This window comes from Brevundimonas sp. (genome assembly GCF_016463295.1).
Lineage (GTDB): Bacteria > Pseudomonadota > Alphaproteobacteria > Caulobacterales > Caulobacteraceae > Brevundimonas.
The window spans coordinates 1-44,400 of the sequence record NZ_JAEMRO010000013.1 but is presented as its reverse complement, the minus strand read 5'-3'; the positions used below and the strand labels follow the sequence as shown (position 1 = coordinate 44,400).

Annotated in this window: 29 protein-coding genes and 1 tRNA gene; 18 read left to right on the top strand and 12 right to left on the bottom strand. The window is 65.9% G+C overall.

Going from position 1 to position 44,400, the window contains the following annotated elements; all coding sequences use genetic code 11:
• Nucleotides 1–92: 92 nt before the first annotated feature.
• Nucleotides 93–701 (bottom strand): phosphoribosyl-AMP cyclohydrolase, encoded by a 609-nt coding sequence (locus JHC81_RS05405; RefSeq protein WP_366465673.1) that lies wholly within the window; start codon nucleotides 699–701, stop codon nucleotides 93–95.
• 168 nt (nucleotides 702–869) lie between these two features.
• Between JHC81_RS05405 and JHC81_RS05400 the strand changes: the two genes are divergently transcribed.
• From JHC81_RS05400 to JHC81_RS05350, 11 genes are all read left to right on the top strand, one after another.
• Nucleotides 870–1,961: a histidine kinase gene (locus tag JHC81_RS05400; protein ID WP_292171684.1), complete on the top strand. Its 1,092-nt coding sequence runs from the start codon at nucleotides 870–872 to the stop codon at nucleotides 1,959–1,961.
• Between the two features lies 1 nt (nucleotide 1,962).
• A complete protein-coding gene (locus tag JHC81_RS05395; protein WP_292171682.1) occupies nucleotides 1,963–2,583 on the top strand; it encodes a response regulator transcription factor in 621 nt (206 codons plus the stop codon).
• The gene (locus JHC81_RS05390; RefSeq protein WP_292171679.1) at nucleotides 2,580–4,523 is read left to right on the top strand and encodes an ATP-binding protein; all 1,944 of its coding nucleotides are present in this window, start codon (nucleotides 2,580–2,582) and stop codon (nucleotides 4,521–4,523) included. Before JHC81_RS05395 ends, JHC81_RS05390 begins: the two co-directional genes overlap by 4 nt.
• Nucleotides 4,520–4,945: a response regulator gene (locus JHC81_RS05385; RefSeq protein ID WP_292171677.1), complete on the top strand. Its 426-nt coding sequence runs from the start codon at nucleotides 4,520–4,522 to the stop codon at nucleotides 4,943–4,945. Before JHC81_RS05390 ends, JHC81_RS05385 begins: the two co-directional genes overlap by 4 nt.
• Before the next feature lie 148 nt (nucleotides 4,946–5,093).
• Nucleotides 5,094–6,068, top strand: a complete 975-nt coding sequence (locus JHC81_RS05380) for a sodium-dependent bicarbonate transport family permease (protein ID WP_292171674.1) — start codon at nucleotides 5,094–5,096, stop codon at nucleotides 6,066–6,068.
• A 101-nt stretch (nucleotides 6,069–6,169) separates the two neighbouring features.
• A complete protein-coding gene (locus JHC81_RS05375) occupies nucleotides 6,170–6,661 on the top strand; it encodes a sigma-70 family RNA polymerase sigma factor (RefSeq protein WP_292171671.1) in 492 nt (163 codons plus the stop codon).
• Nucleotides 6,658–7,665 (top strand): FecR domain-containing protein, encoded by a 1,008-nt coding sequence (locus tag JHC81_RS05370; protein ID WP_292171668.1) that lies wholly within the window; start codon nucleotides 6,658–6,660, stop codon nucleotides 7,663–7,665. The genes JHC81_RS05375 and JHC81_RS05370 overlap by 4 nt, the downstream gene beginning before the upstream one ends.
• A gap of 118 nt (nucleotides 7,666–7,783) precedes the next feature.
• The gene (locus JHC81_RS05365; protein ID WP_292171663.1) at nucleotides 7,784–10,828 is read left to right on the top strand and encodes a TonB-dependent receptor; all 3,045 of its coding nucleotides are present in this window, start codon (nucleotides 7,784–7,786) and stop codon (nucleotides 10,826–10,828) included.
• Between the two features lie 75 nt (nucleotides 10,829–10,903).
• Complete coding sequence (yfcC, locus tag JHC81_RS05360; protein ID WP_292171661.1) at nucleotides 10,904–12,421, top strand: putative basic amino acid antiporter YfcC; 1,518 nt, start codon at nucleotides 10,904–10,906, stop codon at nucleotides 12,419–12,421.
• Between the two features lie 29 nt (nucleotides 12,422–12,450).
• Nucleotides 12,451–13,686 carry a cyanophycinase gene (locus tag JHC81_RS05355; RefSeq protein ID WP_292171658.1) on the top strand — a complete coding sequence of 412 codons (1,236 nt, stop codon included), beginning with the start codon at nucleotides 12,451–12,453 and terminating at the stop codon, nucleotides 13,684–13,686.
• Nucleotides 13,683–14,552, top strand: coding sequence for an isoaspartyl peptidase/L-asparaginase family protein (locus JHC81_RS05350; protein ID WP_292171656.1), 870 nt, complete (start codon nucleotides 13,683–13,685; stop codon nucleotides 14,550–14,552). The genes JHC81_RS05355 and JHC81_RS05350 overlap by 4 nt, the downstream gene beginning before the upstream one ends.
• Before the next feature lie 30 nt (nucleotides 14,553–14,582).
• Here JHC81_RS05350 and JHC81_RS05345 read toward each other — a convergent pair.
• Nucleotides 14,583–14,658, bottom strand: a tRNA-Thr gene (locus JHC81_RS05345).
• A gap of 61 nt (nucleotides 14,659–14,719) precedes the next feature.
• Between JHC81_RS05345 and JHC81_RS05340 the strand changes: the two genes are divergently transcribed.
• Nucleotides 14,720–15,073, top strand: coding sequence for a DMT family protein (locus JHC81_RS05340; protein WP_292171655.1), 354 nt, complete (start codon nucleotides 14,720–14,722; stop codon nucleotides 15,071–15,073).
• On the opposite strand, the gene JHC81_RS05335 is transcribed toward JHC81_RS05340, so the two are convergent.
• Nucleotides 15,070–15,204, bottom strand: a complete 135-nt coding sequence (locus tag JHC81_RS05335; protein ID WP_292171653.1) for a hypothetical protein — start codon at nucleotides 15,202–15,204, stop codon at nucleotides 15,070–15,072. The two genes, JHC81_RS05340 and JHC81_RS05335, sit on opposite strands and share 4 nt — an antisense overlap.
• On the opposite strand from JHC81_RS05335, the gene JHC81_RS05330 reads away from it, so the two are divergent.
• A complete protein-coding gene (locus JHC81_RS05330; RefSeq protein WP_292171651.1) occupies nucleotides 15,203–15,388 on the top strand; it encodes a hypothetical protein in 186 nt (61 codons plus the stop codon). The genes JHC81_RS05335 and JHC81_RS05330 overlap by 2 nt on opposite strands.
• Before the next feature lie 14 nt (nucleotides 15,389–15,402).
• Here JHC81_RS05330 and JHC81_RS05325 read toward each other — a convergent pair whose 3' ends face one another.
• The 3 genes from JHC81_RS05325 to JHC81_RS05315 form a co-directional block, all read right to left on the bottom strand.
• Nucleotides 15,403–17,244, bottom strand: a complete 1,842-nt coding sequence (locus JHC81_RS05325; protein WP_292171648.1) for a hypothetical protein — start codon at nucleotides 17,242–17,244, stop codon at nucleotides 15,403–15,405.
• 24 nt (nucleotides 17,245–17,268) lie between these two features.
• Nucleotides 17,269–17,937, bottom strand: coding sequence for a DUF305 domain-containing protein (locus JHC81_RS05320; protein ID WP_292171645.1), 669 nt, complete (start codon nucleotides 17,935–17,937; stop codon nucleotides 17,269–17,271).
• A 99-nt stretch (nucleotides 17,938–18,036) separates the two neighbouring features.
• Entirely contained in the window at nucleotides 18,037–18,702 is a 666-nt protein-coding gene (locus tag JHC81_RS05315) for a helix-turn-helix transcriptional regulator (RefSeq protein WP_292171643.1), read from the bottom strand.
• 236 nt (nucleotides 18,703–18,938) lie between these two features.
• Between JHC81_RS05315 and JHC81_RS05310 the strand changes: the two genes are divergently transcribed.
• Nucleotides 18,939–25,769, top strand: coding sequence for a putative Ig domain-containing protein (locus JHC81_RS05310; protein ID WP_292171640.1), 6,831 nt, complete (start codon nucleotides 18,939–18,941; stop codon nucleotides 25,767–25,769).
• Nucleotides 25,770–25,930: 161 nt separating this feature from the next.
• On the top strand, nucleotides 25,931–29,245 hold the full coding sequence (locus JHC81_RS05305; protein ID WP_292171639.1) for an amidohydrolase family protein: 3,315 nt from the start codon (nucleotides 25,931–25,933) through the stop codon (nucleotides 29,243–29,245).
• A gap of 142 nt (nucleotides 29,246–29,387) precedes the next feature.
• On the opposite strand, the gene JHC81_RS05300 is transcribed toward JHC81_RS05305, so the two are convergent.
• The 4 genes from JHC81_RS05300 to JHC81_RS05285 all read right to left on the bottom strand — a co-directional run bounded on the left by JHC81_RS05300 (nucleotide 29,388) and on the right by JHC81_RS05285 (nucleotide 36,335).
• Nucleotides 29,388–31,763 (bottom strand): glucan 1,4-alpha-glucosidase, encoded by a 2,376-nt coding sequence (locus tag JHC81_RS05300; protein ID WP_292171636.1) that lies wholly within the window; start codon nucleotides 31,761–31,763, stop codon nucleotides 29,388–29,390.
• Between the two features lie 8 nt (nucleotides 31,764–31,771).
• A complete protein-coding gene (locus JHC81_RS05295) occupies nucleotides 31,772–32,713 on the bottom strand; it encodes an alpha/beta hydrolase-fold protein (RefSeq protein WP_292171633.1) in 942 nt (313 codons plus the stop codon).
• On the bottom strand, nucleotides 32,710–34,200 hold the full coding sequence (locus tag JHC81_RS05290) for an MFS transporter (RefSeq protein WP_292171689.1): 1,491 nt from the start codon (nucleotides 34,198–34,200) through the stop codon (nucleotides 32,710–32,712). Before JHC81_RS05290 ends, JHC81_RS05295 begins: the two co-directional genes overlap by 4 nt.
• A gap of 65 nt (nucleotides 34,201–34,265) precedes the next feature.
• Nucleotides 34,266–36,335 carry a glycoside hydrolase family 97 protein gene (locus JHC81_RS05285; RefSeq protein ID WP_292171630.1) on the bottom strand — a complete coding sequence of 690 codons (2,070 nt, stop codon included), beginning with the start codon at nucleotides 36,333–36,335 and terminating at the stop codon, nucleotides 34,266–34,268.
• A gap of 107 nt (nucleotides 36,336–36,442) precedes the next feature.
• Between JHC81_RS05285 and JHC81_RS05280 the strand changes: the two genes are divergently transcribed.
• Entirely contained in the window at nucleotides 36,443–37,450 is a 1,008-nt protein-coding gene (locus JHC81_RS05280; RefSeq protein WP_292171629.1) for a LacI family DNA-binding transcriptional regulator, read from the top strand.
• A gap of 137 nt (nucleotides 37,451–37,587) precedes the next feature.
• Here the strand turns inward: JHC81_RS05280 and JHC81_RS05275 are convergent, their stop codons facing one another.
• Nucleotides 37,588–39,216, bottom strand: a complete 1,629-nt coding sequence (locus JHC81_RS05275; RefSeq protein WP_292171627.1) for an alpha-glucosidase family protein — start codon at nucleotides 39,214–39,216, stop codon at nucleotides 37,588–37,590.
• Nucleotides 39,213–40,964, bottom strand: a complete 1,752-nt coding sequence (locus JHC81_RS05270; protein WP_292171624.1) for an alpha-amylase family glycosyl hydrolase — start codon at nucleotides 40,962–40,964, stop codon at nucleotides 39,213–39,215. The genes JHC81_RS05275 and JHC81_RS05270 overlap by 4 nt, the downstream gene beginning before the upstream one ends.
• On the opposite strand from JHC81_RS05270, the gene JHC81_RS05265 reads away from it, so the two are divergent.
• Nucleotides 40,951–41,262 carry a hypothetical protein gene (locus JHC81_RS05265; RefSeq protein ID WP_292171621.1) on the top strand — a complete coding sequence of 104 codons (312 nt, stop codon included), beginning with the start codon at nucleotides 40,951–40,953 and terminating at the stop codon, nucleotides 41,260–41,262. The genes JHC81_RS05270 and JHC81_RS05265 overlap by 14 nt on opposite strands.
• 60 nt (nucleotides 41,263–41,322) lie before the next feature.
• Nucleotides 41,323–44,163, top strand: a complete 2,841-nt coding sequence (locus tag JHC81_RS05260; RefSeq protein ID WP_366465661.1) for a TonB-dependent receptor — start codon at nucleotides 41,323–41,325, stop codon at nucleotides 44,161–44,163.
• Nucleotides 44,164–44,400: the final 237 nt, after the last annotated feature.

Here is a 44,400-nt window from a genome sequence, read left to right as displayed (position 1 = left end):
GGGGGGGGCAGCCCATGCAGCGGCAGTCATCGCGGCGCACGCGACAGGCGAATCGGCCGCGCCTTAGGGCTGACGCGGCCGGTCGCCGACCTTTAGTCCGGGTCGTACGGCAGCGAGGAATGGTGCAGGACGATGCGCAGGGCACCGTTCGCATCGCGCACCCAGCCCCAGGTCTTGTTGACCGTGGTGACTTCGCCCTTGTCGTTGGTCAGCATGACATTTCCGGTCGAGATGGCGGTCGTGCCATTGATGACGACGGCGGCATTGGCGACTTCGTAGGACTGCCAGCCCTTGAGGGCAAAGCCGGTGTCCTCGGCGAAGTTCGGGTTGCCGCCGACGAAATAGGCCAAGGCGGCTTCGTGTGTCGTACGGAAGGTGGTGTCGCCATGAGCCAGGGTCGGCTTGAACGCCACCGGTCCCAGATTATAGCCGTAGGCGGTGTCGAGAACCTGACTGGCCAGCCGCGTGGCGGCGGCCCGACCATTGGTCTTGTATTCGGTGGAGATCGCGACCAGGGCCGTGCCCCAGGCGCGCTGGGCGGCCTCGACTTCGGCGACCGTGATGGGCGCGGCGGCCACGGAGGTACTGAGGTTGGCGACCGGATAGCTTGCCCCCGACGTCGTGGCGCGATCGGTGTGCGCCATGGCCGAACCGGCGAACAGCAGCGCGGCCGCGGTGGTGACAGTGAACAGCTTGCGCATCGAGACATCCTTTCGTGAGCCGCAGGTGCGGCGATGACGAAAGGATGCTGGATCCAATGGGAGCGCACATCAGCCTGACGGCAGGCCGCACGACCTATGCCATATGGCATACGACGACGCGGTGCCTTCTTGGTACATGTCGATACGAACTGAAAAGAGAGTGCCCGCGTGGCCATCGAACAGACACTGCCGGGGCTCGATCTGCGTTCGCTGTTTCGCGACGCGCAGGCGCGGGCCGCCCGGTTGAAACTGCTGATCGAGGTCAGCCGCGAGCTGGCTGCCGCAGACACCGAAACGTTAGACCGGGTCGTCGGCAGCGCCGCGCGAAAGGCGGCGCATTTCGCAGGCTTTCGGCAAGGCAGGCTTGAGGACGCCGACAGCACAACGGCCCCCGACGAAATGGTCATACCGCTGGAGTCTCTGGCCGAGCGTGGGCGGTCTGGTGTCCGGCTGGTGTTCTCGGCCCCCACCAATCCCCAGACCCTGTCGAACGACGAGGATGCTGCGGCGCTGCGGTTGCTGGTGGAGATGATCGAGGCTCGGCTGACTGTCGACTTGCAGCGGCGCAAGGAGACGCAGCTCGTGGCTCGTCTTGCGGCACGCGAGACGGAGCTGGAGCTGGTGCTCTCCAGCGTGGTCAAGGCGCAGGAACGCGAACGCGCCGCGATTGCCGCCGACCTCCACGACGGCGTGGCCCAGCAGGTGGCGGCCCTCTATCGACACATGGAGTTATTGCATCTGGAACTGGCCCCGATCGATACCGCAGCGGCAGACAGGCTGCAGGCCCTGATTGCCGTGGCCAGACGTTCGGTCTCGGACCTGCGCGGGGTGATCGCGGGCCTGCGCCCCCCAAGCCTGGACGACCTGGGTGTCACAGCAGCCCTGAGAGAAGAGGCGCGTCGGCTGGAGGGAGCCGGTCACAGGGTCGCCATTTCCGATCATGTCGATACACGTCTGCCCGACTGGCTGGAGACGCTTCTGTTCCGAATCGGGCAGGAGGCCTTCAACAATGCCTCCAAACATGCGCCGGGCGGGGATGTCGCACTCGACCTGTCGATCGCTTCCGATCGCAGCCGCATCATTCTGACGGTCGATACGTCAGGCGTCAGCGACGGACGCCTCGACGACCTGGATGACGGGCCGCATTTCGGGCTGGATATCATGCGGGAGCGGCTGGCCGAGGTCGCAGGCCTGTTAAGCGCCGGGCCGACGTCAAACGGTTTCCGCATCCGTGCGACCGTCCCTCTGGCAGGGGTATGATATGCGCATCCTGATCGCCGACGACCACGAACTGACGCGCGCCGGCCTGCGTGCCGTCGTCGAGCGCGAGGCCGACCTGAGGGTCGTCGCCGAAGCTGAAACCGGCGAGGGCGCGGTGGAGCGATGCACTGCGGGGGACATCGACCTGGCCATTCTGGATATCCGCTTTGGCCCCGGCATGAGCGGCCTGGATGCCGCCCGGCAGATACTGGCCGCTGGTTCTGCACGGGTCCTGATGCTGACGCTGCACGATACTCCGGAGTATGTTCGTAGTGCCCTGTCGGCCGGGGTGACTGGCTATGTGCTGAAGGACGCAGGTCGGGAGGAACTGTTGCACGCCATTCGCGCCGTGGGGGCGGGGCGCACGGCATTGCCCGGTGAACTGTTGCGTCAGGCAATGGCCCCTGCCACGGGACCAAGCCAGGGCGACCTGGAGCGCCTGACCAGGCGGGAACGCGAGGTGCTGATGCTGGTCGCGCAGGGCCTCACCAACAAGGCGATCGCGCGCGAGCTTGGGATTGGCCCGGGCACGGTGAAGGTTCATGTTGAAAAGGTGATCGCCAAGCTTAACGTCGTCGATCGCACCCAGGCCGCCGTCTTTGCCGCCCGGACTTCGCTGTGAAACGCGGAGTATTTCAGGCCGGTCTGGCGCGTGGGTGGGCCGATCTGGGTCTGGGGGCCAAGGGACTGATCGTCGTGGCCCTGCCGTTGGCTATCCTGCTGGCCAGTATCGGCGCGCTGCACCTTTCGGCGAGGGCCGAGGCCCAGGCCCAGGCCCAGGTCCGACTGACATTTGCGATTCAGCGCGATATTCACGAGGTGCACGCCCTGCTGGCCGAGGCTGCCAGCGGGGTTCGGGGATATCGCCTCACCGGGCGCCGCGCGTTCCTGGAGCCCTACGTCAAGGCCGAGGCGCTGCTGCCCGCCACGCTGGACCGTCTACGGCGCACCGCCCGCGACGGCGAAATCCGGGGCCGGCTGGTGCGGGTCGACGAGCTGGTCATCCTGAAACGCGAAGGCCTGGCACAGCTGGCGGCCATGCCGGGAGCCGGAACCTCCACGGGACTGCAGGCGCCCGAGGTGACCCGTGCCCTGATCGCCAACAAGGCGGTGCTCGACGCCTTGAGGGCCGAGATCGAGGCCATGCAGATACGAGAGGCCACGCTGCTGGCCGAGCGACAGGCCAGGGCCGACGATGAGCGTCGACGGACCTGGGCACTGACGGCCGTCATGGCGGGGATCGGTCTGCTGGGCGGGCTGGCGGCGGCACAGCTGCTATTCACCGGCATCGTGCGAAGAGTGCGTGGTCTGGAGCGAGAGGCCGAGCGGCTGGAGCGCGGCGAGCCGCTGGACATCGTCGATGCCGCCCAGGACGAGATCGGCCGCCTGGCCCGCCGGCTGGTGCAGGCCGGGGATCTGCTGCGCTCGCGCGAGGCCGCCTTGCGCGACGGCGAGGAGCGCTATCGCCGCGTCATCGAGGGCGTGCGCGACTATGGCATCTTTGCTCTGGATGTGGACGGACGGGTGGTCAGCTGGAATGCCGGTGCCGAACGGATCAAGGGCTGGACGGCCGATGAGATCCTGGGCCGCCATTTTTCGACATTCTATCCGGTCGAGAGCCGCGACGAGACGCCGGATCGCCTGCTGGAAATCGCCCGGCGCGAAGGGCGGGCCGAGGATGACGGCTGGCGTCTGCGCAACGACGGTGGACGCTTCTGGGCCAATGTCGTCATCACGGCGCTGCGCGCTGAGGACGGGACGTTGACCGGCTTCTCCAAGGTCACGCGCGACGTGACCGAGCGTCGACGTGCCGAGGAGGCCTTGGGTCAGGCCCGCGCCGAGGCGGAACGCGCCAGCCGTGCCAAGAGCGAATTCCTGTCGCGCATGAGCCATGAGCTGCGCACGCCGCTGACCGCCATTCTGGGGTTCAACCAGCTGTTGGGCCTGGATCGAGACATGCTGACCGAGGATCAGATGAACGCCGTCGATCAGATCGCCAAGGCGGGCGGACACCTGCTGGCGATGATCGAGGAGGTGCTGGACATCGCCCAGATCGAGGCAGGCGGCCATGCCTTGAGCCTGACGGCGATCGAGGTTCGACCCTTGATGGACGATGTACGCAACCTGATTTCGCCGCAGGCCGCGGCGGCCGATGTGGACATAGGGATCGAGGGTCAGGATGATGCTGTGGCTTGGGCCGACCGCCGGGCAACGCTTCAGATTGTCCTGAACCTGTTGTCGAACGCCATCAAATACGGACCGCGTGGTGGCGTCGTGACCGTGAGCATTACCCAGGACGACAAGGAGGTTCGCATTGCCGTGACCGACCAGGGGCCGGGCGTGCCGAAGACGTTCGTCGGTCGCCTGTTCACGCCCTTCGACAGACTGGATGCCGAGCGATGGAGCGGCGTGGAAGGCTCCGGGCTCGGGCTGGCGCTGTCCAGGGGTCTGGCGCAGGCCCAGGGCGGTGACATCCTTTACGACGCGCGTGAGGAGGGGACGGGTGCCAGGTTCACGGTCACTCTCCCTCGTCACTTGTCCCAGGCCAGAGCGAGCGCATGAAGATCGTACCCGACGATCCGTCCCTGAAAACGGCACGCATTCTGGTCGTGGACGACGAGGCGGCGAACCTGAACCTGGTCGATCGCGCCTTCCGTCGGGAGGGCTTTACCTACGTCGTGACGCATCTGGACGCGCGCGAGGCCTTGGCCGACTTTGCCGCCACACCGCCGGATCTGGTTCTGCTGGACCTCATGATGCCGGGGTTCGACGGCTATGAGTGTCTGGAAAGCTTTCGCAGGCTTACGGCACAGGATGACTACCTGCCCATCCTGGTGCTGACGGCCGATTCGACGATGAACGCCCGGCTGCGCGCTCTGGCGCTAGGCGCGAACGACGTGTTGTTGAAACCTTACGATGTCGGCGAACTGCTGATGCGCAGCTGGGTCCTGCTGGACACGCGACGACGGTTTGCCGCCCGCTGAGGCTTTCTGGCTGAGAAAGCTGACCGGTGGCTCTGCGACACGAATGTAATCGACTATTGTAACTCGTTATGGCGATTATGATGCCTATAAACTGGTGAGCGTTGCGGGGGGGCGTCATAGGCCCGGCGTCATTCGCAAGGTCTCCCGCATGCCCGATCTTTCCGCCAGCCTGTCGCTGCTGACGTCGCCCGCCATCCTGTTCTTCTTCATCGGCGCGCTGGCCGCGCTGGCACGATCGGACCTGGCCGTCCCAGAGCCTGTGGCCAAGGGCTTGTCGCTGTATCTGATGCTTTGCATCGGCTTCAAAGGTGGGGTGGAGGCCCGATCGGCCGGGCTGAACGGCGATTTTCTGACAGCGGCCGCGCTGGGGATAACGTTCAGCGCCGTCATGCCGTTGGCGGCTGTGTTCATCCTGCGCCGGACGACCCGTCTGGACCGCCCGACGCTGTGCGCGCTCGCGGCGACCTATGGATCGGTATCGGTGGTGACGTTCGCGGCGGGGCAACAGCATCTGGACTCTGTCGGGCTGACCCCTGGCGGCTACATGGCTGCGGTCCTGGCTCTGATGGAGACACCCGCCATCCTGACCGCCTTGATCCTGCTGAACGGAGCGGGATGGCGCGAGCCCGGACGACGCAGGACGATTCTGCGCGAAGTGTTCGTCGGTGCCGCCACCGTCATGCTGCTGGGCAGTTTCGTCGTGGGACTGATTTCGGGCGAGGCAGGGCTGGCCCGGCTGGACGTCTTCGTCGGACCGCTGTTCCAGGGTGCGTTATGCTTCTTCCTGCTGGATATCGGCCTGACGGCGGCACGCAGGCTGATGGAGGGCGGTCGCAAGATGAGCGTCGGCGTCATAGGCTTTGCTGTGGGCTTTCCCCTGCTGTCGGCGGCCATCGCCCTGGGTCTGTCGCGGCTGGCAGGTCTGGACCTGGGAGACGCAGCTTTGCTGACCATCCTGGCGGGATCGGCATCCTACATCGCTGTGCCCGCTGCCATGCGACTGGCCGCGCCACAGGCCGACCCTGGCGTATTCGTCACGGCATCGCTGGCCATCACCTTTCCGTTCAACCTGATTGCCGGCATTGCCCTGTATACGGCCGCGGCCATGTGGCTGTGGAGCTGATGCTGGCGGATCACCTCTTGCCGTACCCCGGATATCCGGTGCTAGGCTGAGCTGTGAACCAAGCTGCGGCCAGCCTGAACAGACCCAATGAGGATCGGTTCATGGCCGATCTGGCGGCGCAGTTTGCCCAGCCGCTGCATCGCTATTTCCGCAAGCGCGGGTTCAGCGCAGATGTCGCTGACGATTACACCCAAGACGTGCTGCTGCGCATGCTGAAGCTTCAGGATCGGTCGCGGATCGACAATCCCGAGGCCTATGTCTTTCGCGTGGCGGCGGCGGTCATCGCCGATCGGGCGCGGCGAGACGGGGTCAGGGGCGCGAAACTGCATGATTGCACAGACGATGTGATCCTGACCGATGAGGAACCTTCGGCCGAGCGCGTCTTGAACTCCAGGCAGCAACTCGAGCGGCTGAAAGAGGTTCTGGACGAGATGCCTGCCCGACGCCGTGAAATCCTGATGCTGAGCCGCATGGACGGTCTGAGCTATAGCCAGTTGGCCGCCCGCTATGGCGTGACGGTCAGCGCTATCGAAAAGCAGATGATGAAGGCTATCGCCCATCTGGACCGACGCATGGGGATGGATCGTCCATGACCTCGCCCTGGCGTCTGATATCCAATCCTGACCTGGCCAGCTTTCCGACGACGCCGGAGGGTTGGGCGGCACGCATGGGGTCCGACCAGCGTACGCCGGAAGACCTGTCGGCATTCGACGCCTGGTCCCTGAACGATCCGGAGGGCCGCAAGGCCTATGATCGCATGCAGGACATGGCCCAGCTGATGCGGTCGATGGCCGACGATCCCTACGCGCGGCGCGTGCTGCGTCGCCCGCGGATTGATCTGGCGGGGCGCAGGCGCGCTCTGGCGGCGGGCCTGACGGCGATCGCGGCGACGCTGGTCATCGTGGCCGTCTCCCCCTCCATTCTGGCGCGTCCTGATGTCTATGAGACCCGCAGGGGCGAAACGCGGCGGGTCGTGCTGGAAGACGGCAGCGTCATTACCCTGAACGTCAATTCGCGGCTTCGCGCTCGCATGCAAGGGGGCGAACGTCGCCTGTGGCTGGACCAGGGCCAGGCCCGGTTCGAGGTCGCGCATGACGCCGACCGGCCTTTCCGAGTGTTCGCCGGCGATCAGGAGGTGAGGGCGCTGGGCACGATCTTCGATGTCCATCGCAAGGGCGCCGGGCTCAATGTCGTGCTGGAGCAGGGCGTCGTCGCCCTCTACGCCGCAGACGAAGCCAAACCGGTGAATGCGGCGGATACGCCTCGGCCCGAGGTCGTGCTGCGTCCCGGTCAGTCGGCTATCGAGACGACGGCGGGTATGAGCGTCACCGCCATCGATCCGGCTGTCACGGGAGCATGGCGGTTCGGGAAGATGGTCTTCGACAATCGGCCGCTGGGTGAGGCCGTGGCCGAGATCAATCGGTACAATGCACGCGCCATCGTTATCGACGATCCGCAGATCGCGGCGATGAAGATCAGCGGCGTTTTCGGTACCGGCGACCCGGAGGCCTTTGTGCAGACCGTCCAGACCATCCTGCCCGTGGAAATCGCGGCGCAGGACGGCGACATGCTTCTGTTGAAGCGTCGCGAAAACTGACGCTCACACACCTTCGCCGCAAGTCCGTCACATTTTCTTTGTGCCGGGGGTGAGGGACGGGCGAACGACTGCGTCGAACCCTTCAGACGCCCAAGATGGCGCACTGGGGGAATGCACAATGACGACACGTTCCGGACTGCTGGGGTTCCGCGCGGCGCTGATGCTGGGCACCGCCTGTATCGTGCTGCCGATATCGCAGGCGGCGGTCGCGCAGACGCAATCGGCCCCTATCACCGTTCCGGCGGGGCGACTGGACGACGCCTTGCGCCGCGTTGCTCTGGCGACGGGAGCCGATGTTTTGTTCACGGCCGAGACGGTCGGTGACGCCCGGACGGGTGGCGTGCAGGGCGCGACCTCGCCAGATCAGGCGTTAAGTGCGCTGCTGTCGGGTTCAGGTCTTTCCTATATACGGACCTCGTCAGGGGCCTATGCCATTCGGGCCGGCGACCAGGATGCGTCGTCCGACGCCACGGAGCTGGAAGAGGTGGCCGTCACGGGATCGCGCATCCGTGGCCTGCCGAACGACGGTCCGGTCCAGGCTCGCACCGTAACCGCCGAGGAAATTCGCGAGTCCGGGGCCACCCAGATCATCGATGTCCTGCGCGATCTGCCCCAGACGTCGGGCGGCAGCGGCACCTTCTCGACATCGACCGCAGGCCCGCTGTCGGGCAGCACGCCCGTGGGGGCCGCCGGCGTTTCTCTGCGCGGCTTGGGGACCGGAGCGACCCTGACGCTGATCAACAGCCGCCGTGCCTACGTGGCCTCGTTCGCGCGTGGTCAAGAGTCCTTCATCGACGCCAACTCCATCCCCCTGGCGGCGATCGAGCGGGTGGATGTCCTGCCCAACGGCGCCTCGGCCTTGTATGGCGCGGACGCCGTGGCCGGTGTGGTCAACTATATCCTGCGCGACGATTTCGAGGGGGCCGAGATCAGCGTCTCCTATGGCGACTCGACCGCCTCGACCGATGAGGGCAAGACCAATGTCAGCGCCGTGATCGGCGGACAGGTCGGCGACCACTCGCTGATGCTGGTCGGCGACTGGTTCAAGCGCAACGCCTTCTACGACCGCGACCGCAGCTATACGGCCGACAGCTTCCGCCCCAGCCAGCAAGGCTTCTACCCCAGCTTCAACGACCTGTTCGCCAACACCTTCGATCAGACCGAAGAGCCCGGCGACGGCGGCTGTCCGGCGGGCGATTTCGGCAGCGGCAATCTGGGCGAGTATTGCGAAGTCGATGTCAACGATTTCACCGCCACGGATGAGGAGCTGGAAAGCCGCGGCCTGCTGTTCAGCCACAAATGGCGCATCGACGACCGCACCGAATGGTTCAATGAGGTGCTGTACCAGCAGAGCGAATCCAGAGGCACGGGGTCGCCCGCCAACTTCTCGCGCACGCCCATAGATCCGGAAAACCCCTTCTGGCCGACGGCCCTTCAGGACGATCTGGTCGAAGATGCGGGCTTCACCGACTTCAGTGACTTCTACGGCTTTCCGATCTACGCCTATGGCAAGTTGCTGGAGCCGCGGGCGGTCGAGGTCGAGTCCGAGAGCTTCCGTCTGGTCAGCGGTCTGAACCACCGCTTCGACAACGGCTGGAGCGTCGAAGCCGCCCTGACCTATGGCGGGAATGACCGGATCCAGCGCGGGCTGAGCGGCCTGGTGCGCACAGCCGCCTTTTATGATGCCAATCTGGGCAATCTGTGTACCGACGGCACCCGCGTCGAGCGCTGGGACGTGGACCTGAACCGCCCGGATGCGGACTTTGTCGGCGACACCTGCGAGGACATCGGCAAGACCACGCTGTGGTACAATCCCTTCGGGGGTCAGACGAACCAGGATCCGCGCCTGGCTGACATTTTGAACACCACCGCCGAGCGGCGGGGCCGGTCGCGCCTGTATGCGGCGGACATCTCGGCGGACGGCGATCTGTTCACCTTCAACGGTCGCACCGTCAAGGCCGCGTTCGGCGCGGAAATCCGTCGGGAAGAGCTGCGCGACACGCCGTCGGGCGATGCGGTGGCGACGCCGGATAATCCGGAACCGATCCTGGGCTTCAGTTCCACCTCCGCCTTGGGCCAGCGCGATCAGTGGGCCGCGTTTGCGGAGTTCTATGTGCCGCTGGCCGACAATCTGGAACTGCAGCTGGCGGGCCGGTACGACGACTACGACGACTTCGGCGGCGACTTCAATCCGAAGGTGGCGCTGCGATGGGCCCCGCTGGACAGCCTGGTCCTGCGTGCCAACTGGTCGACCTCCTTCCGCGCGCCGTCGCTGGCGCAGAGCGGCGCGGGGGTGCTGTTGTCCAGCTATCGCGTCGATTGCGAGGAGACGCCGGGGGCGTGCGACGGCGATGCAGGTGCGACGGGTCAGGCGCTGCTGTCGGAAGACGTCGGCAATCCAAACCTCGAAGCCGAGAACGCCGAGTCCTACGGCTTTGGCGCAGTCTTTACGCCGACGGACACCATCGATATCGGTCTCGACTATTGGGACATCCGACACGAGAACCTGGTCGGGCTGGACCGCGACGACTTCATCCGCCGTGCCTTGGCCGGCGAGTTTGCGGTGGTCGGTCAGGGCCTGCTGCCGACCGGTACGCCGGGCCTGGAAGTGTCGTCGACGGGCTTTGTCACCGACGCCCATTTCCAGATCGGCAACCTCGGCTACCAGCAGGCCAGGGGGCTGGATTTCCGCTACACCCAGCGGATCTACGATACGCCCTGGGGCGACTTCACGGCCCTGGTTGATGCCAGCTATCTGCTGGAGTTCGAACGTCAGGCGTCGCTGACGTCCGTACCCATCGATGAGGCGGGCGAGTATCAGTATCCCCGACTGGCCGCGACGGCGAAGCTGCGCTGGAAAAATGGCCCGTGGCGCGCCAGCGTACAGGCCAACTACACAAACTCGTACAAGGACGATCCCGACCCCCGCACCCTGGCGGCCGTCGGCCTGCCTGCCAATGCAGAGGTCGAGGTTTCGGCCTGGACCACCTTCGACTTCAGCCTGAGCCGCGAGCTTGGCGAGGACACGACCGTCCAGCTCAACGTGCGCAACCTGTTCGACGAGGATGCGCCGCGGGTGTTGGGCAGCGGGGCCAATGTGGACCACATCAATCACGACACACTGGGTCGGTTCGCCACCGTGCGGATCACGCGCCGCTTCTAGCGGCGAAAGGGCCGGGCGCGTTTGCGACCCGGTCTCGATCCCGGCCCCTGTGCGAGTACGATCATGATGCCTCTGATGCCCACCGACGCCCCCCAGCCGTCGCCGACCGACGCGCCGCCACCGGCATCGACCGGCAGCGGGCTGGATACGTTTCTCATCCTGCTCGGCTTTGCCGTGCTGGCATTCGTGGCGAGCTGGCTGGTGCCCAAGGGCGTGTTCGATGTGGTCGCCTCGGCGGCCAGTGGTGCGCGGCCCACGATCGATCCCGCATCCTTTCGGCTGGTTCCCGACGCTCAGGCGGGCGGTGCACCGCTGTTCGGTGCGGGAGGCGAGATCGGCTTTCTGAACTTCCTGTTCGAGGGGCTGGTCACCGGCGATCGCAATGCCGCAACCGTCGGTCTGATGGCCTTCCTGCTGATCGTCGGTGGGGCGTTCGGCGTGGTGATGAGGACCGGGGCGCTGGAGCGTGCCTTGCGGCGGCTAATGGCCCAGGGCGAAACGGGCAAGACCTGGCTAATCCCGTTGCTTTTCGTTCTGTTCTCGCTGGGCGGTGCTGTCTTCGGCATGGGGGAGGAGGCGGTCGTCTTCGTGCTGATCCTGGCCCCGGTACTGGTCCGGACGGGCTATGACAGCCTGACGGCAGTGGTCGTGACCTATGTCGCGACCCAGGTCGGGTTTGCGACGTCCTGGATGAACCCCTTCAGCCTGGTGATCGCCCAGGGGATCGCCGGGGTGCCCATCCTGTCCGGCATGGGGCTGCGGCTGGTGATGTGGGGCGTGTTCACCCTGGCGGCGGCCGCGATCGCCTGGCGCTATGCGGTGTGGATCAAGGCAGCCCCCGAGCGGTCGCTGACCCATGCGCTGGACACCACGCTGTATCGCACCCCCGATCAGCTATCGACCCTGCGAGAGACCGTCCGCCGCGAGGACTGGCTGATCCTGGCCATGGTGGCCGTCGTCATCGTCTGGGTCGCCTGGGGCGTGACCAGCCAGGGCTATTTCCTGGCCGAGATCGCCGGGCAGTTCCTGGCTTTGGGCCTGGTCGTGGGGATCCTTGCCCTGGTATTTCGTTCGCCGGGTGTCACCGCAAACGGCCTGGCGGAAGCGTTTCGTGACGGGGCGATGCAGATGACCCCGGCGGTCATCGTCGTCGCCATCGCCAAGGGGATCGTCCTGTTGATGGGGGGGGACGACCCGACCCGACCCAGCGTGATCAATACGCTGCTGGACACCGTGGGGACATGGTCCGCCGTCCTGCCTGACTGGGGGTCCGCCTTGGGCATGCTGGGGTTCCAGAGCGTGCTCAATCTGTTTGTGGCTTCGGGCTCGGGTCAGGCGGCCCTGACCATGCCGCTGATGGCCCCTTTGGGCGACCTCTCCGGCGTGACGCGCCAGACGACGGTGCTGGCCTTCCAGCTGGGGGATGGCCTGACCAACATCGTCTGCCCGGCCTCGGCTGCCCTGATGGGATCGCTGGCTGCGGCTCGCATCGGCTGGGCGACGTGGTTGCGCTTTATCTGGAAGCCGGTGCTGGCCTTGCTGGCCCTGGCGGCTGTGTTCGTCGTTGCGGCCCAGTTGATGGGGTATTCCTGATGCGCAGCTGTCTGTCGGCGATAATCGTGATGGCAGTGTCGATCGCGGGAATGGTCTCCCCCAGTCAGGCCGAGCCTGGCCGGCTGGTCATCGGTGGCGGGGCCGTATCGCCCGACAATGCCGAGGTCTGGCAAGCCCTGATCGCGGGGTTGCCGGACCCCGAGCACGACACCATCGCCGTCATCGCCGCCGCGTCCGGCGAGCCGGTAGCGTCGTTCGAGAGTTTCCGCGACACCATGGCGGCCTATGGTGTCGATCGATCGCGCATCGTGTTGATCAGAGCGGCGATCATCGACGACGACACGACACCTGATGACGAAAGCCAGTGGAACTCGGGCGGCACAGACCCGGCAAACCAGGCTATGATTCAGGCGGCGGGCGGCATCTGGTTCACCGGGGGAGATCAGGCCCGGACGGCTCAGGTCCTGTTCGACGACCAAGGTGCCCCAACGCCGTTATTGCAGGCCGTGCGGCAACGGTTCGATCAGGGCGCGGTCGTCGGGGGCTCCAGCGCCGGGGCCGCGATCCAGCCGGAGACCATGATCGTGCGGGGCGATGGTCTGACGGCGCTGCTGGACCCGGTCCCCGCCGTGCCCGGCCCCGCCGATATGGAGACCGGTGCGCTGATCCTGGCACCGGGGGCCGGCTTCTTCCCGTTCGGACTGATCGATCAGCATTTCGATCGTCAGGCGCGCCTGGGACGTCTGGTCCGGGCCACACTGCGCTCTGAAGCTCACCGGTTTGGCTATGGCATAGACGAAAACACAGCCCTGATCGTGGACGTCGACGAAGGCAAGGCTCGCGTGGTCGGCAAGGGCGGCGTAACCGTCATCGATGACGTCGATGCCGAACAGACGGGTAGCCCGAACGATTTCCCCGCAAGCGGCCTGCGTCTTTCGCTGGCGGCTTCAGGCGATCAGATCGATCTGGCGACGGGCTGGGTGACGCCGGCACCCTTCAGAACGGCAGTGTCGATGCCGCGACCTGACGACACTGAACCGCGGCTTGTCGAGCAAGGCGCACTGGTCCCCAGCCGCACGCTCGTTGAGCATATCGATGCGGACTTGATAGGCGGGCGATTGGCCTTGATCAGACTATGGACGGTTGGGCCGGACCATCGCGCGTTGGAGCTGAGATTGACGCGACGACCCGAGACGCGGGCCTGGTTTGGAAGGGCAGAGAACGGAGACGGCGGCATGACGGTGGACAGTCTCGATCTGGCGATCACCCCGGGGCGGGTACAGTTCGACGCGGTGCAGCCATGAGCGCGCCGTGGGGCCTGGTCCTGCATGGTGGCGCGGGCGTCCGCGCGGGCCGCAACTACGATCGGGCGCAGGCCTTCTTGCTGGAGACAGTGAACGATGGAGCCGAGCGGTTGAAGCGCGGGGCGTCGGCCCTGGACGTCGTGGAGGCCATGGTGCTGGCGCTGGAGACGTCCGGCCTGTTCGTCGCGGGTCGCGGCTCGGCCGCTAATGCCGTGGGCGACGTCGAACTGGATGCCTCCATCATGAATGGCCGCGATGGTCGCGCGGGTGCGGTGTCGGCCCTTCGCGGCTTCACCAACCCGGTGCAGGTCGCGCGTCGGGTCATGGAGCGATCCGAGCATGTCATGCTCACGTCAGCCGGGGCAGAGGCCTTCGCGGCGGAGCAATCCTGCACGGCCAGTCCGCCCGGCCTGGACTGGCTGGTGCGACCCGACGGCTTTGAAGCAGTCGATCTCGAGGAGGGGCACGGCACGGTCGGGGCCGTGGCTCTGGATATATCCGGCGGTCTGGCCGCTGCGACCTCGACCGGGGGCATCTATGGCAAGCGGCCGGGCCGGGTCGGGGACACACCGATCATCGGGGGAGGCACCTGGGCGGACAGCCGGGTCGCAGTCTCTTGCACCGGCCTGGGAGAGGCCTTCATCCGCGCCTCGGCCGCCCATGATCTGGCGGCGCGTGTTCGGTATGCCGGTCAAGGTTTGGATCAGGCGGCGGCGGGCGTACTGGTCGAGGTCGCACGCCTGGGCGGCGACGGCGGACTGATCGCCATTGATGCTGAGGGGCGGATCGCCATGCCGTACGACACGGACGGCATGAAGCGGGCCTGGGCCAGCCATCATGCGGCACCGCAGGCTGCTGTCTTTTAGGTCACTAGGGATTTGCGCCGCGGGGGCGTCTGGTGCCGGCTGCAGGAATCGAACCCGCGACATCCAGTTTACAAAACTGGCGCTCTACCAACTGAGCTAAGCCGGCGTCCGCTTGACGCGGCGGTCCTTATGATGGCGCAAGGGCGGTAAAGCAAGCCGGGGTTTTCATGCCGATTTCATTCGCCCACATCGCGCCGGTCTTGATGCTGATCGCGTCGAACGTCTTCATGACCTTGGCATGGTACGGCCATCTGAAGTTCGGGTCCAAGCCACTGTGGCTGGTGGTGATCGTCAGCTGGGGCATCGCCCTGTTCGAATACTGTCTGGCGGTGCCGGCCAATCGCATCGGGCACGCGATCTATTCGACGGCGGAGCTGAAGACGATGCAGGAGGTGATCACCCTGATCGTTTTCGCCGTCTTCTCGGTCAGCTTTCTTGGCGAGAAGCTGACCATGAACCATGCGGTCGGTTTTGCCCTGATCATCGGCGGGGCGTGGTTCATATTCCGCGGCCCGCTCTAGGCGGCGATGCCCAGATCCAGACCGTCGGTGACCAAGCCCATGCGGGGGTTGCCCAGCACGGCGACGGGGCGTTCGCCCTGATACAGGCAGATCGTCTCATAGCCCGGCCAATGCGCGGCCAGATCGGCCATGGCCAAACGCGCCGAGGTGTCGTCATCGGCCGCCAGCACACTGATCTCGCTGTCCGGCCGACCGGGGGTGTTGACGATGCAGAAGTATGAAAACACGCGTACTTTCTCCGATACTGGCGCGGAGAACGGGCGCTGGAACGGTCGGTTCCAGCGCCGCGAACGCGATATCGTCATCGCCGCGTGAGCGGTCGTATGGCCTCAGGCGCTGCGACGTTGCAGCAGGCCTGCCAGGGCCGTCATCCGCGCCGCATCGGGAGCCGAAGCCTTCTCGGCCGCAGCCGTCAGAGCCGTGATCGTTTCAGCTGACGAAGCGGGGGCACCGCCGGCCTTCCACTGATCGACGGCGGCACGGGCTTGGGCCAGCAGGGCGGCGTCGACGGCGGTCGAGCGGGCCAGTTGGTCGATATAGACCTGGGCCACCTCGGGGCTGTCCTGCCAGGTGATGCGGGTCTGGGTCTGGGGATTGTTTTCGGCGATCATCACGGCCTCGGCCACGGCGATCTCGGCCGCCGACAGCTGGTCGCTGGGGACCAGTTTCAGGACATCGAGACCGCGCGCGATCTCGCTTAAATAGATGCGGCCGTTGAACCAGTAGGCCGACCATGAACCGCCGACGACCAGACGCTCCGGATTGATCGGGCCACGGTCAAAATAGGCGATCTCGACCGGGCGGCTGGCGTCCGTGAAATCCATGATCGAGATGCCGCCCTGATACCAGGCCTGCACCATCAGGTCGCGGCCGGGGACGGGGATCAGCGAGCCGTTGTGTGCGACGCAGTTCTCGGTGCGGCCCTGGACCGAGGGCAGTTTGTGGAAGCTCTGCCCCTCCAGCTGGCGGTCCTTCAGATTGGCGACCAGATTGGCCCCCCAGTTGGCCGGGTCTTCGGCGCGGCAACGCGCGCTGGTGCCACCGCCCCATTCGTCGGTGAAGACGACCTTGTCGCCGCTGTTGCTGAAGTTGGCCGAGTGCCAATAGGCCATGTCGGGATCGAACAGCTCGTCGATCCGGGCCGGGTTCTGGGGATCGGAGATGTCCAGCAGGATGCCGTTGCCGCTGCAGGCCCCCGCCGCCAGGCCCAGTTCAGGATAGACGGTGATGTCGTGGCAGTGGTTGGTCTGGGCCGTGCGCTGGCTGGAGACGCCCGCGCGTCCGCCTTGCCATAGGCCGGCGATACGGCCTGTCTCGCGGTCCGCGAAGATACGCGGACGATTGACGATGGCCGCGGTCTCGGGCGCGTTCAGCGGCACCTTGATAACGTCGATGGAATAGAGGGCCGTTTCCGGATTGGTGTCGGGCTGACCGTCGGTGCAGATGCCCAGCTCATCGGTCTTGCGCACGCCGGAGGTGGCAGAGTTGTAGATGTAAAGGACGTTGGCATCGCGCGAATCGGGCACCAGGGTGTGGGTGTGCGACCCGCGGCAGGTCTGGACCGCCGCGATCTGGCGCGGGGCATTCAGGTCGGAGATGTCGAAGATGCGGATGCCGCGAAAGCGTTCGGCATTGATGTCGCCCGTGGCCTCGGTCGTGCCGCAGTCCAAGCGGGCGCGGTTCTGCTCGACCGACATGAACAGCAGATTGCCGTGCACGGACACGTCGCCCTGACCGCCCGGGCAGACGACGGACATGACCAGTTTCGGCTCACCCTGGCTGATATCGTAGGCGTTGAAGCCGTTGAAATTGCCGACGAACAGCTTGCCGTTCGAAATGGCCATGTCGGTGTTGGCCAGCGACAGCGGGCCATAGCGCGGGGGATTGTCCCGCATGCGCGCGGCAAAGGCGCGGGCCTCTTCCTCGTTCGAGGGCAGGGCGATCAGCGCCTCGGGGTCGAAGAAGCCGGGCGGCGGGGCCAGGCTGTGTTCCAGCGTCAGGCCGGAGGCGGCTTCGGCGGCGTCGCGCAACCCTCCGATCAGTGCGGTGCGCGCATCGGCCTGAACGGTCTGGGGCGAGGCGGCGGCGGGGGCCTGGGCCGAGGCGACGCCGGCTCCCATCAACAGACACAGGGCGGCGGCGGAGGAGAGCAGGGGGCGGCGGAGGGTCATGGCGGCGCTTTCGAACGGACGGCTTCAGAGATCTGACAGAAGGGATTGCATTCGCAGGATTTCCGCCGACTGATCGGCGACCACGGACGAGGCGAAGTCCGACAGCATCGGATCCTGGGCCGAATCGGGCTGGGCCAGCAGGTCCTCGACCATGTCCAGCGCACCCTGATGGTGCTGGATCATGCCTTGCAGAAACAGCCGGTCGAACTCTGTGCCGTTTGCGGCCGCGAGCGTCTGCATCTGGGCCGGCGACAGCATGCCCGGCATGATCGGCGTGTCGGATGCGGCCATCGCATGTCCCGCATGGGCGGCGTGATTCATGCCCGCATGACCCGTATGCATGTCCGTCATTGTCTGGGCCTGGCCGCGATCCGCCAGCCAGTTGCGCATCAGTTCGATCTCGGCCTCCTGACTGAGAGCGATGCGTTCGCCGATCAGCTTGACCTTGGGATCGGTGCCCTTCTCGCGCAGCAGCCGCACCATCTCGACCGCCTGGCCATGATGGACGACCATATGCTGCATGAACTGGACGTCGCCGGGCGTGAAGGTCGTTCGACTCAGGGCAATGGCTTCGTCGGCGCTGACGATGCGCGATGCAGCACCCGGTGCACCTGGATTGAAGATGGGCGGGGATTGAGCCGAAGCGGGCACAGCGACGATGCCCAGCAGGATCAGGCCGAAACGAAGATGCACCCCTGATCCACTCCACCATTGCGCACGTTGTCAGCGGACAGAGTAGTCATGGCGCTCCGCTGCGGGCAAGCGGCTATTCGCTCTGGTTATTACATCGCCTTAGGCCGAGAGGCCGTTTTCGGCGTCGGTCAGCAGACTGGCCAGATCCTTTCGGCGCTTGACCCCGAACTGTCGGAACAGGACCGAAATGTGATTGCGCACCGTGAGAGGAGAGATGTTCAAGGAGCGCGCGATCTCCTTGTTGGACTTGTCCTGCAACAGCAGGGCGAGGATTTCGCGTTGTCGCGCCGTCAATTCGCTGACCGCGCTCACAGGGGCGGGCGTTTCGGTCTCCTTCTCCGCCTGCATGCCCCCAAGCAGCATCATCGACAGGCAGGACCAGCCGAAGAAGATGGCGACGCCTTCAATCAGGCTGAGTCCGACGTAGACCGCATCCACGGTTAGCGCTTCCGGGTACAGATAGACGAGCAGATTGATGTGATCGACGACGACGAACAGAATCGCGGCCGCGAGCGACAGCCCGAGGCCAAGCGATGCGCGGTAGGATACCGACTGTCCTTCGGTTCTTTTAAGCACCAGGCTGATCACCAATGCCATGATCACGCATGACGCCACCAGAACCAGCTTGCCAGGCAGCGACTCGATCAGATCGACGCCCGCGAGGCTCCACAGCACGCAGTTCAGAACCAGATAGATGAACCAGTAGCCGGCGGCAAAGCGCAGGAGTCTGGGCCGTATCGCCGGATCAAGAGAGATAAATGTCATGGTTCACTCTAACCAAAACTCGGGTTGTGGAGCCACGATTCAATCCTGATGAAACCTTCCAGAACCGAAGATTGCGCCTGAATCGCAGATCCTCAATACCGTCGAAGAAGGGGTCTGGGCCATCTCGACCGATGTCATAGTACATCCTGAGGCATCGTCCCGGCAGAGGGGCAGGCTCTACGCTTCGCCTGCGCGCGCCCGGTGTGAGGCAGTCCGCGCATTTCGGGGCTGTTTCGATGACGATGTTGTTTGCTCGCCGGGTCCTGGCGCTGGTCGGTGGTCTTGTGCTCACGCTGGCGCTGCTGGCCCTGCCTCAGACCGCGCAGGCCCAGCACACCTCGCTTCTCTGCCCGCCTCAGAGCGCGACCGTTGCCCAGGGCGGCACCGTCACGATCGACGTTACGGACTGCGCCAGCACTATTGCCTTCGCAGGCATAGGCGACGTCGATGGCGGCAGTTATGGGGCTGCGGATTTCGAGGACCATGGTGCCGGGGTTCTGCGCATCACGGGCGGACGCTGGTTCCTGGATTACAGCCACAACGGGTCGACCGGGGTGGGAGGCACAGATGTGTTCGAAATCACGGAGGCGGATGGCAATGGCGACGTCCGGGTCACCGTCACGATCACCGCTTCCGCATCACCGATAACCGTACTCCCCGGCAACTTGCCGACCCTCCGGGCAGGTGCTCCATTCTCTCAGACACTAACAGCGAGCGGCGGACTAGCCCCCTACACCTTCACCCTGCAGTCAGGCGTTCTGCCCGCCGGGCTGACGCTTTCGAGCGGAGGGGTTCTGTCCGGCTCCCCGACAGAGCGTGGGGGTTATTCGTTCAGCGTCCGCGCACGAGACGCGACCAGCCCGACCGCACAGTTCGTCGATAAGGGCTATACGGGATCGGTCCAGAACCCTTCGCTGGCTCTGGTTCAAAATACCGGTACGGCCTCGTTGGGAGCACCCTTCTCGCAGACCCTGGCGACCAGTGGTGGCGTCGCACCGTACAGTTACATGGTGGAAACCGGCAGCTTCCCCGCCGGCATCTCGATGTCGTCCGCCGGCATCATCAGCGGCACCACGAATGCGGCCGTGGGTGACTACACAGTCGGTCTGAGGGTCACGGATGCCAGTACCGGGTCCGGCAGCTATTTCGAACTGGAGACCTTTACACTCTCCGTGGCGGCTCAGCCGACCGTATCGATCTCGGTATCACCCGCCAGCGTCAGCGAGGACGGTGCCGGCAACCTGACCTATACGGTAACCCGCAGCGCGGCCTCGGCAAGTCCCTTGACGGTCAATCTGACCACGTCGGGCTCGGCGACTACCGGAACGGACTATAGCGGCAACGTATCCACTGTCACGATTCCGGCTAACTCGACCACGGGGAGTGTCGTGATCGATCCGACGGCCGACAGCCTGTTCGAACCAAACGAGACGGTCATCCTCACGATCGCTTCAGGGACCGGCTATGCCGTGGGTTCGCCCGGTTCTGCGACCGGAACCCTGACCAATGACGACGCGTCGGGAACATCGACATTCTGCCCCAACCTGTATGCCACGGTCGCCTATGGCGGCTCGGTAAGCATCAACGCCGGATCCTGTCATGTCGGTTTCGGGCTCGGCACCGTCGTGACCCAGGCCACGCATGGAACCGGCACGGTCGGACCGTTCGGCGCGAACCAGACGATCAACTATGCCCATAACGGGACCAGCGGTGCGAGCGATGTCTTCACCGTCCTGGACGGCGAAGCGCCGCCGAATAACTTGATCAGAGTCAACATCACCATTCTGCCGCCAGTGTCGTCGATCGTCGTCACGCCCGCTGACCTGCCAGGCATGACGGCGGGTACGGCATTCAGTCAGGCTTTGACGTCGACGGGCGGGACGGGACCCTACACCTATTCCCTCGCCAGTGGTGCCTTGCCCGTCGGGCTGAGCCTGAGCTCGTCGGGCCTTCTGTCCGGGACGCCGACGGAGCGCGGAACCTACACCTTCAGCGTTCAATCCCAAGATTCGCTAGGGACCACGGCGGTGAAAGGCTTCACTGGCACGGTGCAGGCGGGTTCTCTTTCCCTGGCCGTCAATACCGGGACGGCAAGCCAGGGCTCCGCCTATTCGCAGACGCTCGTCGCCAACGGCGGTGTCGCCCCGTACAGCTATCTGCTGGAGACCGGCGCTTTCCCGACGGGCATCACGATCTCGTCCGCCGGTGTCATCAGCGGCACGACAACGGCGGCACCCGGCAGCTATCCGGTCACCCTACGGGTGACCGATAGCAGTACGGGCCCAGGCAACAACTTCGAGCTGGAAACCTTCACCCTGCAGGTCGCCTCTCTGCCTAGCGTCTCGATCGCCGTTGCGCCCGCCAGCGTCAGCGAGGACGGGTCGACCAACCTGACCTACACCGTGAGCCGCAGCGTGGCCTCCGCCAGCCCGCTGACGGTCAATCTGACGACGTCCGGCACGGCGACAGCCGGTACGGACTATACTGGCAACGTCGCCAGCGTCACCATCCCGGCCAATGCGACCACCGCCACCATCGTGCTCGACCCGACCGTCGATGCCGGTGTCGAGGCGGATGAGACGGTCATCCTGACGGTCGCCAGCGGGACCGGTTATGTTATCGGTGCACCCTCGTCGGCGACCGGCACCATCCTGAACGACGACGTGCCGACCGTGTCGATCGCCGCGGCTCCGGCGAGCGTCAACGAGGATGGTGCGCCCAATCTCGTCTACACCCTGACGCTCAGCCAGGCTTCCGGCTCGGCCATCAGTGTGAACCTCACCGCCGGCGGGACGGCGACCAGTGGCGCGGACTATGCCACCTTCACCAGCCCGGTGGTCATCGCGGCGGGTGCGACGACGGCGACCGTGGTCGTCAATCCGACGGCCGACGCCACCATCGAGCCGGACGAGACGGTGATCCTGACGGTGGCGGCAGGCACCGGCTACACCGTCGGCGCTCCGGCCTCGGCAACGGGTACCATAACGAACGACGACCTGCCCTCGCTGACCGTCAACGATGTGTCATTGAACGAGGGCAATGCCGGTACCACGACGGCGACCTTTACCGTCAGTCTGTCGGCCCCGGCCGGACCGGGCGGCGTGACGTTCGACATCGCGACGGCCAACAACAGCGCGACGGCGGGCGTGGACTATGTCGCGCGCAGCCTGACGGCCCAGACCATTGCGGTGGGGGCCAGCACCTATGCCTTCGACGTCTTGATCAACGGCGATCTGCTGAACGAATTGTCCGAAGCGTTCTTCGTCAATGTCAGCAATGTGAGCGGAGCGCTCGTCGCGGATGGCCAGGGACGCGGCACCATCCAGAACGACGATGCCGTACCGACGCTGTCTATCGACGATGTGACCTTGATCGAGGGCAACAGCGGCTTCACCAACGCCGTGTTCACCGTCACCCTGAGCGCCGCCAGCGGTCGTGCGGTCACCGTGATCTATGCGACGGCCAACGACACGGCCACGGCCGGTGTCGACTATGCCGCCGCCAACGGCACCCTGACCTTCGCGCCGGGCGTCACCACCCAGACCATCTCGCCCGCAGTTCTGGGCGACACGGTGGTCGAGGCGGACGAGACTTTCGACATCGCCCTGTCGGGTCCCATCAATGCCACCCTGGCCGACGGCACGGGGCAAGGGACGATACAGAATGACGATGCGACCCCGGTTCTGACCAGCATCGCGCCCGCGTCCGGGCCGGCTTTGGGCGGCACCGTCGTCACCCTGACCGGTTCTGATCTGACGGGCGCGACAGGGGTGCGGTTCGGTGCGACGCCCGCGCGCAGCTTCACCGTCAACGGTCCGACCTCCATCACTGCCACGGCCCCGGGCGGGACCGGTGTGGTCGATGTCACCGTCATCACCCCCAGCGGGACCACGGCCGTGACGGCGGCAACCCGGTATACCTTCATCGGTGCGCCGGTCGGCTCCGGGCTCAATCTGACGGCCCCCTACAATGACGGCACAGGCACGGCCGCCAGTCTGGACCTGTCGACGGTCGTGACGGGCGCGGTGACCAGCTATGCCGTCGGCACGGCCACGCGCGGCACGGTCACCGCCACGGGATCGCAGGTTCTGTATGTGCCCAACGTCGGTTATGCCGGGCCGGACAGCTTCACCTTCACCGCCACCGGGCCTGGAGGGACGTCCACACCGGCCACTGTCAATGTCAATGTCAGCCTGCCTAGCCTGACCCTGGTGCCCGGCACCCTGGCCAACGGACAGCGCGGCCAGGCCTACAGTCAGACGCTGGCGGCGAACGGGGGTGTGGGCCCCTACACCTACAGCGTCACCGCAGGGGCGCTGCCCACAGGCCTGACCCTGTCGCCCGGCGGGATTCTGTCCGGCACACCCCAGGTCAGCGGGGCGTTCAACGTCAACGTCACCGCGACGGACAGCTCGACCGGTGCCGGTCCCTTCTCGATCGTGCGCGGCTATACGCTCAACATCGCGGCCCCAACGGTCACACTGACGCCCGCCGCAGGGCCGCTGTCGGGCGCGACGGTCGGTGTCGCCTACAGTGAACCGCTGTCGGCCAGTGGCGGGGTCGCGCCCTACAGCTTTGCTGTTACGGCCGGATCACTGCCGACCGGTCTGACGCTCGGAGCCAATGGCAATCTGACGGGCACGCCCACGACATCCGGCGTCTTCACCTTCACCGTCACCGCCACCGATGCGGCGGCGGTCGGATCGGGTGGCCCCTATACAGGATCGGCGGTCTACACCTTGTCGGTCGGAGATGCCGCGCCTGTCGCGGCCGCGACCAGCGTGACCGTCGCCTATGGCGCGGGTGCCACGGCGGTCCCGCCGGTTCTGAGCGGAGGTCCCACCACCAGTGTGGCGGTCGTCACGGCCCCGGCCCGGGGAACGGCGACGGCGTCCGGCGCGACGCTGAGCTACACGCCCAACGCCGGGACCTATGGCACCGATACCTTCACCTATGCGGCGATCGGGCCGGGCGGGACGTCCGCGCCGGCCACGGTCAGCGTGGCCATCGCGGCTCCGGTGCTGAGCCTCGCGCCCACGACCCTGACGGATGCCCAGGAGGACGTGGCCTATACGGCGACCCTGACCGCGTCCGGGGGAGCCGCACCCTACAGCTTTGCCGTGACGGCGGGTGCGCTCCCGGGCGGGCTGACGCTGGCCTTGGACGGTGTCCTGTCCGGCGTGCCGACCGCGCAGGGTGGCTACGCCTTCACCATAACCGCGACCGACAGCTCGACCGGCGCTGGGCCGGCGTCGGTCAGCCAGGCGTTCAATCTGACCATCGGTGCGCCACCGCCGCCGGTGGTGGTCTCGCCGCCGGGCACGATCCCGGCCGAGGGAGGCTCGCGAGGGGGTGAGCCCGTCCGGATCGATCTATCGGCCCTGGTCACAGGCGATGTCACCGAAATCCGCATCGGCACGCCGCCGCAGAATGGAACCCTGACTCTGGAAACGGTAGCCGGGCCCAACGGACCGATCGTCACGGCGATCTACACCGCCAACGCCGGCTTTGAAGGGGCGGACAGCTTCACCTTCCTGGCCGTAGGCCCGGGTGGGACCTCCGCGCCGGCAACCGTCAGCCTGAACATCGTCGGCCTGGACCCCACGGCGCCGAACCTGACCGCCACGACCGAACAGGGCCGACCGGTCACCGTCAATCTGACGGCCACGGCGACCGAGGGGCCATTTGCCGATGCTGCGATCGTCTCCATCAGTCCTGCAACGGCGGCGACCGCGGTGCTGGTGCCGGCCGGAACCATGGGTGATCGCAGCTTTGCGATGACCGTCACGCCGCGCGCCGACTTCAGTGGTGTAGTCGTGGTCACCTATACGCTCAGCAACAGCGTCGGCACCTCGCTGCCGGCGACGGTGACGCTGACGGTCAGTGCGCGTCTCGACCCGTCGGCCGATCCGGATGTCCGGGCCCTGTCGACGGCACAGGCCGAGGCCGCACGTCAGTTCGCGACGACCCAACTGGGCAACTTCAACCGTCGGAACGAGCAACTGCATGGCGATGGGCGTGGCGGTTCGGCCATGGGCCTGTCCCTGACCGGTGGCCGCAACGGGCTGTTCCAAAGTCCGCTCGACGAGCTGCCTTGGGCGCAGCGCGAGCGGGAACTGGCCGAGGACCGGGAAGCCTCGCTGCTCGAACTGCCGGACCACATGGGCCGCCCGGATACGAGCGCTCTGGGTGTCGCGAGAGCTCAGGCGCCCGTATCCGGCGGCGGACCTCGCGAAATCGGCGACATCGCCTTCTGGACTGGCGGCGCGGTCACGGTCGGCGGTTATGACGAGACCGCCCGGACGTCCAGCTTCGACGTCAGCACCTCGGGCATCAGTGCGGGGGCCGACGTCAAGATCAGCGACCAGCTGACCATCGGCGCGGGCGGCGGCTATGGCTCGCAACGCACCGACATCGGCGAAAGCGAGACCGGCCGGCTGGATGGCGAGACCTGGAGCGCGGCCCTCTATGGCAGCTATCGCCCGAAACCCGGCGTCTTCATCGATGGCGTGCTGGGCTATGGCTCCCTGGCGTTCGATACCCGACGGCTGGCGACCAACAGCCTGATCGCCCAGGGCGAGCGGGACGGGGACATGGTGATGGCGTCCCTGACCGCCGGTTGGGATCGTCAGCGCGGGTCTTCACTGTTCTCGACCTACGGCCGGATCGACTATGTGCTGACGACGCTGGACGCCTATGCAGAGACGGGGGCAGGCCTCTACAACCTGTCCTTCGACGAGCGGGAACTGGAGTCCGTTATCGGGGCCATGGGCATCCGCGCCCAGATGGAGCGCCAGTTCCGCGACAGCGTCCTGATCCAGACCGGGCGACTGGAATGGCGTCACGAGTTCGGTGGGCTGGACGGACAGGCGCTGGACTATGCCGACATCGGGGGCTTCCGTTATGTGATCGACGGCGAGCGCTGGATGCGGGACGAACTGGCCGCCGAACTGGGTCTGGAGATGCGCTACGACAGCGGACTGGTGCTGGGCGTCGACATCGGCGGTCGCTTCAGCAACGGCAGCCGGGGGGCGACACTCCGGTTCCTGCTGGCCAAGCGGTTCTAGGGCGGTGGTGAACCGGGGCGTGGGCGCATCCGTCCACGCCCCGGCACTTTGCTCATCGGCGACTGGACTTTGGGCCGTCGGGAATGCTCTGTTGGGCGTTCGAGGGCGCGGCATCGTTTCATTGCGAGCGGAGACGCCCCGATCCATGGGGAAGAACCAGAATGAAGCGCCTGCTCCTGGCCACGGCGGCCTCCTTGTCCTTCGTCGCACCGGCGTGGAGCCAGGCCCCTGCGCCTGCCGAGGCGCAGCCGGGCCAGGACGCGACGGCCGCTGCTGCCGCAACAGCGGATGCCGAAAAGGATGACGACGCCAAGTGGGATGTGCAGGCGCCGCCGGGACCGTCGCGCGACATCTCCATCGACGTGACGCGCGGCACCTGGATGTCGCTGGACGTCAGCCCGGATGGCCGGACCGTCGTCTTCGACCTGCTGGGCGACATCTATGTGATGCCGATCGGGGGCGGAGAGGCGCGCGCCATCGCCAGCGGTATCGCCTGGGACATGCAGCCCAAATGGTCGCCCGACGGTCGCCATATCGCCTTCACCTCGGACCGGGCGGGCGGCGACAATATCTGGATCATGGACGCCGACGGGTCGAACCCGACCCAGGTATCCAAGGAGACCTTCCGCCTGCTGAACCAGCCCGAATGGTCGCCAGACGGCGAGTTCGTGATCGGGCGCAAGCACTTCACCTCAGCCCGGTCGCTGGGAGCCGGCGAGCTGTGGATGTACCATCGCTCGGGAGGCGGCGGGGTGCAGATGACCGAGCGCCGCACGCCCCAGAAGGATACGGGCGAGCCCGCTTTTTCACCCGATGGCCGCTACGTCTATTTCAGCGACGACGCCACGCCGGGCAACACCTTCGAATACTCCAAGGACGTCAATGGCCAGATTTACATCATCCGGCGCCTGGATCGCGAAACGGGCGAGATCGAGCCCTATGTGACTGGCCCTGGCGGCTCGATCCGCCCCACGCCCTCGCCGGACGGCCGCTCGCTGGCCTTCATCCGTCGGGTTCGGTACCAGTCGGTGCTGTATGTGATGGACATCGAGTCCGGGCGCGAGACGCCGGTCTTCTCCGGCCTCGACCGCGATCTTCAGGAAACCTGGGCCATCCACGGCGTCTATCCGGCGATCAGCTGGACGCCGGACAATCGCTCCATCGTCTTCTGGGCCGACGGCCGGATACAGCGGGTCGAGGTCGCCTCCGGCACCGTGTCCGACATTCCCTTCCACGTGGCCGACACGCGCCGCATCCAGGAGCCGGTGCGCACCGTTGTCGATGTGGCTCCCGACCAGTTCGACGTGAAGATGATCCGCTGGGCCAAGCCGTCGCCGGACGGCTCGCGCGTGGTGTTCGAAGCCCTGGGCAATCTGTGGATCCGCGACCTGCCGACCGGCACGCCGCGCCGTCTGACACGTCAGTCCGACCACTTTGAACTCTACCCCTCGTGGTCCCGCGACGGGCGTTCGGTCGTCTACACGACCTGGGACGATCAGGAGCTCGGCACGGTGCGGATCGTGTCCGCCAATGGCGGCGAGGGGCGCGTGGTCACGCAGAACCCCGGCCACTATGTCGAGCCGACCTTTTCTCCGGACGGGCGCACCATCGTCTATCGCACCGTCGATGGCGGCGGCCTGACCAGCGCCCTGTGGAGCCGAAACCCCGGCATCTATCGCGTGTCGATCTCGGGCGGGGAGGCCGTTCGCATCACCGACGAGGGCGTCGGCCCACAGTTCGGGGCGGATGGCGAGCGGCTGTTCCTGACCGGTCGCGACGGCGACAAGCGCACGCTGATCTCGGTCAACCTGGACGGTGCCGACCAGCGGACCCACCTGACCTCGGAATGGGCCAATGAGTTCGCCATCTCGCCGGATGGTCGCTGGATTGGCTGGACGGAGCGGTTCAATGCCTATGTCGCGCCCTTCGTGGCGGCGGGACGGCCGATCGCGGTCAGTACGGACGGCAAGGCTCTGCCCCAGGCTCGGGTCACGCGAGATTCCGGCGAATGGCTGAGCTGGTCGGGCGATTCACAGCGGCTGCAATGGTCGCTGGGATCGGAGCTGTTCAGCCGCGACCTGAACCAGGCCTTCACCTTCGTGGAAGGCGCGCCGGACGAACTGCCCAAGCCGGATGAGCGCGGCATCAACATCGGCTTCACCGCAGACGCCGACAAGCCGCAGGGGCGCATGGCCCTGACCGGTGCGCGGCTGATCACCATGAACGGCACCGAGGTGATCGAGAACGGGGTCGTCATCGTCGACGGCAACCGGATCGAGGCCATCGGACCCGCGGCCTCGACCCCTGTCCCGGCGGGCGTTCCCGTCATGGACATGGCGGGCAAGACCATCATGCCCGGCATTATCGACGGCCACTGGCACGGGGCGATGGGCTCGGACGAGATCATTCCGGAGCAGAGCTGGGTCAACTATGCGTCGCTGGCCTTTGGGGTGACGACGATCCACAACCCCTCAGCCGACACCAGCGAGATCTTCGCCCACAGCGAACTGGCCCGTGCAGGTCGCGTAGTGGCCCCGCGCATCTTCTCCACCGGCACCATCCTGTATGGCGCGACCAGCGGGGCGACGGCCAAGATCGACAGCCTGGACGACGCCCTGTCCACCCTGCGCCGCATGCAGGCGGCCGGGGCGTGGAGCGTCAAGAGCTACAACCAGCCGCGCCGCGATCAGCGCCAGCAGGTCATCGAGGCGGCGCGCCAGCTGAACATGTCGGTCGTGCCCGAGGGCGGCTCGCTGTATCAGCACAATATGTCGATGATCATCGACGGCCACACCACGATCGAGCATTCGATCCCGCTGGCCCGGCTGTATGATGACGTGCACCAGTTGTGGCGTCAGACGAACGTTTCGTACAACCCGACGATCGTCGTGGCCTATGGCGGAAGCTATGGCGAAAACTACTGGTATCAGGAAAGCCAGGTCTGGAACGATCCGATCCTGACGCAATATGTCCCGCGGCGTCAGCTGGATGCCCGGGCGCGTCGTCCGGTTACCGCACCGGACAATGAGTGGAACCACATCTCCGTCGCGCGCGAGGCGACGCGCCTGGCCAATGAGGGCGTCAACGTCCAGATCGGGGCCCATGGCCAGCGCGAAGGCCTGGCCGCGCACTGGGAGATGTGGAGCCTGGCCCAGGGCGGCATGGCACCGCTGGAGGTCATCCGCGCGGGCACTCTGAACGGGGCCAGGGGTCTGGGTCTGGACCGCGACCTGGGCTCGCTGGAGGTCGGAAAGCTGGCCGACATGGTGGTGCTGAACTCAAACCCGCTGGACAACATCCGCAACACCACGGCCATCGCCTACACCATCGCCAACGGCCGCGTGTACGACAGCGGCATGAACGAGGTCGCCCCGCGCCAGCGGCCCCGTCAGCCGTTCTGGTTCTCCGGCGCGGATGGCGAGGCGGTGTCGACGACGGCGACCGAGAGCGACACCCACGGCCACGACAGTCACTAAGGGCCTTCTCCCTCCCCTTTATGGGGAAGGACAGACCGCGCAGCGGTCAGGGTGGGGCCCGAAGCCGAGAGCTCTGGCCCTTTCGAACCCCACCCTGTCGTCGCTTTGCGCCGACATCCCTCCCCATGAAGGGGAGGGAGATTTACTCCGCGCTGTACCGCTCGGCCACCGGATCGTAGCGGTCCCAGACCTTGCGGTCGGCCAGCGACCGCAGCAGCTTGATGTACTCCGCGTGGGTCCAGGCCAGCGGCGTGGCCGAGTTGGTGCCCTGACCGGGCTTGTAGTCATAGGCCGTGTCGTTGCCGACGCCGTCCCAGACCTGTTCCGGCAGCAGCAGGCCACCGTTGGCGAAGGATTCCATGCCGCGGACATACAGCAGGCGGATGCCGTTCAGGCTGGATTCGCGCCAGCCCTCGTTACCGGAGGTGTCGGCCAGGACGGCGGCCAGATCGTAGTGGCCGCGCTCGCCGGTGAAGAAGGGCCAGACGCGGCCGCGCTGGCCGGGGGTCATGCCGCCGACGCCATAGCCGTTGCCGGTCTCGACATTCTCGCCATAGCCGTCGTTGCCATAGCGACGCCAGGCCGGGACGCCGTTCAGATCGTAACGGACCCGCAGCCGATCCTCGCGCGTCTGGTCGTCATATTCGGGCAGGGTGGCGACGATCGAAGAGGCATAGGGCGGGCGAACGCCATAGCGGACCAGTTCCAGAAAGCCGCCGTCGACGATCTGATCCTCAGGCAGGCCCTGCTGGGCATTGGCCTCGCCTATGGGGGCGCGGTCGTTGGGGTCCTCGTTGCGGGTGATGCGCACGAAGTATTTGCCGTCGCCGAGCGAACCCTCGGTCGTGAACATGCGGCTCTCGATCTTGCCCGCATAGTCGTCGGCGGTGGCGAGGTAGCGGTCAGCCGATGCGGTGTCGCCGGACGCCCGCGCGATCTCGGCGGCCGTGACCAGACCCGCGACCACGGCGGCGGTGGTGGAGGGGGAGTAACCCTCCTGTTCCTCCCACCGCTCCTGCTGGGTCCAGGGCGGGGTGACGGTGCGGTCGTTCCAGTTCAGCCCCAGCTTGCCCCCCTCGACCAGGAAGTCGGCGGCGGGCTTGATCATGCGGGTGTACATGCCGGCCATTTCGGCGTCGGAGACCAGTCCGGCCTTCCAGAGCTTGTAGCCCAGCATGATGGGCATGGCGGTCTGGTCCAGCTGGACCGCGACCCATTCGATGGTGCCATCGACCCAGGTCTTCTGCAGGAACCAGCCCGTGGCCCCTGTATTGCCGGGCGTGTCGGCGCGGACCTGCACCTGAGGCAGGTAGCGGAAGGCGGCCAGCGGCGTCTCGGTGTCGCCCAGCGCCAGCATGGCCATGGCCACCTGATAGAAGTCGCGCGGCCAGACGGCCTTGTAGCCCGTCGAGGGATTGGTCGCATCGACCGTGTCGCCCCATGGGTTGGACAGGCTGGCGATCAGGGCCCCGGCATGGGTCCGATCCTCCTGCACCTTCAGCATCAGGGCCGAGGCATAGGCCAGCTTGCCGCCGTCTGTGGACTGTTCGGCGATGCGGGGCAGATCGGTGAGGGAGGCGATATAGTCTTCCCAGCCCACGGCGGAGCCTTCGCCGTTGAAGTTGGCGAGGACGGCATCGAGGCCGACCAGATAGGTCCGTTTTGCTTGATGCATTGCATCAGCGGGCGAAGGCCCAAAGCCGATAACAAAATCTCGTTGTAGACTTCCGCCCGTTTCAAGCGGCTCCAATGCGCCGGTCAGCATGGTATTGCCGCGCTGTTCTCCGGTTGAGAAATAGACATCGTCCAACCGGCCATCTCGCAGGTCAGTCAAGCCATCTGAAGTACCCATGAACCCAGCCGAGACCACCTGAAAGGGCTTGTCGGGCAGCAAGACCAGATTAGCGTCACCCTCCGATGAAAAGAGGTAGTCGTTGAAGGCAATGGCTTCATCGCCAACGCCGGTGTTGGCCATGTGCGGTTCGAGCAGCAGGTACGGTGTAATTCTGCCTGCCATCGCCTTGATGTTCGTACGCACGACCAAGGACTGGCTATCCGGGTCGGTGTAGATGCGCTTTTCGATCTCGTAGCGACCCTGGTTGTCCGTGGTGATGACGCGATAGGCCGGCGACAGGGGGCGACCGTTGGCATCGGTGTGCAGGTATTCGGTGCGGCTGGTGGTGTCGGTCCCTTCGACCGACAGGCCGGTTTCGGTCACGACGGCAAAGCGTAGCTGCTTGATCTGGGCCTCGTGGATGAGGCCGTACATGGTCTCGGTCAGGACCCCGTCGGCCAAGGAGAACCAGACGCGGCTGACGTCGCCGGTCGGGCCGCCGTCGGCGTAGCGGCCGTCGACATAGGCCTCGTAGGACGCGCCCGCCCCGGTCTTGGCCGCATTGACCCAGGTCGGGGCGTCGCCGGGTGCGCCGGGGGCGATGCGGGCCTGGTCCTGGGCGAGGGCAGGGGCGGTGCACAGGGCCAGGGCGGCGACAGAGGCCAGGATCAGGGATTTGGTCATGTGGGGACTCACAGGTTCGGCGACAGAAGGAAGGTCAGGGGCACGTCGAGGCGGCTGTTCCAGCTCTTCTCGTTGTGTTCGGCGGTGGGGAAGACAAGCGTCCGGAAGCGGTCGGGGCCCCAGCCGGCGTCACGGATCACCGTGTCGATGCGCGACTGGAAGAAGACGTAGAACTGGTCCAGGGTCTCGTCGCCGCGATCCATATAGAGGCGGTGCTTCGCCGGATCGGGCAGGCCGCGCCGGATGACGTCGGACCAGGCCTGGACCACCGCCTCGCGCCAGGTGTTGAGCGCATCGCCCTCCAGCCGCTCGAGCCGCAGGGGCCAGTGGGTGGACAGGCAGCCGGCGGCGCCGAAGACGTCGGGGTGCTTCATCATGGCATAGAGCGAGATCAGCCCGCCCATGCTGGAGCCCGCGATCACCGTTTCGTCGCGGCCGGGCAGGGTGCGGTACTCGCTGTCGATGCTGGGCTTCAGCTCTTCGACCAGAAAGCGCAGGTATTCGTCGGACAGGGGAGCGCCGCCGTACATCGGCATCAGGCTGTCGCGGACCTCGGCGGGCAGGGCGGCGATCAGGTCAGCGGGGGCGTATTCGCGCAGGCGCAACGGTGTGTTCCAGACGCCGACGACGATGGGGGCGCGGACCTGACCGGTCTCGATCAGCCGCACCAGATGCTCGTCCACACCCCATTCGCCGAAGTTGGCGCGCGCCGGGTCGAACAGGTTCTGGCCGTCGTGCATGTAGAGGACGGGGTGGCGATCCGAGCCGGCGTCATAGCCGGGCGGCAGCCAGACAGTGACGTTGCGCGGCCCCAGATGCGCCGAGGCCACGGCCTCGTATTCGACCAGACGCCCGCCCGCGATCGCGCCGGCCTGGGCCACTACCTGTGCTTGGGCCGCGCCGGCGAACGGCAGGGCGGCGAGGGTGGCCAGGAGGCCGCGCCGGTTCACGCCTTCACCTCGCGTACCCGCAGGCTCATGACCGCGGCGATGAAGAAGCTGATCCCGCCGACCACCAGGGCCCAGATGGCCTGGGACTGGAACAGGGCGTTGAGCATCAGGCCCAGCAGGGTCGCGGCGACCAGTTGCGGCACCACGATGAAGATGTTGAAGACGCCCATATAGACGCCCATCTTCCGCCCCGGCACGGCGCTGGACAGGATGGCGTAGGGCATCGAGACGATCGAGGCCCAGGCGATGCCGACACCGATCATTGGCAACCACAGCATCTGGGGATCGCGGATCAGGAAGATGCCGATCAGACCCAGGCCGCCCATGGCTAAGGCGACCGCATGGGCCCCGCGCTTGCCGATCCGCCGAGCCAGCACCGGCAGGGCGAAGGCCACCAGGGCCGCGACGCCATTGTAGATGCCGAACAGGACGCCAACCCAGTCCGCCCCCTGATTATAGGCCACCGAGGTCGTGTCGGACGACCCGAAGTGGACGGCGGTGACGGCGGCGGTGGTGTAGATCCACATGGCGAAAAGGGCGAACCAGCTGAAGAACTGGACGACGGCCAGACCGCGCATGGTCTCGGGCATGCCGAACATGTCGTCCAGGATTTCGGTCAGGCCGTTGGATTTTGCGGCGCGGCGGAAGGCGGCGACGAGTAGTTGCAGCGCGCCGAAGCCCGCGACGAAGCCGGCCAGCACATACAGCTCCTTGCCGACGGCCTTGCGCCAGTCCTCGACGTCGGCGGGCAGGGCGACGGCCTGGTCACGCACGAACCAGACGGCGAGGAAGGCCAGGGCCCCGACGGCCAGCCAGATCAGCCCTCCGTTGAGATAGCGAGCGGCGGGGCGCTGTTCGTGATCGGTCAGCGGTGCCGGGCGGACGCCTTCGAAGGCGTCGATCTGTTCGGGGCTGTATTCTTTTGTCGAGAAGACAGTCCAGAGGACGGCCGTCAGCATGAAGGCGGCGCCGACGTAGAAGCTGATCCTTACGCTGTCGGGGACGATGCCTTCCGGGGCGGTATTGGCGACGCCGCCCTGGGTCAGCAGCCACGGCAGGCAGGAGGCGAAGACGGCGCCGGTGCCGATGAAGAAGCTCTGCATCGCATAGCCGGTGGCGCGCTGTTCCTCGGGCAGGTTGTCGCCGACGAAGGCGCGGAACGGCTCCATGGTGACATTGATCGCCGCGTCCATGATCCACAGCGTCGCCGCCGCCATCCAGAGGACGGGGGCGTTGGGCATGAAGATCAGTGCCAGGGTCGTCGCGATGGCCCCGAACAGGAAGTAGGGACGGCGACGGCCCAGAGGCCCCCAGGTCTTGTCGCTGAAATGGCCGATGATGGGCTGGACGATCAGGCCGGTCAGGGGCGCGGCGATCCACAGGATGGCCAGGCTGTCGACCTCGGCCCCCAGGGTCTGGAAGATGCGGCTGTTGTTGGCGTTCTGCAGGCCAAAGCCGATCTGGATGCCGAAGAAGCCGACGCACATGTTCCAGATCGCCAGCCGCGTCAGGCGGGGGCGCGCGGTCAGCAGGGTCCGGGGGGCATAGTCGGTCAACGGCGAGCCCTTCCGATCGGCACGAAGCGAATGGCCTGACCGCCGCCGGGGGCGAGACGCAGGCTGAGGGTGTCCGCAGCGGTCACTTCACGCTGTTCGATCACGATGTCCTCGCGCTTGCCCCTCCAGTCGGCCTCGGGGCCGTCGCGATAGATTTCGGCGCGGTAGCGTCGTCCGGCATCGAGGAAACCGAGATGAGCCGACAGCACGCGCGGCTCCTCGTCCGTCACCGCGCCCAAACACCAGATGTCGGAGTTCCGGTCCTTGCGGGCGGTGACGATATAGTCACCGATCTCGCCGTCCAGCACGCGGGTCTCGGCCCAGTCGACCGGCACGTCCTTGATGAACTGGAAGGGGGCCGGATTGGCTTCGTAGTTTTCCAGCAGATCGGCCGCCATCTGGATCGGATTATAGATGACGACATACAGCGCCAGTTGCTTGGCCCAGGTGGTGGCGACGCCGTCCGGGCTGCGGGTCTGCATGCCGAAGATGCCCGGGGTGTAGTCCATCGGCCCGGCCAGCAGGCGGGTGAAAACCAGATTGGCCTCATGCTCCGGCGGATTGCCCGGCTGGCCCCAGGCGCTGAACTCCATGCCGCGCGCCCCTTCGCGGCTGATCATATTGGGATAGGTGCGGCGCAGGCCCGTATCCTTGAATGGTTCGTGGGCATTGACCGCGACCTGATACTTGGCCGCCGTCTCGACGACCCGCATGTGGTGCTGGACCATGGGCTGGCTTTCGTGCCAGGCCAGGCGCGGCTGGCCATCGGGCCCGGCGACCCGCGCGCCACCCGCGTCGGCGACATAGCCGGTCTTGACCGAATGCCAGCCAAACCGCTGCATCTGGGCGAAGGCGGGGTCCAGCTGCTTGTCATAGTGATAGGCGTTGCCGCCCGTCTCGTGGTGGCCGATGATCTCCACGCCCTTCTGGCGGGCATAGGCGGCGACGCGTTCGATGTCGAAATCGGGATAGGCCTGGGTAAAGCTGTAGTCCCAGCCGGTGCCGAACCAGTCGCCGTCCCAGCCGACGTTCCAGCCCTCGATCAGCACGCCGCCAAAGCCATGCTTGGCCGCGAAATCGATGTGTTTGATGGCGTTTTCGGTCGTGGCCCCGTGTTTGGGCCCGGAGTTCCAGCTCTTCAGCTCCAGGTGCATCTCCCACCAGATGCCGATGTATTTCATGGGTTTGAACCAGCTGACATCACCCAGCACATTGGCTTCGTTCAGGTTCAGGATCAGGTGCGATTCGACCAGATCCCCCGCCCGGTCCGCGATCTGCAGCGTGCGCCAGGGGGTGGAGAAGGGGGCGGTGCGCTCGACGGCCGCATTGGTCAGGCCGGGTGTCAGCGCCGCCTTGAACCGCCCGCCTTCGACCCGGCGTAGGTTCATGCCGGCATAGTCGACGCAGGCCGCCTCGTGCAGCGAGACATGCAGGCCGTTGTCGGTGCGCACGGTCAGCGGCGTCTGGGCGACACCTACGCCGTCGATGCGGGTGCGGTTGTAGAGGTACTCCTCGCGGTTCCATTCGAAGGCGGGGATCCACCAGGCGGTGCCGGGCTCGACGACGGCGAACTCGGTCAGCTCGTCGCCGATGCGGACGGTTGTCAGGCCGGGCTGTTCGGGGAATTCGTAGCGGAAGCCGATGCCGTCGTCGTACAGGCGGAAGACCACGTCCAGCCGCCGCTGCAGGCCGTTGCGCTCGGTCAGACGGACCCGCAACTGGGTATAGCGATTGCGGATGAAGCGCTGCTCGCCCCAGGGCTGCTCCCAGGTGTCATCGTGCTGGGTCGGGGCCTCTGCGGAAACGGTGAAGTTGCGCTCCAGCTTGGGACCGTCGGTGAGGATGAAGCCCAACCGCGAGGGGGCGATGACCGGGCGACCCAGGCGCGTGACCGAATACTCGGGGCGACCCTCGCCATTGACCCCGACCTGAACCGACAGGACGCCGTCGGGCGACGACGCCGTGACCGAGGGTGCAGCGGCCTGCGCCCTCGCCATTCCGGGGGCCATGGCGGGGGCCGCGGCCATCAAAGCCGTGGTCGTGATCAGGAAGCGGCGGGTCAGCATCAAGGGGCACTCCGGCAACAGGGGCTTGCCAAGCGCGACCGTAGCGGCGCAGAACAAGCAAGGTTTGCAGCAAATTTTGCAGACGTGATTTCGACCGGAGCCGAAGCGTGACCCGCAACACCCGTCTGGAAGACCTGGCCAAGCTGGCGGGCGTCTCGATTTCGACGGCGTCGCGGGCGCTGAACGACAGCCCGGCGGTCAATGCGCGGACCAAACAGCTGATCTGGAAGCTGGCGCGCGAACACGACTATCCGTTCCGCCGCTACATGCCCGCCGGACCCGTGGGGGCCGAGGGCGTCATCGCCCTGGTCACGCCCCGTCCGCAGGGGCGGGAAGGGCGCCTCAGCGATCCCTTTTTTCTGGAACTGCTGGCCGGGGTCGGCGAGGCCGCGCGCGAGCGGGGATGCGACGTGATCTTGAGCCACTTCTCGCCGGCCAACCATGACGACATGGCGGCGGCCATGAACACTCGAGCCGATGGCGTTATCTTTCTGGGGCAGAGCTTCCTGCATCAGAGCCTGAACCGTCTCGCCGAAACCGAGGGGCGGTTTGTGGTCTGGGGCGCCGAACTGGCCGATCAGCTCTATTGCTCGGTCGGGTCCGACAACCTGGCGGGGGGGCGCCGCGCGACCCTGCATCTGGCCCGGTTGGGACGAAAGCGTATCGTGTTCCTGGGCGATCTGGACCCGCCCGAATCGATGCAGCGGCACCGGGGCTATCTGGAGGCCCTGGCCAAATCCGGGCTCGACGCCGATCCGGATCTGATCATGGAGGCGCATTTCGAGGTCGAATCCGCGGAAGCCTCGGTCGACAGTCTGATCCGGCGCGGCGTCCAGTTCGACGGCATTGTCTGCGCCTCGGACCAGATCGCGCTGGGGGCCGTGCGGGCCCTGCTGCATGCGGGCTTGCGGGTGCCCGAAGATGTCTCGGTCATCGGCTTCGATAACGTCCCCTTCAGCCGCTACAGCCGCCCGGCCCTGACGACGATCGCCCAGGACACGATGAAGGCGGGCCGCCTGCTGGTGTCCAAGCTGCTCGACAACTCCGGCACATCCGTTGGCCGGTCGGAGCGTATCCCCACCGACCTGATCGTGCGCGAGAGCTGCGGCGGCTAATTCCCCCCCCCTCGGGGGAGGGGGACCATCCGAAGGATGGTGGAAGGGGCCTGCCGCGACGCCTGCGTCCAGGGTTTGCCCCCTCCACCGCTTCGCGGTCCCCCTCCCCCAAGGGGAAGGAATGAGGGCGCTCTGTATCATGCCGTGGCCATGACCAGGCCGGCCATGGGCGGCAGCTGGCCCTCTGGCGGGGCGTTCAGATTGACCGCCTCGATGACCCGCCAGCCGTCGGGCAGGGTCCAGTCGGCGGCGGCATGGCCCAGGTTGAAAACACAGATCAGTCGCTCATTGCCCTGGGTGCGCTCGAAGCTGAGCAGGCCGGGCCCGGCGTCCAGCATCGCCATGTCGCCCCACATCAGGGCGGGCTGTGATTTGCGGAACGCCACCAACCGCCGGGTGGAATGCAGCATGGAGGTCGGGTCGCCTTCCTGACGATCCACGGCCAGCGCAGCATGGCGCGGGTCCACCGGCAGCCAGGGCTCGATGGACGAGAATCCTGCCTGCGGCCGATCGGCCTGCCACGGCATGGGGGTGCGGGCTCCGTCCCGGCCCAGGGTCTGGGGCCAGTTGGTGATGGCCTCGGGATCGGTCAGGCGCTCGAACGGCACCTCCGCCTGGGGCAGCCCCAGTTCCTCGCCATAGTAGATGAAGACATTGCCGCGCAGGCACATCAGCAGCAGCATCGCCATCTCGGCATAGGCCTTGGGGTCGCGGCCCTGGGCCCAGCGTGAAATGGCGCGCGGCGCGTCGTGGTTCGAGAAGGTCCAGGACGGCCAGCCCTGACCGCCCCGCCCGTGCCAGACCTCGGCCCCCTCGCGCACCAGATCCGGCGCCAGGGACGGGGCATAGAGATACAGGAAGCCATAGGCGCTGTTCAGATGCGTGTCGCCGGCGGTGAAGGCCTGCATCTCGCGTTCGGCATGGTCGCCGCCGACCTCTGCCACGCTGAACCGGCCGCCATAGCTGTCCGTCAGGGCGCGGATGCGGGCGACGAAGTCGACGATGCCGGGCTGGGACTGGTTGTTGATCTTGTCCTGAAAGTCGAAGGGGCGGGTCCGCTTGCCGCCGGGGGGCAGGGGTGGATTGTCCGTTAGTTTCGGATCGTGCATCGCGAAGTTGATGGCGTCGAACCGGAAGCCGTCCACACCCCGATCCAGCCAGAAGCGGGCGGCGTCCAGCAGGGCGTCCTGAACGTCCGGATTGTGCAGGTTCAGCTGCGGCTGCGAGGGCAGGAAGTTGTGCATGTAATACTGGCCGCGCCGGGCGTCCCAGGTCCAGGCCGGGCCGCCGAAGACGGACTGCCAGTTCGACGGCGGCGATCCGTCGGGCTTGGCATCGGCCCAGACGTACCAGTCGGCGTGCGGACCGGTGCGCGACTGTCGGCTGTCGTCGAACCAGGCGTGCTGGTCCGAGGTATGGGCGAACACCAGATCGGTGATGATCCGCAGGCCCAGCCGATGGGCCTTGTCGATCAGGCGGTCGAAATCGGCGAGGGTGCCGAAGATCGGATCGACGTCGCAATAGTCGGCCACGTCATAGCCGAAGTCCTTCATCGGCGAGGTGAAGAAGGGGCTGATCCAGACCGCATCCACGCCCAGGGAGGCGATATGCCCAAGCCGATCGGTGATGCCGTTCAGGTCGCCGATGCCGTCGCCGTTGCTGTCCGCGAAACTGCGTGGATAGACCTGATAGATGACGGCCCCGCGCCACCATTCGGTGTCGGCGGCGGTCTGGACGGCGGGGTGTTCGAGCGTAAGGGCGGTCACGTCACAGGGCCTTCGGATACACAGACGATGTAGCCCAAAGCGGGCACGGAAACAGACACGGCACCGGGGGCAGCGCTGGCGGTCGGACAGGTGCCAATCAGACTGCGCCAGTCTGCACTGCCGACGTCCACCTGCACATTCACCTGCCGGGCCTCGGTCGCGGTGTTGAAGACCACCAGGGTCTCGCCGGCATCGTCGAGGCGAGACAGGGCCAGGATACCCGGTGTCTGATCGGCGGTGCGAACCAGGACGCGGCCCCGGCGCAGACGGGGATCGGCGGCGCGAACGCGGGTCATCTCGGTGATGCGGCGGTACATCTCGGCCTCGGTATCGAATGGGCCCGAGGCCCGACCGATACGGCGGTCATCGGCATAGCTGGGGACGCGGGTCTCGAACATGTCCTGACGCGAGCGGCGGTCGTCGCCGTCACCGGTGAAACCTTGTTCGTCGCCATAGTAGATGACCGGCACGCCGCGCCCCAGGATCATCATGGCTTGGGCCAGGGTGGCGCGATCCAGCAGTTCCCGATCCGAAATGTCGGGCCGTTCCTTCAGGATCAGGTGCCCGATCCGACCCATGTCGTGGTTGCCGATGAAGGTCGGCAGGCGTAGCGCGGCCGCCTCGCCCCCTTCATAGACGGGGTCGGAATGGATTACGCGGGCCAGGCGATCCGCGCCCTGCGTGCCAGCCACAGACTCCTGCACCGCCCGCTGCCAGGCGAAGTCCAGAACGCTGGGCAGGCCGTCGACGCGGGTGTGGCGCGCCAGCTCGCCAGGCTCGAAGGCATAGATTTCGCCGAAGATGTGGAAGTTGGGGATGCCCGCCGCCTCGGCCCGCGCCAGCATGGCGGGCACGAACGCCTGCCAGAAGGTAGGATCGACGTGTTTGACGGTGTCGATACGATAACCGTCGATGCCATAGCGCTCGATCCAGTCGCCATAGACCTCGATGAAGCCCCGGACGACGCGCGGATGTTCGGTCATCACATCGTCCAGACCCGCGAAGTCGCCGTCCAGCGCGCTCTCGCCATACCAGGCGCTGTTGCCCCTGTTGTGATACAGGCCGACCTCATTCAGCCACACCGGTGCCTTGGCCGTCTCCTCGCCAGCGGGCACATAGGGCGTATAGGCATAGTCGGGGCGCACGATCCGAGCGACGTCTGTGCCGTCGAAGTCCGGATTGATCGGGTCTCCGTCCAGCCCGCCGCGGCGCTGCACCGGATAGTCGCGGCTCCAGCGATAGTCGCAGTCGTTGGCCGGGCATTCGCGGTACTGAATGACGTCCGCCGTGTGATTGATGACGATGTCCAGATAGACCTTCATCCCCCGCGCATGGGCCGCATCGACCAGGGCGCGGAAATCTTCGTCGGTGCCCAGGTGCGGATCCACGCGGGTAAAGTCGGTGATCCAGTAGCCGTGATAGGCGGCGCTTTCCTGACCCGGACGACCCTGGACAGGCTTGTTCCTGAACACCGGCGCGATCCACAGCGCCGTCGCACCCAGGCCCTGGATATAGTCCAGTCGCTCGGTCAGGCCCTTCAGATCGCCGCCGTGATAGAAGCCGGGATCGGTGGGGTCGTAGCCTGTCGTCAGCCGATCGCCGGTTAGACCACCCCGGTCGTTGGCCATGTCGCCATTCTCGAAACGATCCGGCAGCAGGAAATAGATGACCTCGTCCTCGGCCGGACGCTGGCGCAAGGCCTCAAGGGCGGGGCTCTGAGCCCAGGCCGCGCTCGTGGCGCACGACATTACGGCACTCAGTGCGGCGCTCAGGGCGATTCGCCGCCTGCGCCCTGTCACAGCCTTTCCTCTCATGGGCGGCCTCCCTCAAATGTCCACAGACGACATGGCCTGCTGGATCGCTTTGCAAGATTTTGCAGTCGTTTGGCTGGCTGTCAATCCATTGATGTCGAATGGCGAAATCACGGCGAAAGGCCCCAAAATCCTTGTTGCGCCGCAATATATGCCGTTGTGGCGTCGCATTTTCGTCACTGTTCAACAGCTCATCGAGATTACAGGCTTGCAACATTCTCACAAGTTTGCATAACTTTGCGATCAGAGCCCGGACGCTTCACCAGAAATGCGACGACGGCCTGAGGGAGAGAGAATGATGAGAACCCACGTCACACGTCGTGCGCGTCTGTTGACCGGTGCCGCCATCGGTGCCGTCAGCCTTCTGGCATTCGCCGGCGGCGCGGCCGCTCAGGATGCGCCGGCCCAGCCCGATCCGGACGAAGCGACCGAGATCGACGAGGTCGTCGTCACCGGCATCCGCGCCTCCATCCAGAACTCCATCGCGGCCAAGCGCAACAACAGCTCGATCGTCGAGGTCATCACGGCCGAGGACATCGGCAAGCTGCCGGACGTGTCGATCGCCGAATCGCTGGCCCGCCTGCCGGGTCTGACGTCGCAGCGCCTGGATGGGCGCAGTCAGGTCATCAGCGTGCGCGGCCTGGGCCCCGATTTCACGACGGCATTGCTGAACGGGCGCGAACAGGTGTCCAGCGGCGACAACCGTGGCGTCGAGTTCGACCAGTATCCGTCCGAACTGCTCAGCGGCGTGACCGTCTACAAGACGCCGGACGCCGCCCTGGTCGGGCAAGGCCTGGCCGGGACGGTCGACCTGCAAACCGTGCGTCCGCTGACCTTCGGGCGACGCGCCATCGCGGCGAACTTCCGCTATGAGCTGAACGACAAGGGCGCGCTGAACGCCGGTACCGAGGACGCAGGCGAGCGTTACAGCCTGTCCTATATCGACCAGTTCGCCGACGACACCATCGGTATCGCCTTCGGCTATGCCCACACCGGTTCGCCCTATCAGGCCGAGCAGTTCCGCGCCTGGGGCCCGCCCTATCCGACGACCGGGGACAACAATCTGGTGCTGGGGGGCGCGGAGTTCCGCGTCATGTCCGGCGACCTGCAACGCGACGCCTTCATGGGCGTGCTGGAATGGCGCCCCAACGACCGCAGCCGCACCATCATCGACGCCTATCACTCGACCTTCGACAACACCCAGATCCTGCGTGGTCTGGAAGCGCCCCTGTTCTGGGGGGGCTTATCCGAGTTTCCGTCAAGAAACGGTGGCGCGACGCCTCCGGTACTCGGCGGCTGTGAAATTAGCGGAAATGTTCAGGTTCCCGGGCAGTGCCGTCCCGGCCCCGCACTTCGCCCCGACTTTACTGTCGAGGACGGCCTGATCACCAGCGGCACCTTCGACAACGTCAAGGCTCTGGTTCAGAACTATGAGTTCGCGCGTGAGACCGAAATCAACGCCCTGGGCTTCAACACCCAGTACGACCTGACCGACCGTGTCATGCTGGAGGCGGACGTCAGCTGGTCCAAGGCCGAGCGCAGCGACGAGCTTTACGAGACGCTGGCCGGAACGGGCCGCAACATCAATGGCGCTCTGGACTCCTTCGGCTTCCAGATTCAGCCAGGTGAGGCACCGCGCTTTACGGCCAACCTCAACTATGCCGATCCCAACCTGATCGTCCTGACCAGCCCGCAGGGCTGGGGTGGGGCTTCGGCTCCGAACGGCCAGGACGGCTATCTGAACAGCCCGGCCATCGAGGACGAACTGACCGCGATCAACCTGTCGGCCCACATCGATCTGGAGGGCGGCAGCGCCTTCAGCCGTCTGGAAATCGGCGTCTATGGCAATGAGCGCGACAAGTCGCTGGACAACGAACAGTACTATCTGGTCCTGCCGAACTCGCCCGGTAACCTGCGTGTGCCGGACCGCTTCCTGCTGGCTCCGACATCGTTGGACTTCGTCGGCATCAACGGCGGCGTGCTCAGCTACGACGTCTCGGGTCTGGTCGGTAGCGGGGCCTACAACCTGATCCCCAACCTGGATGCTAACGTCATCGCCGGCAGCTGGGCGGTCAACGAGAAGATTCTGACCACCTATATCAAGGCCGATATCGATACGACCATGGGCTCCATCCCGGTCACGGGTAATCTGGGCGTGCAGATCGTCCATACGGATCAGAGCTCGGACGGCTTCTCGGCCAGTGGGAGCGATGTGGCCCCCATCTCGGGCGGCGACAGCTATACGCAGCTGTACCCCTCGCTGAACCTGATCTTCGAGCCATGGGAAAATCAGTTCATCCGCATGGCCGCGGCCCGCACCTTTGCGCGTCCCCGGATGGATGAGCTGCGTGCTTCCCAGACCTATGGGGTCAATCAGCAGAACGAAGGATCGACAGATCCGCTTCAGGCGTACTTCAACGGTGGCGGTGGCAATCCGGAACTGCGTCCGTGGATCGCCAATGTCTTCGACATTTCCTACGAGCGCTATTTCGGACGGTCGGCCTACATCTCGATCGCGGCCTTCTACAAGGATCTGGAATCCTACATCTACAACCAGAACGTCCTGTTCGACTTCACCGGTTATCCAGTCATACCCGGTGACACGCCCGCCTCCTTTATCGGTCAGATTTCCTCGCCCCAGAACGGCGAGGGCGGGTCGATCCAGGGTGTCGAATTCGCGGTCTCCACGCCTTTCGATTTCATCCACCCCTGGCTGGAAGGGTTCGGCGGGACGTTCAGCATCTCCTCGACCGAGAGCGACATCACGCCCAATCCAAGCGAGCCGTCGCAGCCCATTCCCGGTTTGTCGGAAGTCGTCGCCAACGCCACCCTCTATTACGAAAAGGACGGCTTCCAGGCGCGGGTCAGCAACCGTTACCGTTCGGAGTTCACGGGTGAGGTCTCGGGCTTCGGCAACTCGCGCACCTTCCGCCAGGTCGGCGAAGAGAGCGTCGTCGATGCCCAGATCGGCTATCAGTTCCAGTCAGGACCGCTGGAAGGCCTGTCCTTCCTGGCCCAGGTCAACAACCTGACGGACGAGGAGTTCACGACCAACGTCAACAGCGACGAGCGTCAGACCATCAACTACCAGTCCTATGGCCGGACCTTCCTGTTCGGCATCAACTACCGCTACTGACCGCCCTGAACGGTCGAGACTGGGGCCGCCGCGGGAGACCGGGGCGGCCTTTTCTTTGGCCGGGCTTCCTTATGCCGGGTGGGGCACATTTGGTTACCGCCTGCAAGAATGCGCTGGACGTGACCGCGCACGGATGAAACCTAGGCTTCTTGATCGTCGTGCGGATGCCGCCGACGACCCCCGGGGAGAGACATGACCGACACTTCGACCGCACCACGCAAGGGCACAGGCCTGGCC

What these genes read in the sequence shown, in the direction of transcription:
- JHC81_RS05330 (WP_292171651.1), top strand. Translation starts at nt 15,203, where the DNA reads ATGGCCAAACGCGCCGAGGTGTCGTCATCGGCCGCCAGCACACTGATC.
- JHC81_RS05355 (WP_292171658.1), top strand. Translation starts at nt 12,451, where the DNA reads ATGGCAGTGTCGATCGCGGGAATGGTCTCCCCCAGTCAGGCCGAGCCT.
- JHC81_RS05375 (WP_292171671.1), top strand. Translation starts at nt 6,170, where the DNA reads ATGGCCGATCTGGCGGCGCAGTTTGCCCAGCCGCTGCATCGCTATTTC.
- JHC81_RS05285 (WP_292171630.1), bottom strand. Translation starts at nt 36,335, where the DNA reads ATGCTGACCCGCCGCTTCCTGATCACGACCACGGCTTTGATGGCCGCG.
- JHC81_RS05325 (WP_292171648.1), bottom strand. Translation starts at nt 17,244, where the DNA reads ATGACCCTCCGCCGCCCCCTGCTCTCCTCCGCCGCCGCCCTGTGTCTG.
- JHC81_RS05405 (WP_366465673.1), bottom strand. Translation starts at nt 701, where the DNA reads ATGCGCAAGCTGTTCACTGTCACCACCGCGGCCGCGCTGCTGTTCGCC.
- JHC81_RS05310 (WP_292171640.1), top strand. Translation starts at nt 18,939, where the DNA reads ATGACGATGTTGTTTGCTCGCCGGGTCCTGGCGCTGGTCGGTGGTCTT.
- JHC81_RS05335 (WP_292171653.1), bottom strand. Translation starts at nt 15,204, where the DNA reads ATGGCCGATCTGGCCGCGCATTGGCCGGGCTATGAGACGATCTGCCTG.
- JHC81_RS05365 (WP_292171663.1), top strand. Translation starts at nt 7,784, where the DNA reads ATGACGACACGTTCCGGACTGCTGGGGTTCCGCGCGGCGCTGATGCTG.
- JHC81_RS05350 (WP_292171656.1), top strand. Translation starts at nt 13,683, where the DNA reads ATGAGCGCGCCGTGGGGCCTGGTCCTGCATGGTGGCGCGGGCGTCCGC.
- JHC81_RS05260 (WP_366465661.1), top strand. Translation starts at nt 41,323, where the DNA reads ATGATGAGAACCCACGTCACACGTCGTGCGCGTCTGTTGACCGGTGCC.
- JHC81_RS05340 (WP_292171655.1), top strand. Translation starts at nt 14,720, where the DNA reads ATGCCGATTTCATTCGCCCACATCGCGCCGGTCTTGATGCTGATCGCG.
- yfcC (WP_292171661.1), top strand. Translation starts at nt 10,904, where the DNA reads ATGCCCACCGACGCCCCCCAGCCGTCGCCGACCGACGCGCCGCCACCG.
- JHC81_RS05290 (WP_292171689.1), bottom strand. Translation starts at nt 34,200, where the DNA reads ATGTGCGTCGGCTTCTTCGGCATCCAGATCGGCTTTGGCCTGCAGAAC.
- JHC81_RS05380 (WP_292171674.1), top strand. Translation starts at nt 5,094, where the DNA reads ATGCCCGATCTTTCCGCCAGCCTGTCGCTGCTGACGTCGCCCGCCATC.
- JHC81_RS05305 (WP_292171639.1), top strand. Translation starts at nt 25,931, where the DNA reads ATGAAGCGCCTGCTCCTGGCCACGGCGGCCTCCTTGTCCTTCGTCGCA.
- JHC81_RS05300 (WP_292171636.1), bottom strand. Translation starts at nt 31,763, where the DNA reads ATGACCAAATCCCTGATCCTGGCCTCTGTCGCCGCCCTGGCCCTGTGC.
- JHC81_RS05370 (WP_292171668.1), top strand. Translation starts at nt 6,658, where the DNA reads ATGACCTCGCCCTGGCGTCTGATATCCAATCCTGACCTGGCCAGCTTT.
- JHC81_RS05270 (WP_292171624.1), bottom strand. Translation starts at nt 40,964, where the DNA reads ATGTCGTGCGCCACGAGCGCGGCCTGGGCTCAGAGCCCCGCCCTTGAG.
- JHC81_RS05395 (WP_292171682.1), top strand. Translation starts at nt 1,963, where the DNA reads ATGCGCATCCTGATCGCCGACGACCACGAACTGACGCGCGCCGGCCTG.
- JHC81_RS05385 (WP_292171677.1), top strand. Translation starts at nt 4,520, where the DNA reads ATGAAGATCGTACCCGACGATCCGTCCCTGAAAACGGCACGCATTCTG.
- JHC81_RS05315 (WP_292171643.1), bottom strand. Translation starts at nt 18,702, where the DNA reads ATGACATTTATCTCTCTTGATCCGGCGATACGGCCCAGACTCCTGCGC.